Origin of the sequence: Clostridium sp. SY8519 (assembly GCF_000270305.1) — a bacterium.
In the GTDB taxonomy this organism is placed as follows: domain Bacteria; phylum Bacillota; class Clostridia; order Lachnospirales; family Lachnospiraceae; genus SY8519.
The window spans coordinates 2,202,221-2,259,891 of record NC_015737.1; the positions used below are offsets into that span (position 1 = coordinate 2,202,221).

General features: G+C 53.0%; 52 protein-coding genes and 1 tRNA gene (2 of these 53 running past the window's edge). 44 read left to right on the forward strand and 9 right to left on the reverse strand.

Annotated features, from left to right (window positions below; genetic code table 11):
- From CXIVA_RS10270 to CXIVA_RS10315, 10 genes are all read left to right on the forward strand, one after another.
- Window positions 1–270 carry the 3' end of a LysR family transcriptional regulator gene (locus CXIVA_RS10270; RefSeq protein WP_013977964.1) on the forward strand. Its footprint begins 606 nt before the window's first position, so the window shows 270 of its 876 coding nt (coding positions 607–876); its start codon lies off the left edge, out of view; the stop codon is at window positions 268–270.
- A gap of 94 nt (window positions 271–364) precedes the next feature.
- Complete coding sequence (locus tag CXIVA_RS10275) at window positions 365–1,768, forward strand: hypothetical protein (protein ID WP_013977965.1); 1,404 nt, start codon at window positions 365–367, stop codon at window positions 1,766–1,768.
- A gap of 288 nt (window positions 1,769–2,056) precedes the next feature.
- Window positions 2,057–3,331, forward strand: coding sequence for a diaminopimelate decarboxylase (locus CXIVA_RS10280; protein ID WP_013977966.1), 1,275 nt, complete (start codon window positions 2,057–2,059; stop codon window positions 3,329–3,331).
- A gap of 208 nt (window positions 3,332–3,539) precedes the next feature.
- Window positions 3,540–3,619 (forward strand) — tRNA-Leu (locus tag CXIVA_RS10285).
- A gap of 207 nt (window positions 3,620–3,826) precedes the next feature.
- On the forward strand, window positions 3,827–4,201 hold the full coding sequence (locus CXIVA_RS13530; protein ID WP_013977967.1) for a BlaI/MecI/CopY family transcriptional regulator: 375 nt from the start codon (window positions 3,827–3,829) through the stop codon (window positions 4,199–4,201).
- Between the two features lie 223 nt (window positions 4,202–4,424).
- Window positions 4,425–5,000 carry a 2-oxoacid:acceptor oxidoreductase family protein gene (locus tag CXIVA_RS10295; protein WP_013977968.1) on the forward strand — a complete coding sequence of 192 codons (576 nt, stop codon included), beginning with the start codon at window positions 4,425–4,427 and terminating at the stop codon, window positions 4,998–5,000.
- 54 nt (window positions 5,001–5,054) lie between these two features.
- A complete protein-coding gene (locus tag CXIVA_RS10300) occupies window positions 5,055–5,360 on the forward strand; it encodes a 4Fe-4S binding protein (RefSeq protein ID WP_013977969.1) in 306 nt (101 codons plus the stop codon).
- Entirely contained in the window at window positions 5,360–6,565 is a 1,206-nt protein-coding gene (gene porA, locus CXIVA_RS10305) for a 2-ketoisovalerate ferredoxin oxidoreductase subunit alpha (RefSeq protein ID WP_013977970.1), read from the forward strand. Before CXIVA_RS10300 ends, porA begins: the two co-directional genes overlap by 1 nt.
- Window positions 6,566–6,580: 15 nt before the next feature.
- Window positions 6,581–7,522 (forward strand): thiamine pyrophosphate-dependent enzyme, encoded by a 942-nt coding sequence (locus CXIVA_RS10310; RefSeq protein WP_013977971.1) that lies wholly within the window; start codon window positions 6,581–6,583, stop codon window positions 7,520–7,522.
- A 45-nt stretch (window positions 7,523–7,567) separates the two neighbouring features.
- Window positions 7,568–8,443, forward strand: coding sequence for a LysR family transcriptional regulator (locus CXIVA_RS10315; protein WP_013977972.1), 876 nt, complete (start codon window positions 7,568–7,570; stop codon window positions 8,441–8,443).
- A 135-nt stretch (window positions 8,444–8,578) separates the two neighbouring features.
- Here CXIVA_RS10315 and CXIVA_RS10320 read toward each other — a convergent pair whose 3' ends face one another.
- From CXIVA_RS10320 to nuoE, 3 genes are read right to left on the reverse strand one after another with little or no spacing between them, the layout of a single operon-like run.
- On the reverse strand, window positions 8,579–10,612 hold the full coding sequence (locus CXIVA_RS10320; protein WP_013977973.1) for an FAD-dependent oxidoreductase: 2,034 nt from the start codon (window positions 10,610–10,612) through the stop codon (window positions 8,579–8,581).
- Window positions 10,613–10,622: 10 nt separating this feature from the next.
- On the reverse strand, window positions 10,623–12,377 hold the full coding sequence (locus tag CXIVA_RS10325; RefSeq protein WP_013977974.1) for an NADH-quinone oxidoreductase subunit NuoF: 1,755 nt from the start codon (window positions 12,375–12,377) through the stop codon (window positions 10,623–10,625).
- The gene (gene nuoE / locus CXIVA_RS10330; RefSeq protein ID WP_013977975.1) at window positions 12,374–12,865 is read right to left on the reverse strand and encodes an NADH-quinone oxidoreductase subunit NuoE; all 492 of its coding nucleotides are present in this window, start codon (window positions 12,863–12,865) and stop codon (window positions 12,374–12,376) included. Before nuoE ends, CXIVA_RS10325 begins: the two co-directional genes overlap by 4 nt.
- Before the next feature lie 321 nt (window positions 12,866–13,186).
- Between nuoE and tig the strand changes: the two genes are divergently transcribed.
- The 9 genes from tig to CXIVA_RS10375 all read left to right on the forward strand — a co-directional run bounded on the left by tig (window position 13,187) and on the right by CXIVA_RS10375 (window position 23,807).
- A complete protein-coding gene (gene tig, locus CXIVA_RS10335) occupies window positions 13,187–14,164 on the forward strand; it encodes a trigger factor (RefSeq protein ID WP_050979242.1) in 978 nt (325 codons plus the stop codon).
- Window positions 14,165–14,188: 24 nt separating this feature from the next.
- Window positions 14,189–15,988 (forward strand): aminopeptidase P family protein, encoded by a 1,800-nt coding sequence (locus tag CXIVA_RS10340; protein WP_013977977.1) that lies wholly within the window; start codon window positions 14,189–14,191, stop codon window positions 15,986–15,988.
- Window positions 15,989–16,006: 18 nt separating this feature from the next.
- Window positions 16,007–18,721 (forward strand): DNA polymerase I, encoded by a 2,715-nt coding sequence (gene polA / locus CXIVA_RS10345; RefSeq protein WP_013977978.1) that lies wholly within the window; start codon window positions 16,007–16,009, stop codon window positions 18,719–18,721.
- A gap of 10 nt (window positions 18,722–18,731) precedes the next feature.
- Window positions 18,732–19,355: a dephospho-CoA kinase gene (gene coaE / locus CXIVA_RS10350; RefSeq protein WP_013977979.1), complete on the forward strand. Its 624-nt coding sequence runs from the start codon at window positions 18,732–18,734 to the stop codon at window positions 19,353–19,355.
- On the forward strand, window positions 19,342–20,139 hold the full coding sequence (locus CXIVA_RS10355) for an MBL fold metallo-hydrolase (protein WP_013977980.1): 798 nt from the start codon (window positions 19,342–19,344) through the stop codon (window positions 20,137–20,139). Before coaE ends, CXIVA_RS10355 begins: the two co-directional genes overlap by 14 nt.
- Window positions 20,140–20,151: 12 nt before the next feature.
- A complete protein-coding gene (locus CXIVA_RS10360; RefSeq protein ID WP_013977981.1) occupies window positions 20,152–20,436 on the forward strand; it encodes an ACT domain-containing protein in 285 nt (94 codons plus the stop codon).
- A gap of 27 nt (window positions 20,437–20,463) precedes the next feature.
- Window positions 20,464–21,828, forward strand: a complete 1,365-nt coding sequence (locus CXIVA_RS10365; RefSeq protein WP_013977982.1) for a PFL family protein — start codon at window positions 20,464–20,466, stop codon at window positions 21,826–21,828.
- Window positions 21,829–21,895: 67 nt separating this feature from the next.
- Window positions 21,896–22,609: an IMP cyclohydrolase gene (locus tag CXIVA_RS10370; protein ID WP_013977983.1), complete on the forward strand. Its 714-nt coding sequence runs from the start codon at window positions 21,896–21,898 to the stop codon at window positions 22,607–22,609.
- A complete protein-coding gene (locus CXIVA_RS10375; RefSeq protein WP_278244600.1) occupies window positions 22,578–23,807 on the forward strand; it encodes a phosphoribosylaminoimidazolecarboxamide formyltransferase in 1,230 nt (409 codons plus the stop codon). Before CXIVA_RS10370 ends, CXIVA_RS10375 begins: the two co-directional genes overlap by 32 nt.
- A 172-nt stretch (window positions 23,808–23,979) precedes the next feature.
- Here the strand turns inward: CXIVA_RS10375 and CXIVA_RS10380 are convergent, their stop codons facing one another.
- Both CXIVA_RS10380 and CXIVA_RS10385 read right to left on the reverse strand, forming a co-directional pair.
- Entirely contained in the window at window positions 23,980–27,486 is a 3,507-nt protein-coding gene (locus CXIVA_RS10380; RefSeq protein ID WP_013977985.1) for a pyruvate carboxylase, read from the reverse strand.
- Between the two features lie 218 nt (window positions 27,487–27,704).
- Window positions 27,705–28,982 (reverse strand): nucleotidyltransferase family protein, encoded by a 1,278-nt coding sequence (locus tag CXIVA_RS10385; RefSeq protein ID WP_013977986.1) that lies wholly within the window; start codon window positions 28,980–28,982, stop codon window positions 27,705–27,707.
- A gap of 192 nt (window positions 28,983–29,174) precedes the next feature.
- Here CXIVA_RS10385 and CXIVA_RS10390 point away from each other — a divergent pair, with 192 nt between their 5' ends.
- From CXIVA_RS10390 to rplS, 25 genes are all read left to right on the forward strand, one after another.
- The gene (locus CXIVA_RS10390) at window positions 29,175–30,365 is read left to right on the forward strand and encodes an acetate kinase (RefSeq protein WP_013977987.1); all 1,191 of its coding nucleotides are present in this window, start codon (window positions 29,175–29,177) and stop codon (window positions 30,363–30,365) included.
- A gap of 139 nt (window positions 30,366–30,504) precedes the next feature.
- A complete protein-coding gene (gene rpmF, locus CXIVA_RS10395) occupies window positions 30,505–30,684 on the forward strand; it encodes a 50S ribosomal protein L32 (protein ID WP_013977988.1) in 180 nt (59 codons plus the stop codon).
- Window positions 30,685–30,910: 226 nt separating this feature from the next.
- Window positions 30,911–31,456, forward strand: coding sequence for a Na+/H+ antiporter subunit E (locus CXIVA_RS13535; protein ID WP_013977989.1), 546 nt, complete (start codon window positions 30,911–30,913; stop codon window positions 31,454–31,456).
- Window positions 31,449–31,724, forward strand: a complete 276-nt coding sequence (locus CXIVA_RS10405) for a monovalent cation/H+ antiporter complex subunit F (protein WP_013977990.1) — start codon at window positions 31,449–31,451, stop codon at window positions 31,722–31,724. The genes CXIVA_RS13535 and CXIVA_RS10405 overlap by 8 nt, the downstream gene beginning before the upstream one ends.
- Window positions 31,721–32,083: a monovalent cation/H(+) antiporter subunit G gene (gene mnhG, locus CXIVA_RS10410; protein WP_013977991.1), complete on the forward strand. Its 363-nt coding sequence runs from the start codon at window positions 31,721–31,723 to the stop codon at window positions 32,081–32,083. The genes CXIVA_RS10405 and mnhG overlap by 4 nt, the downstream gene beginning before the upstream one ends.
- Window positions 32,083–33,138 (forward strand): hydrogen gas-evolving membrane-bound hydrogenase subunit E, encoded by a 1,056-nt coding sequence (gene mbhE, locus CXIVA_RS10415; protein WP_013977992.1) that lies wholly within the window; start codon window positions 32,083–32,085, stop codon window positions 33,136–33,138. Before mnhG ends, mbhE begins: the two co-directional genes overlap by 1 nt.
- Complete coding sequence (locus CXIVA_RS10420) at window positions 33,125–33,499, forward strand: cation:proton antiporter subunit C (RefSeq protein WP_013977993.1); 375 nt, start codon at window positions 33,125–33,127, stop codon at window positions 33,497–33,499. Before mbhE ends, CXIVA_RS10420 begins: the two co-directional genes overlap by 14 nt.
- The gene (locus CXIVA_RS10425) at window positions 33,496–34,980 is read left to right on the forward strand and encodes a monovalent cation/H+ antiporter subunit D family protein (protein ID WP_013977994.1); all 1,485 of its coding nucleotides are present in this window, start codon (window positions 33,496–33,498) and stop codon (window positions 34,978–34,980) included. Before CXIVA_RS10420 ends, CXIVA_RS10425 begins: the two co-directional genes overlap by 4 nt.
- The gene (locus CXIVA_RS10430; protein WP_013977995.1) at window positions 34,977–36,515 is read left to right on the forward strand and encodes a proton-conducting transporter membrane subunit; all 1,539 of its coding nucleotides are present in this window, start codon (window positions 34,977–34,979) and stop codon (window positions 36,513–36,515) included. Before CXIVA_RS10425 ends, CXIVA_RS10430 begins: the two co-directional genes overlap by 4 nt.
- A 36-nt stretch (window positions 36,516–36,551) precedes the next feature.
- Entirely contained in the window at window positions 36,552–36,695 is a 144-nt protein-coding gene (locus tag CXIVA_RS14135; protein WP_013977996.1) for a hypothetical protein, read from the forward strand.
- The gene (locus tag CXIVA_RS10435) at window positions 36,688–38,421 is read left to right on the forward strand and encodes a proton-conducting transporter membrane subunit (protein WP_013977997.1); all 1,734 of its coding nucleotides are present in this window, start codon (window positions 36,688–36,690) and stop codon (window positions 38,419–38,421) included. The genes CXIVA_RS14135 and CXIVA_RS10435 overlap by 8 nt, the downstream gene beginning before the upstream one ends.
- Before the next feature lie 90 nt (window positions 38,422–38,511).
- Window positions 38,512–39,822 (forward strand): hypothetical protein, encoded by a 1,311-nt coding sequence (locus CXIVA_RS10440; RefSeq protein WP_013977998.1) that lies wholly within the window; start codon window positions 38,512–38,514, stop codon window positions 39,820–39,822.
- Between the two features lie 179 nt (window positions 39,823–40,001).
- Window positions 40,002–41,033 carry a phosphate acyltransferase PlsX gene (gene plsX / locus CXIVA_RS10445; RefSeq protein ID WP_013977999.1) on the forward strand — a complete coding sequence of 344 codons (1,032 nt, stop codon included), beginning with the start codon at window positions 40,002–40,004 and terminating at the stop codon, window positions 41,031–41,033.
- Entirely contained in the window at window positions 41,023–41,250 is a 228-nt protein-coding gene (locus CXIVA_RS10450; protein WP_013978000.1) for an acyl carrier protein, read from the forward strand. The genes plsX and CXIVA_RS10450 overlap by 11 nt, the downstream gene beginning before the upstream one ends.
- 140 nt (window positions 41,251–41,390) lie before the next feature.
- Entirely contained in the window at window positions 41,391–42,083 is a 693-nt protein-coding gene (gene rnc, locus CXIVA_RS10455) for a ribonuclease III (protein WP_013978001.1), read from the forward strand.
- Window positions 42,084–45,644: a chromosome segregation protein SMC gene (smc, locus tag CXIVA_RS10460; protein WP_013978002.1), complete on the forward strand. Its 3,561-nt coding sequence runs from the start codon at window positions 42,084–42,086 to the stop codon at window positions 45,642–45,644.
- A gap of 613 nt (window positions 45,645–46,257) precedes the next feature.
- Window positions 46,258–47,157, forward strand: a complete 900-nt coding sequence (gene ftsY / locus CXIVA_RS13930; protein ID WP_041729016.1) for a signal recognition particle-docking protein FtsY — start codon at window positions 46,258–46,260, stop codon at window positions 47,155–47,157.
- Between the two features lie 4 nt (window positions 47,158–47,161).
- The gene (gene ilvA, locus CXIVA_RS10470) at window positions 47,162–48,373 is read left to right on the forward strand and encodes a threonine ammonia-lyase (protein WP_013978004.1); all 1,212 of its coding nucleotides are present in this window, start codon (window positions 47,162–47,164) and stop codon (window positions 48,371–48,373) included.
- A gap of 109 nt (window positions 48,374–48,482) precedes the next feature.
- On the forward strand, window positions 48,483–48,827 hold the full coding sequence (gene ylxM / locus CXIVA_RS10475; RefSeq protein ID WP_013978005.1) for a YlxM family DNA-binding protein: 345 nt from the start codon (window positions 48,483–48,485) through the stop codon (window positions 48,825–48,827).
- 44 nt (window positions 48,828–48,871) lie between these two features.
- Window positions 48,872–50,230, forward strand: a complete 1,359-nt coding sequence (ffh, locus tag CXIVA_RS10480) for a signal recognition particle protein (RefSeq protein WP_013978006.1) — start codon at window positions 48,872–48,874, stop codon at window positions 50,228–50,230.
- Between the two features lie 96 nt (window positions 50,231–50,326).
- The gene (rpsP, locus tag CXIVA_RS10485) at window positions 50,327–50,572 is read left to right on the forward strand and encodes a 30S ribosomal protein S16 (RefSeq protein ID WP_013978007.1); all 246 of its coding nucleotides are present in this window, start codon (window positions 50,327–50,329) and stop codon (window positions 50,570–50,572) included.
- 20 nt (window positions 50,573–50,592) lie between these two features.
- Window positions 50,593–50,820 (forward strand): KH domain-containing protein, encoded by a 228-nt coding sequence (locus tag CXIVA_RS10490; protein WP_013978008.1) that lies wholly within the window; start codon window positions 50,593–50,595, stop codon window positions 50,818–50,820.
- A 125-nt stretch (window positions 50,821–50,945) separates the two neighbouring features.
- Entirely contained in the window at window positions 50,946–51,455 is a 510-nt protein-coding gene (gene rimM, locus CXIVA_RS10495) for a ribosome maturation factor RimM (protein ID WP_013978009.1), read from the forward strand.
- Window positions 51,456–51,470: 15 nt separating this feature from the next.
- Entirely contained in the window at window positions 51,471–52,220 is a 750-nt protein-coding gene (gene trmD / locus CXIVA_RS10500; protein WP_013978010.1) for a tRNA (guanosine(37)-N1)-methyltransferase TrmD, read from the forward strand.
- Window positions 52,221–52,358: 138 nt separating this feature from the next.
- On the forward strand, window positions 52,359–52,718 hold the full coding sequence (rplS, locus tag CXIVA_RS10505) for a 50S ribosomal protein L19 (protein WP_013978011.1): 360 nt from the start codon (window positions 52,359–52,361) through the stop codon (window positions 52,716–52,718).
- Window positions 52,719–52,853: 135 nt separating this feature from the next.
- Here the strand turns inward: rplS and CXIVA_RS10510 are convergent, their stop codons facing one another.
- The 4 genes in view from CXIVA_RS10510 to CXIVA_RS10525 are tightly spaced (at most 31 nt apart) and all read right to left on the reverse strand, a layout consistent with a single transcriptional unit that may run on beyond the window.
- Window positions 52,854–53,819, reverse strand: coding sequence for an acyl-CoA dehydratase activase (locus tag CXIVA_RS10510; protein ID WP_013978012.1), 966 nt, complete (start codon window positions 53,817–53,819; stop codon window positions 52,854–52,856).
- Window positions 53,820–53,826: 7 nt separating this feature from the next.
- The gene (locus CXIVA_RS10515) at window positions 53,827–54,969 is read right to left on the reverse strand and encodes a hypothetical protein (protein WP_013978013.1); all 1,143 of its coding nucleotides are present in this window, start codon (window positions 54,967–54,969) and stop codon (window positions 53,827–53,829) included.
- Entirely contained in the window at window positions 54,970–55,887 is a 918-nt protein-coding gene (locus CXIVA_RS10520) for an acyl-CoA dehydratase activase-related protein (RefSeq protein WP_013978014.1), read from the reverse strand. It lies immediately after the preceding gene.
- Between the two features lie 31 nt (window positions 55,888–55,918).
- Window positions 55,919–57,671 carry the 3' portion of a thioester reductase domain-containing protein gene (locus CXIVA_RS10525; RefSeq protein WP_013978015.1) on the reverse strand. It continues 1,463 nt past the right edge of the window, so 1,753 of the gene's 3,216 nt are visible here — the last part of the coding sequence; its start codon lies beyond the right edge, outside the window; the stop codon is at window positions 55,919–55,921.

Below are 57,671 nucleotides of genomic sequence, written 5' to 3' on the forward strand. Positions count from 1 at the left end.
GACTATGTGGCGGACACCGTGCGCAGTATCTGCAAGCCCTATGGATTTACACCGACGCTGCATCCGGTGACCAGTGTGGACGCGATGATTGTCGGCGTGCAGTGCGGGATGGGCGTAGCCCTGGTGGACAGCTGGAACCGGGCACTGGGGGACGAGGCGTTTTCCAGCATTCAGCTCAATACTTCCCATGAGCTGCATCTGCTGTGCCGGGCGGATCCGTCGGATTCGGTGATGGAAGACTTTATCCGGGAAATCAGGGGGCTTGTATAACGATATGGTTATAATGAAGCAGGTTTTGTTATTTGACGCTTCCGGAAATCTGGCATAAAATAAAATCAAAATGTTATGACAAGGAGGAAACGGTATGGCTGATATGTTTTACGCAAAAGGCGCCGGAAACAATGGCTACATTAAGAACCTGGAAGTCCTGGATTTCAATAATCTGGACGGACAGTGCGGCATGTTTCAGATGCAGCTGTATAAGACAGCGGCAGGCAAGTATTATCTGTACGGTTCATGCTTTGGCGGATCCCACCAGAACGGGGTGATGATCTCAGAAATCACCGATCCGGAGCATACCCGATTTGTGAAATACTTCGAACTGCTGGATCCGGAAGAATATCCGACCACATCCTGCCCGAAACTGCAGGTGGCAGACGATCTTCTGATCTGCGCGCAGACAGCGGGATCCGGTCCGGGTGCCCTGGTGGAGCAGAGTGAACTGCAGAATATGAAGTGTCAGGTAGGCATCCGCATCTATTCCCTGAAGGAAGATCCGGAAAATCCCAGATTCCTGGGATACTGGGACTGCGGGGTTCCGCATTCCATCGGGGTCCATCGTTTTATGTACAATGGCGGACCTTATGTATACCTGTCCTGCGAACATGACCGTTTTGAAGGAATGATTATGCGGATCGTGGACATTTCCGATCCCGCGAACCCGAAGGAAGTGGGCAACTGGTGGTCACCAGAGCAGTTTGTTGACGGATATCCGGGCAGAACCGTGGACCATCACGCAGCGCATGTACCTGCGTTCATGGACAAGGGCTGGATGCACGGACCGCCATTCCGCAGAGATGACGGAATCATGATGTGCGGATACGGCGGAGACGGCCTGTATGTTCTGGATACCAAGGATGTTACCCGCCCGCGCTGCATCGGACATCTGCAGCTGCAGCCCACGTTCTCCAGTCATCTGGCCGGTGCCCGTACCCATACGGCCCTGCCGCTTCCGGGCAGAGATCTGGTAGTGGTAACCAATGAGGGAGAGCGGTTCCAGTTCTTCCCGCCGGGATCCATCAAGGAAGCCCAGGCGCTGAACAACATCCACATGGTGGATGTGCGGGATCCTTCCAATCCGACACTGATTGCGGAATTCCCGTATCCGGAAGTACCGGAAGATTTTCCGTACCCGAATTTCAATATCATGAATCTGGAATGCCAGGGACCCTTTGGCCCGCATAACCTGCACGAGCCCATGAGCAACAAGCCATGGCTGGAGCAGCGCGGCGACCGGGTATACTGCTGCTACTTCGCGGCCGGACTGCGGATTTATGATGTATCGGATCCTTACTATATTAAGGAGCTGGCATATTTCATTCCGCCGAATCCGAACAAAACACCGGAAGAATCCTATTTCCCCGGATTCCCGGGACCCCGCAACGCAGTTACGGAAGACTGCTGTGTGGATGACCGCGGATACATTTACGTCACCTGTCTGGATGACGGATTCTATGTGCTGAAACGCACGGGAAAAGCAGACAGCTGATCCTGTTTCCGATTTGATTGAAAAGAAAAAGACCGGCGCCGGCGGATCGTGAAAGATCCGGCCGGCGCCGGCCTTTTTGAAAAATTGGAACAAGCCAAGCAGAGAACAGATAAGCGCAGGGAAAGGCAGCGGATCCCTTGCACTGAGTGGTATACATTGGCAAGTATACTGGTATACTGCCTGCTCATGGATTGACGTTGCCGGGGAATTTTAGTATCATTTAGCGGATACAAGGCATAGATACTTATTATTGTGAGATTGTTTTCTGGAACAAACAAGGAGTATATTTTGAAAAAGAAACCATTTGTCAGCCTGGATCAGGTGAAAGAAATTGTAAAAACCTACCCGACGCCGTTTCATATTTATGATGAAAAGGGAATGCGTGAAAACGCAGAAGCAGTGAAGGAGGCCTTCGCATGGAACAAGGGCTTCCGGGAATACTTTGCCGTTAAGGCAGAGCCAAACCCGTTCATCATGGAGATCTTCAAGGAATACGGCTGCGGCGCGGACTGCTCCTCCATGGCGGAACTGGAGCTGTCCCATGCGGTGGGACTCACCGGCGATGCCATCATGTTTTCCTCAAACGATACACCGGCCGAAGAGTTTGTACGGGCGAAAGAACTGGGCGCCATCATCAACCTGGATGATTTTACCCATATTGAATATTTTGAAAAAGTGGCAGGCCCCTTCCCGAAAAAAATGTGTCTGCGCTATAATCCGGGCGGCGTGTATCAGTTAAGCAACGGAATCATGGACAATCCGGGAGATTCCAAATACGGACTGACGAAGGAACAGCTGATTGAAGGCTACCGTATCCTGAAGGAGAAGGGTGTGGAAGAGTTTGGCCTGCATTCCTTCCTGGTAAGCAACACAGTCACCAATGACTACTATCCGGAACTGGCGAAAACACTGTTTGATGTCTGTGTGGAAGTCAAGGAAAAAACCGGTGTGGAAATCAGCTTCGTCAATCTGTCCGGCGGTGTGGGTATCCCCTATGAACCGGACCAGACCCCGAATGACATCCGCGTCATCGGCGCAGGCGTAGAGCGTGTGTTCAATGAAGTCATGGTGCCTGCCGGACTGGGCAATGCAGCTATTTACACGGAAATGGGCCGGTTTATGACAGGCCCTTACGGTGGACTGGTGACCCGGGCGATCCATGAGAAGCATATCTATAAGGAATACATCGGTGTGGATGCCTGCGCGGCGAACCTGATGCGTCCGGCCATGTACGGTTCCTATCATCACATTACCGTGCTGGGCAAGGAAGATGCGGCATGTGACCACAAATACGACGTTACCGGTTCCCTGTGTGAGAATAATGACAAATTTGCGGTAGACCGGATGCTGCCGAAGATTGACATGGGGGATTATCTGTTTATTCATGACACCGGGGCCCACGGATTTGCCATGGGTTACAACTACAACGGACGCCTGCATTCGGCAGAACTGCTTCTGAAGACCGACGGCAGTGTGCAGCTGATCCGGCGGGCTCAAACCCTGGAAGATTATTTTGCCACCTTTGATGTATTTGATCAGTACAAACAGCTGGCCGGCAAATAATCGTATTGTAATGATTGACGCTGAAAAGTCTGCAGCCGATATGCTGCAGACTTTTTGACATCAGGATACAAAATATGAAATATTAGAATGGAAACACAAAAGATGACAACGTATTGACAAGTTTTCCATGTTTTGATACTATTATGTTCGGGTTAAGGCTCAACGAGTATTCAACTGAAGAAACTTCATCGCAAAAGCGTATTTGCATGCCGCTGTGGCGGAATTGGCAGACGCACTTGACTCAAAATCAAGCGGGTAACCGTGCCGGTTCGAGTCCGGCCAGCGGCATTCCGGTGCACATCGGAACTCAGAAGCTACAGAGACAGGCTTCTGAGTTCTTTTACGTAAGAGGGAAATTTAATTTCTTAGGTGATAGTTCGGGGTGCTTCTCGCATCAGCCGTATCATGTGTCGTATCGCATAATACATTGTGCCGCACAGGGATGTGATCGGTGGGTACAGTTGGATATTTCGCTGGTATACAAAGGAGGACGGTATGGTAGACAAACACGACAGGTATTATTTGACTCCGGCCGAGAAGCTGGTCATGCGTATTATCTGGCTGTCAGACAAGGAAATGGTGCTGAATGAAATACTGCGTGCATGCAATGAGCAGTATGGGAAAAACTGGAAATCTCAGACAGTCAGTACCTATCTGAGCCACCTGGTTCAGAAAGAGTATCTGTGCATGGAGCGAAATGGCAAGTACTGTCAGTATAAACCGATTGTCACAGTGGTCGAGTATCTGCGGTATGACGCAGGCAATTTTTCGGATTACTGGGGCGTGGACAGGGAGCGGTTCAAGGATTTTGTAAGAGAAGAATCGAAATCCCCGGACAGTGAAGGCAAGCATCTGGTGAATCGGATCTGAGCAGTTTCGGAAACCTTTCGGAAGTCGTCGTTTGATGAAAAACGACGGCTTTTTTCATGTGTCGGATTCTTTGAATGAAAATAATTCATCGACAAAATGAAAAGAATTCAGGAATATTATTTACTTTCAGGCTCTGCTTGCTATAATAGTTGCAGTGCGCAAAAACACAGAGGAAATATTGTTTGAAAGCATGTCGGGAAACGGCAGAATGGAGATAAGAATTATGAGCAAAGGGATTGAGATCCGCTGGCATGGCCGCGGCGGCCAGGGAGCCAAGACAGCAGCGCTCCTGCTGGCAGATGTAGCATTCAAGACCGGAAAACAGGTACAGGGATTTCCGGAATACGGGCCGGAGCGCATGGGCGCGCCAATTACCGCTTATAACAGGATCAGTGAGGAAGAGATCCGTGTGCATTCCAATATCTACGATCCGGATTATGTGGCCGTCGTGGATGAAACCCTGCTTCATTCCGTGGATGTAACTGCCGGTCTCAGCGAACAGGGCGCCATTATCGTCAATTCGCCCCGGTCCGCCCGGGAAGTGGCGGCGGAACTGCCGGATTATCACGGAAAAGTGGTAACCATTGATGCCAGAAAGATTTCCGAGGAGACACTGGGAAAAAATTTCCCGAATTCCCCCATGCTGGCTGCGGTAGTGGCAGTCACCCAGGTGATGAACCGGGAGGAGTTTCTCCGGGAAATGCGTGCATCCTATGGTCATAAATTTGCCAAGAAACCGGAAGTGATCGAGGGAAACATGCGGGCCCTGGAGAGAACCCTGGCGATTCTGCAGGCATAGGAAGCAGACAGAAGCAGGAAAAACAGCACAGACAGATATGAGTAGGGAGAACCGATGAGAACGGATATTTCAAAAATCAGCAAACAGACGCCCCATACCGGACTGACCGAGGGGCTGATGGTATTCAATGGCGGAACCGCAAAAGAATTCCGGACCGGAGAATGGAGAAATAATACACCGATATGGAAGGCAGAGCAGTGCAAACAGTGTCTGCTCTGTACGCCCTGCTGCCCGGACGGCAGCATTCCGGTGGTCAATGGAAAACGGAGAGACTTTGATTTCTATCACTGCAAAGGATGCGGCATCTGCGCCCAGGTATGTCCGTTTGACGCAATTGAAATGAAGGAGGGTGTGGAGTAATGGCAGAGAACAAGCAGGTATGCAGACCGATTTCGGAGCGGTTATCCGGAAATGAAGCAGTGGCGTATGCCATCCGTCAGGTAAATCCCGATGTGATGCCGGCGTTTCCCATCACGCCCTCCACGGAGATTCCCCAGATGGTGTCCACCTATATCGCCAACGGACAGATGGAGACAGAATTTATCCCGGTGGAAAGCGAGCATTCTGCCATGAGCGCTGCCATCGGCGCCTCCGCTGCCGGTGCCCGTACCATGACGGCCACATCCTCCGCCGGGCTGGCGCTGATGTGGGAGGAACTGCTGATGGCAGCTTCCAATCGGCTGCCGATCGTCCTAACCCTGGTGAACCGCACCCTGTCCGGGCCGATCAACATCAACTGCGACCATACGGACGGCATGGGAGCCCGGGATACCGGCTGGATCCAGATCTATGCGGAAAACAATCAGGAAGTCTATGATAATTATATCCAGGCCTTCCGGATTGCGGAGCATAAAGATGTGCACCTGCCCATTATGATCTGCCAGGACGGATTTATCACCAGTCACGCGGTGCAGAATATCAGCCTGATGCCGGACGAACCGGTGCGGGAGTTTGTGGGAACTTATGAACCGGAAGAATTTCTGCTGAATCCGCACCGGCCGGTATCCGCAGGACCGTACGCAGAGACGGATTTTGTGATGGAAGCGCGGAAAAACCAGCGGCAGGCCATGGAAAATGCCAAACAGGTGATTCTGGATGTGGGCCGGGAATACGGCGGGATTTCCGGCAGGGAATATGGCCTGTTTGAGGCCTACCGCACGGAGGACGCGGACTGTATCATGCTTTTGATGGGATCCGCGGCCGGGACTGCCAAAGAAGCAGTGGATGAACTGCGGGAACAGGAGAAAAAGGTCGGCGTGCTGAAGCTGAGGGTATTCCGGCCGTTTCCGGCAGAAGAAATTGCGGAAGTATTAAAAGGCGCAAAGGCGGCAGCGATTCTGGACCGTTCGGAAAGCTACAGCGGCGGAGCCGGCGTGCTTGGAAGCGAAGTCATGGCTGCCCTGTACCGGGCCCATGCGGATACCCTGGCGGTAAATTACGTATACGGCCTGGGCGGCCGGGACTTTACCACCGCTGACGCTGCCGGCGTGTTTGCGGAGCTGGAAGAGGCGCTGACCGGCGGCACAGAGATCCCGCAGTACCAGTATATCGGATTGAGACAGTAGAGGAGGAGTGAGACGATGGCATCGTATAATTTTAAAGAAGTAATGAGCAAACCGGAGCGCTTCTCCCCGGGACACAGAATGTGTCCGGGCTGCGGCGCCCCCCTTGCGGTCCGTGCGGTCCTGCGGGCCCTGCATGAAGAGGATCAGGCAGTGATTGCCAATGCCACCGGCTGTATGGAAGTGTCCACCTTCATGTATCCGTATACTGCGTGGGAAGACAGCTATATCCACAATGCCTTTGAGAATGCGGGCGCAACTTTAAGCGGTGTGGAGACTGCTTACCGTGCGCTGCGAAAACGGGGAAGACTGCCGCAGCAGGAGCGGTTTAAATTTATTGCCTTCGGCGGGGACGGCGGCACCTATGATATCGGGTTCCAGTCCCTGTCCGGAGCCATGGAGCGCAACCATGATCTGGTTTATGTGTGTTATGACAACGGCGCTTATATGAATACCGGTATCCAGCGTTCCTCGGCGACTCCGATGTTTGCGGATTCCACCACCACACCGGTGGGCACAGAATCCAACGGAAAACTGCAGCCCAGAAAGGATCTGACGGCGATTATTGCGGACCATCGGGTTCCTTATGTGGCGCAGACTACATTCCTGGGAAACTTCAGCGATATTCACAGAAAAGCGGAAAAAGCCATTTATACAGAAGGCGCGGCTTTTTTAAATGTTATGGCTCCCTGCCCGCGGGGATGGCGCTATGAGACCGGGGATCTGATGAAAATCTGCCGGCTTGCGGCAGATACCTGCTACTGGCCGCTGTTTGAAGTGGAGCAGGACCGGTGGCGCCTGACCTATGAACCGAAGAAAAAGCTTCCGGTGGAAGACTTCCTCCGGTCACAGGGAAGGTTCCGGCATTTGTTCCGGCCGGAAAATGAACATCTGATAGAACAGTTCCAGAAAGAAGTGGACAGGCGCTGGGAGGATCTGCTGTATCAATGCGCGCGGTAAGGGCTTGATGCGGGGCGGGTTCTCCGGAAATGGAGGAAACAGGCGATGACATTATTATCCTATCAGGTATTTCAGACGGTTGTGAAACAGGGGAGTTTTCAGAAGGCGGCAGAAATGCTGAATCTGACCCCTTCCGCAGTGAGCCATGCGGTGGCTTCCATGGAAAAAAGCCTGGGCTTTTCTCTGTTTGTGCGGAGCAAAAACGGGATTTCCCTGACCAATTACGGCGCCCAGCTGATGCCTTATATCAATGCGGTGCTGAACAGTGAGGAAAGTCTGCAGCAGGCGGTGAGCGCGCTGAACGGACTGCAGCACGGGACGGTAAAAGTCGGCTGCTTTTCCAGCGTGTGCACCAACTGGATGGCGGATATTATCCACAGGTTTCAGCGGGAACATCCGGCGATTGCCATAGAGGTATACCAGGGAACCTACGCGGATGTGTCCTACTGGATCAAAAACGGCGTGGTGGACTTTGGCTTCCTGTCAGTGTCTTCTGCGGGGGATCTGCCCATCGAACCGCTCTGTGAAGATCCGCTGCTCTGTATTACATCGGTGCATTATCAGAAGGAGCAGCCCTCCGAGCATATGAGCATTGAAGAGATGAAAAACCAGGTGTTTGTATCTCAGATGGAGACCACAGACGCGGATATTGTGAATTACATGAAAGTGAACGGACTGAATGTACAGTCCTCCTATCATGTGGTGGATGACCTGTCCACCATCGCGATGGTATCCGAAGGGTTCGGGATCTGTATCATGCCGGAGATGGTCATGAAGGATATATCCTATCCGGTGCGCATGTATCCGCTGGAACCGGAAGCCAGCCGGATCATCGGTGTATCCGCGCTGGATCCGGATTTTATGGCTCCGGCCGCCAGACTCCTGTATGAGCAGGTGATCCATACCTATCAGAATCTGTAAAAAACACGTCTTTTCCGCTGTATGGCAGAAAGGGCAGAAGAAGAAAAATAACGCGCTGTCCGGCAGGCTTTTGGAGTCCTGCCGGACAGCGCGTTTCTTTTGGTTCTTAGAAATGCATCAGAATTTGGCTGCTGTTTATTTCAGATATTCCAGTGCGCCGGTAGGACATGTGTCCGCGCACAGTCCGCCGCATCTGCTGCAAATGGAAGCCACATCCTTCTCGCGGAATTCCGGTTTGATGACGGTGTTAAAGCCGCGGTTGACAAGGCCTAAGAGACCTTCGCCGGCCACTTCGTCACACATGCGGACACAGAGGCCGCACAGGATGCATTTGCCCTGATCCCGGGCGATGACCTGGAGGCGGTTCTCTTTGAAGCAGGGGTGTTTCTCTCCTTCCAGCCGTTCCGGATGGATCGGAATTTCGTTGGCGTGACGGATCAGCTTGCAGTCCTTGTAATCAAAGCATCCGCATTCCATACAGCGGGACGCTTCGGCCCGGGCCATCTCTTCCGTAAGACCGAGGTTGACTTCGCGGAAGTCCTTGCGGGTAAGGGAACGGGAACGCCGGGGCATAACCACGCGTTTGGTTTTCTCCACATCAGCGAAATCCTCTTCGGTGGGATGGCGCTGGGACAGGTAGTCCGGACGGCAGTAAGCGTCAAATCCCAGCAGATAAGCATCGATGACCTTGGCGGACCGGTCAGCTTCGCCGATGGCATCCACAGCAATGGTAGCGCCCTTGTTGGTGGCTTCGCCGATGGCGAATACGCCTTCTTCTGAGGTGCGGAAGGAAATGGTGCTTGCGTCAATGGTACCCTTATCCAGCTTGGCAACCGCGTCAAATCCCTCTGCGTCAATGGTGTGCCCCAGGGCGGCAATCACGCTGTCAATGGCCAGGGTTTCGAATTTGCCTTCTACAGGAACCGGTCTGCGGCGGCCGCTTTCGTCCGGTTCGCCCAGTTCCATTACCTGCAGTTTTACACCGGTGACTTTGCCGTCGGTGCCGATGATTTCGGCAGGATTTGTCAGGAACTTGAACTGGATGCCTTCTTCCTGGGCTTCTTCGATTTCGATGTCTTCCGCAGGCATTTCGGCCCTGGTACGGCGGTAGATGACGTATACATTTTCCGCGCCGAGACGGATGGCGGTACGGCAGGCATCCATGGCGGTATTTCCGCCGCCGACGATGGCCACGTTTCTTCCGATGTCCGGAATCTCTCCGAGCGCTACTTCACGCAGGAAGTCTACGCCGCCGAGCACTCCCTTCAGATCTTTACCGGGGCAGCGCAGATCGATGCTTTTCCATGCGCCGATGGCGATGACAGAAGCGTCGTACTCGCTGCGGATCTGCTCCAGGGTAATGTCCCTGCCGATGCGGATATTGTTCTTCAGCTGAATGCCCATGGCGGAGAATACGCTGATTTCCTTGTCCAGGACCGCCTTTGGAAGACGGTATTCCGGAATGCCGTAGCGGAGCATGCCGCCCATCTGGGGCATGGCGTCCAGTACGGTGACTTCATGGCCGCGGATTCTCAGATAGTAAGCCGCGGAAAGGCCGGAGGGACCGCCGCCGATAATGCAGACCCGTTTGCCGGAAGAGGGGGCGGTTTCCGGGATGTAAGGATGGCCGGAAGCGTAATCCTGATCGCTGGCAAATGCCTTCAGCGCACAGATGGACAGGGGTTCGTCCACCAGGTTTCTGCGGCAGGCGGTCTCACAGGGATGCGGACAGATGCGTCCGATGCTGCTGGGGAAGGGAATCTTTTCCCGGATGATTTTCACCGCTTCGTGATATTTGCCCTGGGCGATTTCTTTCAGATAGCCCTGGCAGTCGGTGCCGGCGGGGCAGTTGATCGTACACGGACCGCGGCAGTCGCCTTCGTGGTCGCTCATTAAGAGTTCCAGCGCGATCTTTCTGGCCCGGAGGATACGGTCGGATACCGTATGGATCACCATGCCGTCAGTTGCTTTTGTGGCACAGGCGCGCAGGAGTTTTGGCATGCCTTCTGCTTCTACGGTGCAGAGACCGCAGGCGCCGTATATTTTTACACGTTCGTCATTGCACAGGGTGGGGATATTGATTCCGTTTTTTTGCGCAATCTGAAGAATTGTCTGACCTTTTGGGGCGGTCAGCTCTAAATCATCGATTGTAACTTTGATTAATTCCATTCTGATCTCCTTAATTTACGCTGATCGCTCCGAATTTACACTTGGTATAGCAGGTACCGCACTTGATGCAGTTTTCCTGCAGAATGGTATGGGGCTGCTTGACTTCGCCTTTGATGGTCTGAGTCGGACAGCTGCGTGCGCAGGCGGTACAGCCGATACACTTATCCGGATCGATGGTATAGGTCAGAAGCTCGGTGCATTCCTTTGCAGGACAGGTTTTGTCGCTGATATGGGCTTCGTATTCGTTGCGGAAGTAGCGGATGGTAGTCAGAACCGGGTTCGGTGCTGTCTGGCCAAGGCCGCACAGGGCGCCGTCTTTGACTGCGCTGCACAGTTCTTCCAGCAGTTCGATGTCTCCGGCTTTTCCCTTTCCTTCCGTGATGCGGGTCAGGATCTCTAACATCCGCCGGGTGCCGAGACGGCAGTGGACGCATTTGCCGCAGGATTCCTTGGCAGTGAAGTCCAGGAAGAATTTGGCCATATTTACCATACAGGTGGAGTCGTCCATGACAACCATACCGCCGGATCCCATGATGGCGCCGGTGGCTGACAGTGCCTTGTAGTCGATGATGGTGTCAAGCAGGGAAGCGGGAATACAGCCGCCGGAAGGTCCGCCCAGCTGAACGGCCTTGAATTCTCTGCCTTCGCGAATGCCGCCGCCGATATCGAAGATGACTTCCCGCAGGGTTTTTCCCATGGGGATCTCCACCAGGCCGCCCCGGCGGATCTTTCCGGTCAGGGCGAATACTTTGGTGCCCTTGCTGTTGGGGGTTCCCATGGCGGCAAATTTGTCGCCGCCGTTTAAGAGAATCCATGCGACGTTTGCGTAGGTCTCCACATTGTTGATATTGGAAGGGGATGCCATATATCCGCTCTGGGCAGGGAAAGGCGGTTTGAGGCGGGGCATGCCGCGCTCACCTTCCAGGGAAGCGATCAATGCAGTCTCTTCCCCGCAGACAAAGGCGCCTGCGCCTGCCTTGATCTGGATCTGACAGGAAAAATCAGTTCCCATGATATGACTGCCCAGATAACCGTTTTCTTCGGCTACTTTCAGGGCTTCGGTCAGACGCTGGATTGCCAGGGGGTATTCTGCCCGGACATAGACAAAGGCGTGATCGCAGCCGATGGCATAGGCGGCAATCAGCATACCTTCAATCAGGCTGTAGGGGTCGCTTTCGATGACCGCCCGGTCCATAAACGCGCCGGGATCGCCTTCATCGGCATTGCAGATCAGATATTTGTGTTCCCCTTCCGCGCTGCGGGCGGCATTCCATTTGAACCAGGTGGGGAAGCCGGCGCCGCCGCGGCCGCTGAGGCCGGATGTTTTCACTTCTTCAATGACTTCTTCCGGTGTCATGGAAGTAAGCACTTTTTTCAGAGCCTGGAACCCGTCGTCTGCGGTATAGTCTTCCAGATCAGTGGGATCAATGAGCCCGCAGTGGCGCAGGGCGATACGGGTCTGTTTTTCCAGAAATGAGCTGTCTTCCGGGGTGATTTTTAAATCTTCCACAGCGGAGAAATCGTTGGATACCGCCGCCTGGGCAATGTCAGCGCCTCGATCCGGCGGTACCTTCACCAGCCGCAGCGCAAGTGCGCCATCCTGATAGACATCTACGATGGGCTCCAGGAAGCACATGCCGATACATCCGGTAATTCCCAGGGATACCGGGCTGTCTGCCGGAAGTCCGGCCTGAATGGTGTCATATACTTTGGCTGCTCCGGCAGCAATGCCGCAGCTTCCCTCGCCGATTACGAGTTTTGTCATGGCTGGGCCTCCTTTCTGCGGTATTCGTTGAGAATTTCAATGGTTTTGGCAGGAGTCAGGGAACCGTAGGTTTCCCCGTTGATCATCATTACCGGGGAGAGGGAACAGCAGCCGAGACAGGCAACGTACTCTAAGGTGAAGAGTCCGTCCGGTGTGGTCTCGCCATCTTTGATTCCCAGCTGTTCTGTGATGGCTGTGCCGATTCGGTCGGAACCATTGACATGACAGGCAGTGCCCTTGCACAGATAAATCAGGTATTTGCCGATGGGCTCGAGACGAAACTGGGCGTAAAAGGTGGCACAGCCCATGATTTTCGCGGGGGAAATGCCGGTGCGCTCAGAAATATAGTAGATCGCATCCCCGGGAAGATAACCGTAGATTTCCTGGGTGTGCTGCAAAATGGTGATCAGGCTGCCCTGTACATCCGCGTATTGGTCGAGTACAGGATCCAGCAGCGACAGATCACATACAGTGCTGGTTGTGGCCATAGAGAACCTCCTTAATAAAATAAAATATATTAAATTATAACATTCTGCCTGGGAAAATGTGAAAGGTATTGAGCAAAATACACAAAACAATTTTTCATAGACACAACATTCAGTTGTATGTATGAAAAAAATGACGAAACCGAATGCCCGGAATCCGCATGCTGCGCACCGCCGGCGGAAGGAAGAGCGGAAGGCCGGTTTTTCTTGTGATTCTGCCGGTTCTGCGTTATAATTTGGATATCTGTGTTCTGGCCGGTTCAGAACAGAAAACTACTGATTGAATGGAAACAGAAAGGAAACACGCAGCGCGGGTCAGACCCTATGCGTGAAATGGAAAACATGAGCGAAATCAAAGTAACCAAATTAGGCGAATACAAGGGCGTGGAAGTTCCGAAAACAGAGATCACGGTTTCCGAGCAGGAGCTTCAGGATGAGCTGGAGCGCGCAAGAACCTATGCCGGAAAGCAGATTGACAAGGGGGACGCTCCGGCGGAAACCGGAGATACCGTTCAGATTGATTTTGTCGGTACCTTTGACGGGGAACCGTTTGAAGGAGGTTCCGGTGAAAACTATCCCCTGACCCTCGGCTCCGGTCAGTTTATCCCTGGCTTTGAAGAGCAGCTGGTGGGCGCGAAAAAAGACGATCAGGTCGATGTTACCGTGAATTTCCCGGAAAATTATCACGATGCGTCCTGCGCCGGCCGTCCGGCGGTATTCCATGTGACAGTACACAAGGTAACTGCCGTGGAACTTCCGGAACTGACGGATGAAGTCGTAAAGCAGATTTCCGGTATGGATACACTGGAGGAATTTAAGAAATACGTCCACAGCGAAATTACCAGAGCCAAGGAGCAGGAGGCATCCACGGAAAAGGAAAGCCGGATCCTTGAGAAAATTCTGGAAAATTCAGAAGTTGCCATTCCGGCGGAAGAAATTGACCAGCGGGCAGCTGTGTTGAAACAGAGCCTGGAAGGCAACCTGAAAAACAACGGATCCACCATGGAAGATTATCTGGGATATAATAATATTACCATGGAAGAGTTTGATAAGTTCAACCGGATCGACGCGGAAAGCATGCTGAAAGGCCAGGCAGTGCTGGGCGAGATTGCCAAAAGGGAAAACCTGACCTGCTCACCGGAAGAACTGGAAGAGGCCATGAGCTCCATGGCACAGCAGTACGGCATGCCGTTAGAACAGTTGAAAGGCATGATCGGTGAGGAGGGACCTCAGCTGATTCAGCAGGATGTGGTGTCCCAGAAGGCACTTCATTTTATTCACGCAAACGCAAAAGAAGTATAAGTATCAAAGGAAGCGAAGAGATTCATGGAGTCAAATGAGAAGCTGCAGCAATTGAGAGAACAGATGCGGCAGGCGGGAATTGATCTTTATATAGTACCTACTTCCGACTTTCACCAGTCGGAATACATCGGCGAGCATTTTATGGCTCGCCGGTTTCTTACCGGTTTTACAGGATCCGCGGGGACCGCGGTGATTACACAGACCCGGGCCGGACTCTGGACAGACGGCAGATATTTTGTCCAGGCGGCAGAACAGCTGAAAGGAAGCGGATTCACCCTGTTCCCCATGGGAGAAGAGGGCGTGGCCACCATCGGGGAATTTATCGAAGAAAACCTTCCCCAGGAAGGCGTGCTGGGCTTTGACGGACGGGTAATGGCCGCAGACCAGGCCCGCCGTTACGAAAAAATCGTCAGAGAACACAACGGCCGCATGGAAACCGGAAAAGACCTGGTGGGAAGGATCTGGGAAGACCGGCCGCCGATGCCCGCCACCAAAGCATGGATCCTTCCGGATGCTTACAGCGGGGAGACTGTGGCCTCCAAACTGTACCGGATCCGGGCGGAATTAAAGAAACAGAACGCAGATATTCACGTCATAAGCTCACTGACAGACATTGCATGGATCCTGAATATCCGGGGCAGTGACATTGCCCATGTGCCGGTGATCCTGGCATTCCTGATCATCAGTCAGAACCATGCGGATCTCTTTGTCCAGGACGATGTGCTGCCGCGGGAAGTGTTCAACTATCTGGCAGCCAGCGGGGTCAGGATTTTTCATTATGATACCTTCTACGAGACCCTTGCTTCCATTACCGCTTCCACAAAGGTATGGCTGGATGAAAAAGAAGTGAATTACCGCGCAGTGACCTCCCTGGATCCGCGGATTCAGATCATTGATCTTCCCAATGCGTCAGAGGGGATGAAAGCGGTGAAAAATGAAACCGAACTGGCGAATACGCGGATTGCCCACCGGAAGGACGGGGCAGCCATGGTGAAATTCCTCTACTGGCTGAAGACCCATGTGGGACGGGAGGAGATCACCGAGTATACGGCCGCCCGGAAACTGGACGAACTGCGCAGCCGGCAGGAGGGATTTCTGGACATTTCCTTTGACACTATCTGCGCATACGCAGAAAACGGCGCCATTGTGCATTATACCGCGGAGGAGGAGACAGCCAGGAACATCGAAGCCAGGGGTATGCTGCTGGTGGATTCCGGCGGTCATTATATGGAAGGAACCACAGACGTGACCCGTACCATTGTACTGGGTCCCCTGACAGAGGAAGAACGGAGACATTTTACCCTGGTCTGCATCAGCAATCTGCGTCTGGCCCACGCGAAATTCCTGTACGGATGCACCGGAATCAATCTGGATATTCTGGCCAGAGAGCCGCTGTGGCAGGACGAGCTGGACTTTAAGCACGGCACCGGACATGGGGTGGGCAATCTGCTGAATGTTCATGAAGGCCCGAACGCGTTCCGCTGGAAAACCACGCCGGAACGGCTGAAACGGGAGGTACTGGAAGCCGGGATGATTACATCGGATGAACCGGGCCTGTATTTTGAGGGAAAATACGGCATCCGGACAGAGAATGAGCTTGCCTGCATCCGCCTGGGCAAAAATGAGTACGGTCAGTTTATGGGCTTTGAAGTACTGACCTATGTGCCGATTGACCTGAACGGACTGGATCTTTCCCTGATGAGCGCACAGGATAAGACTCTGTTAAACGCGTACCATAAAGAAGTCTATGACCGGATCGCGCCGCTTCTGGATGAGGAAGAACGTCAGTGGCTGTACATCGTAACCCGCCCGGCGGAAGGATAGGCACAGCAAGGAGAGTCTATGAGCGACAAAATAGTATTAATTGACGGACACAGCATATTGAACCGGGCCTTTTTCGCCATCCCGGACCTGACCAATTCCGAAGGCCTGCACACCAATGCGGTCTATGGATTCCTGAATATTCTTTTCAAGATTCTGGAAGAGGAACAGCCCCAGTATCTGACAGTGGCTTTTGACCGGAGTGAACCGACTTTCCGCCACAAGATGTATCAGGAGTACAAGGGTACCCGGAAGCCCATGGCGGAGGAACTGCATCAGCAGGTGCCGGTGATCAAGGATCTGCTGCGGGCGATGGATGTGGAAGTCGTGGAACTGCCGGGTTATGAGGCAGATGATATCCTGGGAACCATCGCGCGGATCGCGGAAGAAAAGGATGTGGATGTGCGGATTATCTCCGGAGACAGGGACCTGCTGCAGCTGGCCACAGAACGGACGATGATCCGGATCCCCAAAACCAAGCGGACCGGTACGGAAATCGAGGATTACCTGGCACAGGATGTGATGGACCGCTATCAGGTCACCCCGGAGGAATTCATTGATGTAAAAGCCCTGATGGGAGACAGTTCGGACAATATTCCGGGAGTTCCGGGAATCGGGGAAAAGACGGCCACCAAACTGATCGTCCGGTATCACAGCATCGAAAATGCCTACGCCCACCTGGATGAGATTTCCCAGAAACGGGCGCAGAACTGCCTGAAAGAACATTATGATATGGCGGAACTGTCCAAAACACTGGCCACGATTGACCGGAACGCCCCGGTGGAGTTCAGCCTGGAAGAAGCCAGAATGGGCAGCCTGTATACGGAAGAAGCCTATCCGATTATGAAACGTCTGGAATTCAAGCAGTTTCTTCCGCGGTTTGAAGGGACTCCGGCATACGGGAACGCAGAGGAAAAGTTCCGCAGGATTACCGGCCGGCAGGAGCTGCAGGAGTTTCTGGACGGACTGGATCCGGAGACTGCGGCGGTTCAGATTTACCAGAAGCCGGAGCCGGCAGGGGGCAGCCGCAGGGGACACCGGGAAACTGCCGGCCAGCAGACCCTGGATTTTTCTGGGACAGAGATGTCCGGGGGCTGTCTGTACGGCGCTGCGTTCGGGGACGGAACCGGACAGGCGGCGTTTGTGCCGGCGGGCAGCCTGACGGACGCGGAGATCCGTGAGGAAGTCCGGCGTCTGGCGGATCGGGCCCTCCGGGTGATTTCGCCGGACCTGAAACAGCTGATCAAATTTGGCTGCCGGATCCCCCGGGAGAAGGCGGCGGACACGTCCATTGCCGCCTATCTGCTGAATCCGCTGAAAAATGCCTATACCTATGATGATATTGCCAGTGATTATCTGGGGGAAATGATTCCCTCTGAGGCGGATCTGTTCGGCAAAATGAAGCGGGAAAAGGCACAGAAGGAGAAACCGGAGGCCTTTGAAAAGATGGCCTGTTATGAAGTGTATACGGCGGCAAAGGCAAATGGGCCGCTGATGGACGCCCTGAAAGAACAGGACATGATGCGGCTGTACCGTGAGATTGAGCTGCCGCTGGTATACACACTGGCAGACATGGAACTGGAAGGCGTACGCGTGGACGGAGAGGCTCTGCATGCCTACGGAGAGCATCTGACCGGCCGGATTCAGGAGCTGGAGCAGGAGATTTATAAGCTGGCGGATGAGACCTTTAATATTCAGTCCCCCAAGCAGCTGGGAACGATCCTGTTTGAAAAGCTTCAGATGCCCTATGCGAAAAAGACAAAAACCGGGTATTCCACAGCTGCCGATGTGTTGGAAAAACTGGCGCCGGAATATCCCATCGCAGCCCGGGTGCTGGAATACCGGACCCTGACGAAACTGAAATCCACATATGCCGACGGTCTGGCAGGCTTTATCCGGGCAGACGGCAGGATTCACTCCAGTTTCAATCAGACCATTACCGCGACCGGAAGAATCAGCAGTACAGATCCGAATCTCCAGAACATCCCGATCCGGATGGAACTGGGCCGCATGATACGCAAGGTGTTTATCCCCAGGGAAGGCAGCGTGCTGATTGACGCGGACTATTCCCAGATCGAACTGCGGATTCTGGCCCACATGTCCAAAGACGAAAATCTGATCAGCGCTTACCGGCAGTCCAAGGATATCCACCGCATTACCGCCTCCCTGGTGTTCCATACACCGTTTGAAGAGGTGACGCCGCTGCAGCGGCGCAATGCCAAGGCGGTCAATTTCGGCATTGTTTACGGCATCAGTTCCTTCGGACTGAGCCAGGACCTGAGTATTTCCAGAAAAGAGGCCCAGGAGTATATTGCCAGCTATTTCGCCACCTATCCGGGGATTAAGATTTTCCTGGACCAGGCGGTGGAAGACGCGAAGGAAAAGGGATATTCCGTGACCATGTTCGGACGCAGGAGACCGGTGCCGGAGTTAAAGTCCGGCAATTTCGCCCAGCGGCAGTTCGGTGAGCGGATTGCCATGAATTCTCCGATTCAGGGCACTGCGGCAGATATTATCAAGATTGCCATGATACGTGTGCATGACCGCCTGGAGCGGGAAGGCCTTCAGTCGAAACTGATCCTTCAGGTCCATGACGAACTGCTGATTGAAGCGGAACAGACAGAAGTGGACGCAGTGAAAAAAATCCTGGAAGAAGAGATGTGCCATGCGGCAGACCTGTCTGTGGCGCTGGAGATCGATATGAAAACAGGAAAGAACTGGTACGAGGCACATTAGGAACAGGGATATGATTCGATTTATTGGAATAACCGGCGGAGTCGGCGCGGGCAAATCAGAGATTCTGCGCCATCTGGAAAAACACTACAACTGCATGGTGATGCTGACGGATGAGATCGCGCACCGCCTGATGGAACCGGGCACCGCCTGCTACAATCAGCTGGAAGAAGTCTTTGCCGATGACCGGGTCTATGAACCGGACGGCCGGTTCGACCGGCTGGCTCTGGCCAAGGTACTGTTTGAGCACAGGGAGAAACGCCGGCAGCTGAACGGGATCGTCCACCCGGCGGTCAAGCAGTATGTGATGGACGCCGCGGCGGAAGCCAGGGAAAACAAGAAACTGGATTTTGTTATTGTGGAATCCGCGCTGCTGATTGAAGAACATTATGATGAAATCTGTGATGAACTGTGGTATATTTTTACCTCTGAGGAGATTCGCCGGGAACGGCTGAAAATTTCCCGCGGATATTCCGATGAAAAAGTAGACGGAATTTTCGCGGCGCAGCTGACAGAGGAAGAATTCCGCAGAGAATGCAAAGTAATCATCGACAATAACGGCACAGTGGAAGAGAGCATCTGCCAGATTGACCGTGTGCTGTCAGAGTACGGGTACAGAAAATATGGAATTATGTAGTATTGCCAGCGGCAGCAGCGGAAACTGCATTTACGCGGGCACGGAAACGCATCACATTCTGATTGATGCGGGCATCAGCAAAAAACGGATCGAACAGGGACTGCACGGAATCGGCCTGAAGGCGGAGGAACTGGAGGGAATTCTCATTACCCATGAGCATTCGGACCACATCCAGGGCCTGGGCGTAATGGCCCGGAAATACGGGATCCCGATGTATGCCACACAGGGGACCATAGACGCCATCCGCAGAGCGGATAAAATCGGAAAAGTCGACTGGGAACTGTTCTGCCCCATTGAAAAAGACAGCGAATTTCAGATCGGCGACATTACCGTGCGTCCGATCCGGATTTCCCATGACGCGGCGGATCCGGTGGCGTATATTCTGAAGAATCAGAAGCAGTCCATGGGAGTGATCACAGATCTGGGAAAATATGATGATTATATTATAGACAATCTTCAGAATCTGGATGTATTATTATTAGAGGCCAATCACGATGTCAATATGCTGCAGGTGGGCGTGTATCCCTACCCCCTGAAGCGGCGGATCCTGGGCGAACGGGGACATCTGTCCAACGAGCTGTCCGGGCAGCTTCTGGGCGCTGTGCTGCATGACAATATGAAATGCGTGCTTCTGGGACATCTCAGTAAAGAGAATAATTATCCCAGACTGGCCTATGAGACGGTGCGGTCGGAGATTACCATGGGCGACAATCCGTATAAAGGAAGCGATTTCCCGATCGCGGTAGCCTCCCGGGAGAAACCGTCAGAACTGATTACCATATAAAAAGGAGAGAGCATGGAAAGAAAGACAGACAAGACAATTATCACTGTTGTAGGAAAAGATACCGTAGGTATTATCGCAAAAGTATGCACGTATCTGGCAGACAATCACATCAACGTGCTGGATATTTCTCAGACCATCGTACAGGGCTATTTTAACATGATGATGATCGTCGATATGGCGACTTCTGACAAACCCTTTGCCGACGCGTCTTCCGAGCTGACCAGTCTGGGAGAGGAGATCGGCGTAGCCATCAAATGTCAGAAAGAAGAAATCTTTGACATGATGCACCGTCTCTAAGAGAATATTCCGGAGGTATAATACACTATGATTAATATGTACGAAGTGAACGAAACCAATGAGATGATCGAACATGAGAATCTCGACGTTCGTACAATTACACTGGGCATCAGCCTGATGGACTGCATTGACGCAGATCTGGACACCCTGAATGAAAACATTTACAACAAAATGACACGTCTTGCCAGGGATCTGGTAAAAACCGGTCAGGAGATCGAAAAGAAATACCAGATTCCGATTGTCAACAAACGAATTTCCGTGACTCCCATTGCTCTGGTAGGCGCTGCGGCCTGCAAGACACCGGAAGATTATGTAACCATCGCAAAAACCCTGGACCGGGTGGCAGATACGGTGGGCGTCAACTTTATCGGCGGATATTCCGCTCTGGTATCCAAGGGAATGACCCATGCGGACGAACTTCTGATCCGCTCCATTCCAAAAGCGCTGGCCAGCACCAATCTGGTCTGCAGCTCTGTGAACCTGGGTTCCACAAAGACCGGAATCAACATGGACGCGGTACGTCTGATGGGCCAGGTCGTAAAGGAAACCGCGGAACTGACCAAGGAAAAGGATTCCTACGGCTGCACCAAACTGGTGGTATTCTGCAACGCGCCGGATGACAATCCGTTTATGGCAGGCGCCTTCCACGGCGTGACAGAAGCGGATGCCATCATCAATGTAGGTGTCAGCGGCCCTGGCGTAGTGATGAACGCGCTGAAAAAAGTCCGGGGCGAATCCTTCGAAGTACTGTGTGAAACCATAAAGAAAACAGCCTTCAAGATCACCCGTGTGGGCCAGCTGGTGGCGCGGGAAGCGTCCCGCATGCTGGATGTGCCCTTCGGGATTATCGACCTGTCTCTGGCACCCACACCGGCAGTGGGCGACAGCGTAGCAGGCATTCTGGAAGAGATCGGCCTGGAGTTTGCAGGCGCGCCCGGCACGACGGCAGCGCTGGCGCTTCTGAACGATCAGGTGAAAAAAGGCGGCATCATGGCTTCGTCGTATGTAGGCGGCCTCAGCGGCGCCTTTATCCCAGTCAGCGAAGACCAGGGCATGATCGATGCGGTCCGGGCAGATGCCCTTACCATTGAAAAGCTGGAAGCCATGACCTGTGTATGCTCTGTAGGTCTGGATATGATCGCGATTCCGGGCAGCACTTCCGCGGCTACCATTTCCGGCATAATTGCGGATGAGATGGCCATCGGCATGGTAAACCAGAAGACCACGGCAGTACGTGTGATCCCTGTGATCGGCAAAGATGTAGGAGACGAGGCGGAGTTCGGCGGCCTGCTGGGCTATGCGCCGATTATGCCGGTAAACCAGCATTCCTGCGAAGCCTTCGTGAACCGTGCCGGACGCATTCCCGCTCCGGTTCACAGTTTCAAAAACTAACGGCACCGTATCATTGCACAGGAATCCCGCTTCGGCGGGATTCTTTCTAAGGAGGAGAAAGAAAACTATGATTCAGGAATCCATCGCGAAGCTGTTAAGCAGCAATACCTATCCGGGCCGGGGGATTGTCATCGGCCGCACACCGGACGGCACCAAGGCAGTTGCGGCATACTTTATTATGGGACGCAGCGCCAACAGCCGGAACCGTATCTTTGTGGAAGACGGAGAAGGGATCCGCACGCAGGCGTTTGACCCTTCCAAACTGGAGGACCCGAGTCTGATTATTTACGCGCCGGTGCGGGTGCTGGGCAATAAAACCATCGTAACCAACGGGGATCAGACGGACACGATTTACGAAGGAATGGATAAGCAGCTGACCTTTGAACAGACGCTGCGCAGCCGGGAATTTGAGCCGGACGCGCCGAATTACACGCCCAGAATCAGCGGAATCATGCATCTGGAAGACGGCAGATACAGCTTTGCCATGTCCATCTTAAAGAGTAATCAGGGAGATCCGGACTGCTGCTGCCGCTACACTTTTGCTTATGAAAAGCCAAAAGCAGGCGAAGCCCGGTTTATCCACACCTATCAGTGCGACGGCAATCCGCTGCCGAGTTTTGAAGGAGAACCGGAGCTGACCGAGACTCTGGATGATCTGGACGCATATACGGAACTGCTCTGGAACAACCTGAATGAAGAGAATAAAGTATCTCTGTTTGTCCGTTACATTGATATCGCGACCGGAAACTATGAGACACGGATTGTCAATAAAAACAAATAAAGCGCAGAAGCAGGAGGATATTGTGAAAGAACTTGAACTGAAATACGGATGCAATCCCAATCAGAAACCTTCCAGAATTTACATGGAACAGGGGGAGCTGCCGATCCAGGTACTGAACGGCAGACCGGGCTACATCAACTTTCTGGATGCCTTAAACGGCTGGCAGCTGGTAAAGGAACTGAAAGAAGCCACCGGATATCCGGCAGCCACTTCCTTTAAACATGTGTCACCTGCAGGGGCTGCAGTGGGGACACCGCTGACGGAAGTGGAACGAAAGATTTACTGGGTGGATGATATGGGCGAACTGTCCCCTCTGGCTTCTGCCTACGCAAAGGCAAGAGGCGCAGACCGGATGTCTTCCTTCGGTGATTTCATCTCCCTGTCTGATGTCTGCGACGCAGATACCGCAAGACTCATCAAACGGGAAGTTTCCGATGGTGTAATCGCTCCGGGATATGAGCCGGAAGCCTTGGAAATCCTGAAACAGAAGAAGAAGGGCAATTATAACATTATCCAGATCGATCCTTCCTATCGTCCGGATCCGGTAGAGCATAAGCAGGTCTTCGGAATTACTTTTGAACAGGGACGCAATGAGCTGCCGATCAACCGGGAACTGCTGGACAATGTGGTAACTGAGAACAAAGAGATCCCGGACAGCGCGAAAACAGACCTTCTCATTGCCTTGATCACATTAAAATACACCCAGTCCAATTCCGTCTGCTATGTGAAAAACGGACAGGCAATCGGAATTGGTGCCGGACAGCAGTCCAGAATCCACTGTACCCGTCTGGCAGGACAGAAGGCGGACAACTGGTTCCTGCGCCAGTCCCCGAAGGTGCTTGGCCTGCAGTTCGTGGATGGCCTGGGCCGGGCAAACCGCGACAATGCGATCGACGTGTACATCGGCGAGGAATACGAAGATGTGTTGGCAGAAGGCCAGTGGCAGAAGATCTTTAAGGTAAAACCGGAGGTTTTCACCAGAGAAGAGAAAAAAGCCTGGCTGGCAAAGAATACCGGCGTGGCCCTTGGATCGGACGCATTCTTCCCCTTTGGGGACAATATTGAGCGTGCCCACAAAAGCGGCGTGAAATATATTGCGGAACCGGGCGGATCCATTCGTGACGACAACGTCATCGAAACCTGCAACAAATACCAGATGGCTATGTGCTTTACAGGCATTCGGCTGTTCCATCATTAAGAGAAACGCAGATACGGAAAATAAAAATGCTCAGATCACCAAAACGGCGGTCTGAGCATTTTTTATTTTCCGGCTTACGCCGGCAGGGCAGCGGCAGCATCTGCTGTTTCGCCCGGATCCGCGGCTGTCGGACAGCCGGACGGATCCGGGGAAATATATGAGCAGCCAGCTGTTATTTCTCCTGTGCTTCCTCTGCCTCTTCTTCTTTGATGGCAGTGGATCCTGCAAGATGGAAGGAGATCAGCAGGTCATCCTGGTGAACGGAATCACCCGGCTTGACGTAAAGCTTGTCGACGGTACCGTCTACCTTGGATACCACTGTGGTCTCCATCTTCATGGCTTCTACCGTAAGCAGAGCCATGTTCTTGGTGACTTTCTGGCCTTCTTTTACAAGAACTTTTCCGACGGTACCCGGGATCGAAGAACCAAGGTGCTGCGGGTTGTTCTTGTCGGCTTTCAGCTTGTTGTCGGTCTTGACTTCCAGTTTCTTATCCAGAATACGAACGGTACGCATGGAGCCGTTTACCAGGAACATCAGGTTGCGGTATCCGTCTTTGTCCGCATCGCTGGCTTCCAGATATTTGATCAGGAGTTCCTTGCCTTCGCCGATCTTCAGATAGGTTTCCTCGCCTTTTCTGAGACCGAAGAAGTATACGTGGCTTTCCAGACGGGTGACGTCGTTGAACATTTCCACATGCTCCAGATAGTCTTCGTATACTTTCGGATAGAGGGCGTAGGAGATGGCTTTCATCTCCATTACATCATCCGGCTTGTCTTCGAAGTGGTATTTCTCGATGAGCATCTTTTTGATTGCCTCGAAATCTACCGGTTTCAGATGTTTGCCCGGACGGTCGGTCAGGGGCTCGATATCTTTCAGGACGATTTTCTGCAGTTCTTTCGGGAAACCGCCATAGGGCTGACCCATCATACCCTGGAAGTAGGATACAACGGAATCCGGATAGGAAAGTCCGGCGCCTTCGGTCAGGATATTGTCTTTGGTCAGGTTGTTTTTGTACATGAAGATAGCCAGATCGCCCACTGCCTTGGAGGTAGGGGTAACTTTGACAATGTTGCCCAGAAGATCGTTGGCATCTTTGTACAGAGATTTGATCTGCTCAAATTCATCCGCGGATCCCATGGACGCAACCTGTGCCTGCAGGTTGGAGTACTGTCCGCCGGGGATCTCGTATTTGTAGATTTCGGCATTGGGGGACTTCATGTCGCTTTCGAAGCCCGCATATACCTTGCGGACATGGCCGTAGTAACGGCTCAGTTCGTCCAGTTCCTCGAAATCCAGGCCGGTATCCCGCTTTGTGCCCCGCAGGGATTCCACCACGGCGTTCATGGAAGGCTGGCTGGTCAGGGAAGACATGGACTCGATGGCCAGGTCCACAATATCGCAGCCGGCTTCCGCAGCCATCAGTACCGTGCTGACACCGTTGCCGGTGGAGTCGTGGGTATGCAGATGGATCGGGATGTGCAGTTCGCTCTTTAAGGTGGTAATCAGTTCTTTTGCGGCGGTCGGACGCAGAAGGCCTGCCATGTCCTTGATGGCCAGGGAGTGGATACCGAGAGCTTCCAGCTGTTTTGCGTGTTCTACATAGTAGTCCAGGGTGTATTTGGTTTCGTTCGGGCTGATGACATCGCCGGTGTAGCAGATGGTGCCTTCGACGATCTTGCCGGTTTTTAATGCTTCCTCAATGGGCATTTTCATATTTTCCACCCAGTTCAGGGAGTCGAAAATACGGAATACATCAATACCCTGTTCCGCGGAGATACGGATGAATTCACTGACCACATTGTCGGGATAGTTGGAATATCCCACTGCGTTGGATGCACGCAGAAGCATCTGGATCAGAGTGTTTGGCATACGTTCCCGCAGCAGCTGCAGTCGTGTCCAGGGGGATTCCTTCAGGAAACGGTAAGCCGTGTCGAAAGTCGCGCCGCCCCAGGCTTCTACGGAGAAAGCATTGCGCATGAACGCGTTTGTAGCATAAGCGGCACCGCACAGATCCTTGCTTCGCATACGGGTGGCCATCAGAGACTGCTGGGCGTCGCGCATGGTAGTGTCGGTAACGTAGAGCTTATCGTCTTTCAAAATCTTCTGCATCAGGCCTTTCGGTCCCAGTTTTAAGAATTCGTCGCGCATGCCATATACCGGTTTGCTGCGGTCCAGTTTCGGAAGGACACGGTTTTCAAAAGTACCTTTATTGCCGGCGCTTTCGTTGAGGATCTTGTCGCCGATGAATTCGATGATTTTGGTGGCCCGGTCCTGACTCTTGGTGAGTTTGAACAGTTCCGGCGTTTCCTCAATGAAAGTGGTATAGCATTTGCCTTCCTGGAAAACCGGATGGTTCAGAACGTTTACCAGGAACGGGATGTTGGTTTTTACTCCGCGGATACGCATCTCGGTCAGGGCGCGGAGCGATTTGCGGATGGCAACATCAAAGGTTCTGGCATGGGATACGACTTTTACCAGCAGACTGTCATAGAAAGGTGATACGACAGAGCTGGTGTATGCGTTGCCGCCGTCCAGACGGATACCCTGTCCGGAACCGGAACGGTATACCGTGATTGTACCGGTATCCGGCAGGAAGTTGTTGGCCGGATCTTCGGTGGTGACACGGGTCTGGATCGAGTAGCCGTTGGCTTTGATAGATTCCTGGTTCGGAATGTTGACTTCCGGGGAATCCAACGGATATCCCATGGCGATGAGAATCTGGGATGCCACCAGATCGATGCCGGTGATTTCCTCGGATACGGTATGTTCCACCTGGATCCGGGGGTTCATCTCGATAAAGTAAGGATTGTTGTCTTCGTCCACAAGGAACTCGCAGGTACCCGCGTTGCGGTAGTTTACAGCCTTGCAGAGACGGATCGCGGAATCAAAGATGATCTGGCGGGTCTCATCCGGCAGAGAGAAGGCAGGCGCGTATTCCACGACTTTCTGGTGGCGCCGCTGAACCGAACAGTCACGGTCAAACAGATGCACCACATTGCCGTAGTTGTCGCCCAGTACCTGAACTTCCACATGCTTCGGGCCGCGCAGATATTTTTCGATGAAGATTTTGTCATCACCGAAGGCTTTTTTTGATTCGTTCTTTGCTTCTTCAAATTCCTGAGCAAGGGAATCCAGATCATTGACGATACGCATGCCGCGTCCGCCGCCGCCGTTGGAAGCTTTCAGCATAATGGGAAAACCGACCTGCTGCGCAATTTCCCGGGCTTCCTCATAGGTCTTGATGGAATGGTCGACACCGGGAATAATCGGTACTTTTGCGTCGATGGCCATCTGCTTGGAAGAGATCTTGTCTCCCATAGCGTTCATGATTTTGCTGGACGGACCGATGAATACAATGCCATTCTGCTCGCAGGCATCGACAAAGTCAGGATTCTCTGACAGGAAGCCGTAGCCGGGATGAATAGCGTCAACGTTGTTAGCCAACGCAATCTTAATGATCGTGTCGATATCAAGATATGCGTCGATAGGACCTTTCTCAGGGCTCAGCGGGAAAGATTCGTCAGCTTTGGAACGGAACATCGCGTAGCGATCCTCCTTGGAATAGATGCTGACCGTGGTGATTCCGAGCTCGGACAGGGCACGGAAGACACGAATCGCGATTTCGCCGCGGTTTGCTACCATAACCTTTTTGAAAGGCTTGATTTTAACCTCACTCATGACATACTCCTTAAAGTTAATTTTGTTGACAATTATTTTCCGTGAATGGAAAATATTCCCCAATAGTAAATCAGCAATTCCGATAGCATTGCCAATAACCATAATTATATGAAATTGTAAAGAGAATTGCAAGCGAAACAGAAAGAAGATGTACGGATTTTTGTACAAAAAAGATACACGATTCTTAGTTGTGATAAAACGTTAAAGTGAAAAAGCGCTCAGCGGTAAATCAGCGGATGGCGGAAATCATTCAGACAGGGCCTGCCGGTTTTCCGGGTCAGAGCCGAGTGGTAGACAGCGGAAGCGGTCAGGTCGTTCTGCAGCAGGCGGGAGGCAGCGGGAGACAACTGCTTAAATCCGGCGCGAACAGAAGTGATGACAGGGACGGAGGACTGTCGGTTCAGGGAAGCGAGAAGCGGGGAGGCGGCGCGGCGGAATCCGAGAATTCTTGCGTAGGGAGCATAGTTCTGTTCCTGAAACAGTTCAAAGAGCTCTGTGTCGATGCCCAGCAGGATCTGCGTCAGATAACGGTTGACAGCGGTAAGGGTCCGGTTCCTGGTTTTTAGGGCTTGGGCGAACGACGGCCAGTCCGTATAGGTTTCCAGGAGCGCACACAGGCGCTCTGCCAGGCGGGGCTCCCGGGAGAAACGGCGGGGCAGATCTGCCTGTCGGGTAAGCAGCGCGTACTGCAGCAGATGGGAAAAGTCTCCGGCAGTTACGGTTTGATGGGTGGATACGGCCCGGCGCAGCAACTTTTCGGCTGGGGGCGGCATGAGGGAGGACCATACGGAAGAATCTGCGGAATCCGACAGGAGCTGGCGGATCGCGGCGGCGGAGGCGGTGTTTCCGCTGACGGAGGTGCTGTGATAGCCGGGGCCTTTGCGCGGGATCATACAGGGCTTCATAGAGTCGGCAGAATGTCCGCCGCTGCTGCGCATCAGGGCTTTGAGGTATTCCAGCGCCAGGATGTTGTTCGGGGCTTTCAGCAGGTCAGACAGCTCCTGCTTTGTGCATGAAATCCCGGCGGAGACGGCAAAGTCCGCCCGCAGGGCTTCCGCCCGTGCCCGGGGAAAGGTCATGCCCTGTCTGAGCCCCTCTGCCAGTGCCAGGCGGAAGGTATGGCTTTCCTTATATAAATGCTCTGCGCACAGAAGCAGCAGTTCCTGCTCCCGGGGCGTGCCCGCTTCACAGCCGAAACTGACAAAATCTGCAATTCCCAGGGCCTCCAGCAGCCGGATGCCGCTTTCGGCAAAGGTTTCCGCGCTGGAGACGGCGCCTGCTGCTGGCAACTCCAGCACAAGGTCCGCGCCGCACTGCAGTGCCATGTCCGCCCGGGTGTATTTGTCTAAAAGGGCGGGCGCGCCCCGCTGCACGAAATCCCCGCTGATCACGGCGATGATATAATCCGCGCCGGTTTTTCTGCGGGTTTCGGCGATGTGGTAGGCATGTCCGTTATGAAAGGGATTGTATTCGGCTATGATTCCTGTGACGGTCATTTCTGGCTCCGCTTCTGCAAGTGATGGGGTATCACTGTTGATTATAAAGGGGAAAGAAGGAAAAAAACAGATTTTTTTCCAGAACCATCCGGAGAATCGGGGGAATACTCCTTGCGAATATCCGAAATACGTATATAATATTTATGTATGTGTTTTCACATTTTCACAAAGAGAGAAGGGAGTAATACACGAATGAAAGTATTAGTAATCAACTGCGGAAGCTCATCACTGAAATATCAGCTGATCGATTCCGAAACAGAAGCTGTTCTGGCAAAGGGGCTCTGCGAGCGTATCGGAATTGACGGCGCGCTTACTTATCAGAAAGCAGGAGAAGAAAAGGAAAAATCCACCCCTGCCATGCCGACACATAAGGAAGCGATTCAGCTGGTGCTGGATGCCCTGGTGAACCCGAAAACAGGCGCCATCAAGGATCTGAGCGAAGTAGAGGCAGTTGGACATCGTATCGTGCATGGCGGCGAGAAATTCGCGTCCTCCGCAGTCATTAACGAAGAGATGATCAAAGCAGTTGAAGAGTGCAACGACCTGGCTCCGCTGCACAATCCGGCAAACCTGATCGGTATCCGCGCATGCCAGGAACTGATGCCGGGCGTACCGATGGTAGGCGTATTTGATACCGCTTTCCATCAGACCATGCCGGAAAAAGCATATCTTTACGGACTTCCATACGAGTATTACGAAAAATATAAAGTAAGAAGATATGGCTTCCACGGAACCAGCCACAGCTTCGTTTCCAAACATTTCGCAGAGTTTGCAGGACTGGATCTGAATCATTCCAAGATCATCGTGGCTCATCTGGGCAACGGCGCTTCTGTCAGCGCAGTCGTAGACGGCAAGTGCGTAGATACTTCCATGGGTCTTACTCCGCTGGAAGGTCTGGTTATGGGTACCCGTTCCGGTGATATCGATCCGGCAATCATGGAATTCATCGCAAACAAAGAAAATCTGGACATCGCCGGCGTTATGAACGTACTGAACAAAAAATCCGGCGTACAGGGAATTTCCAAAGTGTCTTCTGATTTCCGTGATCTGGAAGAAGGCATGGAAGCCGGCAACAAGCTCTGCGCAGCAGCCATTGAAGTGTTCAGCTACCGCGTGGCAAAATACATCGGCGCCTATGTGGCAGCCATGAACGGCGTGGACGGAATCGCCTTCACCGCAGGCATCGGCGAGAATGCTCCGCTGGTACGCGAAAAAGTAGTTTCCTATCTGGGTTATCTGGGCATCACGCTGGATCAGGAGGCAAACGGACACAGAGGAGAAGATCTGATGATCTCCACAGCGGATTCCAAAGTGAAAGTCGCTATTATTCCTACCAACGAAGAACTTGCAATCTGCCGTGAGACGGCTGCCCTGGTAAAATAATCTGCCGGATTTCCGCAATTACCGGAAAGATCCGAAAAGATTCCTGCATACAGGCTATTGACATTTGGTCTGCAGTTCTGTATAATTGTCAGCGTGTCTTATGAAATTTACGCAAGTTTATATATAGGAGGTGTTTCACATGTCTATTTGTCCAAAGAATAAATCTTCCAAAGGAAGACGTGACAGAAGAAGAGCGAACTGGAAGATGAGCGCTCCGACACTGGTTAAATGCAGCAAATGCGGCGAACTGATGGTTCCCCACCGTGTCTGCAAAAACTGCGGTTCTTATAACAAACGTGAGATCATCTCCGTTGATTAATTGAATGAAGTAAACTGGAGGAGGCTGTCAAATCTGACAGCCTCCTTTTGTGCGTCTGGAAGTATCAGACATTTTTGCGTTTTTTAACAAAATGAACGACAGTTTTGTGTTAAAATGATAAAAACGGCTGAAAGACAGGGGATGCGTCACGAAAAACCTGTCAGCCTAAGAAATTTTACTATCAGTAACAGACAAATCATCAACATAAGACCGGGGGAGGATTTTATTGTTTGCAAAATGGTTTCGCCTATCGTTACTCTTATTTGTCATCTGGTTTTTGCTGTCCGGACGGACGGAAGCCAGGTTTCTGATCACGGGGGCTGTCTGCGCGGCGGTTATCGCATTCTGCTGCGTGCCTATGCTCCATACGGTCTATCGGGGAAAACGGTATTATCTGCTGGATATCGACCTGCTTCGTTTTCTTCCGTATTTTTTCTGGTTATACAAAGAAATATTTTTTTCATCCCTGGATGTCATGGGGACGGTCCTTGCGCCGAAGAAACGGATCCATTCCCAGCTGATCCGGTTTCACTGTGATCTGGAAGCGCCGGGAGCCGTGGTTTTGTTTATCAATTCCATTATTCTGACACCCGGTACCGTGACGATCGATGTTACGGATGAAAATGATTTTATTGTCAACGCGCTGACCGATCATGCGGCGGAGGGACTTCTGAGCGGTGTCATGCAGCAGAAAATTGCCCGGGTCTTTCATGAGGATCTGAAGCAAAACCGCATGAAATACAGGGAAACAGGGGGACAGGCTGATGTTTGAACGAGTGATATTTCTTATTTTTTCCATTGGATTTCTGATTCTGATTGCCATGATGCTGGTCCGTGTGTTCCGCGGGCCGGGGATTTATGACCGGCTCAACGGAATCTTCGTAATCGGGACAGATATTATTATTCTTCTGCTTCTGGTGGGATTCGCGGACGGCCGTCTGGATATGTATGTGGATATCGCGCTGTCTTACGCGATTCTCGGATTTGTCAGCACGATTGTAGTTGCCCGGTTTATCGGCAGAAAGGATAAGGAAAAATGATCAGGGATATTATCACGGTACTTCTGTTTTCTTCCGGATTTCTGTGCACGCTGCTTTCTGCTGTGGGCGTGCTGCGGTTTCCTACATTTCTGCAGAGACTCCATGCTTCCGGCGTGGGGGAAACCATGGGTATTACCCTGTTTGCCGCAGGATTCATCGTACATGCGGGAGCAACGCAGGTGTCTGTCAAGATCGTGCTGATTGTGCTGGCCATGCTGCTGGTGAATCCGGTGGGCACGCATCTGATCGGCAAGGCGGAACTCCACAGCGGGCTGCTGGATCATGTAAAGATCCGGGATGAGGAACTGCAGATCCCGGATGCGCAGGAGCAGCCGCCGGAGAAGAAAGGGGGACACTGATGCAGATTTTATCAGCGGAAGCGCTGCTGCTTCTGTTTCTTATCGCGATTACACTGGTGATTATTTTTGTGAAAGATATGCTGGCAGTTATGGTGATTTACTGTGCCTTCAGTTTCTGCGCCATGGTGCTGTATATTTTTTCCGGGGCGCCGGATGTGGCCTTTACAGAGGCGGTGATCGGTGTGATTTCGACGCTGTATTTTGTCATATCCCTTAAGACCACAGACCGTATGGCCCATCCCTTCCGGCGTTCGGAGAAGGGCGTGATACTCCTGGGAACCATTGTCCTGATTACGGTGACCGTCCTGTTCGCCCTTCTGGTGCATCAGCTGCCGGTGATCGGAGATCCGGACTCGCCGCCGAATACACATATTTCCGATTTTTATATCGGCAATGCCTATGCCTACACGCACGCGCCGAATCTGGTGACCGCAGTGCTGGCGGATTTCCGCGGATTTGACACCATGTGGGAGACCACCGTGATGTTTTTGGCCGGGATGTCTGTATTTGCCATCCTGTCCAACCGGGAGGAAGGGCAGTGGAGCGCGGCCATCTATACAAAAGACGAACGTTTTGACGGGATAGAGATCCGGATGATTATGGCGATGATTATTCCGGTGATCATGGTATTTGCCGTCTATGTACTGATGCACGGGGAGATAAGCCTTGGCGGCGGATTTCAGGCCGGGGCGCTGCTGGCCATGGCGTATATTCTGTTCTGCACCTTTGGAAACCCGGCCCGCTACCATCTGAAATTTACCCCCCATGTCACCATTGCCTTGGCAGCTGCAGGCGTGCTGATCTACGGGACAGCGGGGATTCTTCCCATGTTTTTCGGCGGGAAATTCCTGGAATACGCCCGGCTGCCGTTTGGCGGAAAGACAGCGGCACAGCTTCACGCCACAGGGATTCTCATTATTGAGATCGGGGTGACACTGGCGGTGATGGCCACGATTATTACAATCCTTAACGCAATTCTGATCCGGAACGAGCTGACCCAGCGTATGCTGCGCCGGAAGAAAAAGACAGGGAGGAAAGAGCATGGAAGCGTTTAATACATTTCTGGCCGCACAGGGAATCTATATTCTGACATTGGTTCTGTTTTTCCTGGGAATCTTCGGGATGGCTGCCTGCGGCAACTATCTGAAAAAACTGGTGTGCATGAACATTATGCAGGTGGCTGTGATTTTTTTCTTCCTCTGTATGGGACAGAAGAAAGGGGGGACCATCCCGGTCTTGAGCAGCCGTTATGCGGGAATCCATCACTATATCAATCCGATTCCCCATACCCTGATGCTGACTGCGATTGTGGTCAGCCTTGGAACCACAGGCGTGGGCCTGGCGCTTTTGATGCGCATCAAGGAAAAGTATTATTCCATTGAAGAAGAGGAAATCCGAAAGAGGAAAGAATCATGAGCGAACATTTACCGATACTGATTATTCTCTGCCCTTTCCTGGCGGCTCTGACGGCTCCGCTAACGGCGTTTGCCGGCCGTCAGGCTCCGAAGATCCTGACAGCAGCCATAAACGGGGCCGGACTTCTGCTAGCCTGTATTTCACTGGCCTTCGTGGCGCGGAAGGGACCGGTTTCTTACGAAATGGGCAACTGGGCGGCGCCCTACGGGATCGAATTTTATCTGGATTCCATTAATTCGGTGCTCCTGGTGATGATTTTTCTCATGGGGCTGTTCAGTATTCTTTTCAGCATCCCGTTTCTGCAGCAGAAAAACCGAAGAAAAAGTTTTGTATATTGTTCCGTGCTGTCGCTGCTGATCTGCGGCCTGGCGGGGATGACAGCGACGGGAGATGTGTTTAATTTTTATGTCTTTCTGGAAATCACTTCGCTGGCAGGCTATACGCTGATTGCCATGGGCGGAGACCAGGGAACCCTGTCGGCGTTCCGCTATCTGATGATCGGCACCATCGGCGCCTCTTTTTATCTGCTGGGAGTGGCTTTCCTGTACGGGGAGACCGGCAGCCTGAATATGGCGGATATCGCCTACCGGCTGCTGCCGTCAGAGACTTCCGGAACGACTCTGATCGCCATGAGTTTCTTTGTGATCGGTTTTGGAATCAAGATGGCTCTGTTTCCGCTGCACGGGTGGCAGCCGGCGGCCTATACCAATGCCCATCCGGGCGCGGCGCCGCTGATTGCCGGTGTGATGGGAAAGATCCCGGCGTATGGGATGATCCGATTCTTTTTCTTCCTGTTCGCGGGCAATTCCGCATATGTCAGACGCTTTCTGCTGCTGGTGGGACTGATGTCCTGTGCGGGCATGCTGTACGGTTCCCTGAAAGCCATGCGGCAGACGGATTTCAGACGGCTGCTGGCATACTCAAGCATTGCCCAGATCGGCTATGTGGGGATGGGCATTGCCATTGCCGGGCATTACGGACTGATCGGGGCGGTGCTCCATATTCTGGGACATTCCGCCATGAAATCCTGCCTGTTTTTCTGCGCCGGAGGAATCCGCTACCGCTATGGTGAGGTGCAGATGCTCAGGTTCGGCCAGCTGTACCGGACCATGCCGCTGACATCGGCAGCGATTGTGGTCGCGGGGCTCTCTATGGTGGGCGTGCCGCCCCTGACCGGTTTTTTCAGTAAATGGTATCTGGCGTATGGAGCGGCAAAAGAGGGAATTTACCTCTATGTCGTGGTACTGGTCATCAGCAGCCTTCTGAACGCGGTCTATTTCTTCCGCCTGTTCGAACGGCTGTTTATGGATCGGGAAGCGGAGGACCGGAGCCTGCAGGCGCCGCGGCAGGGCAAAGCAGAACTTCCGGTTCTGATGCTGCTGCCGATTCTGGCCTGCGCGCTGCTGATTATCCTGCTTGGAATCTGCAACACAGCAGTGGTGGACCTGCTGAATTCCGCAATATGGGGGGTGAGTTCATGACAGAAATAATCTGCAGTATCCGGCCGCTGGCAGCTGTGCTGGTTTCCGCCGCCGCGGCGCTTCTGATACTTCTGACCGGCAGCCGGGTCCGGCCGAATGTGCGGGAAGGGATTACATTTGCCGCGGCAGGCATCAAGTTTCTGCTGGTGTATTCCATGGTGCCTGCGGTGCTGGAAGGAAAAATCATTGTGCTGCGCGTGATGCGTCTCACGGACCGGGTGGACTTGATGTTCCGGGTGGATCCCGCCGGCATGATTTTTGCCTGCATCGCCTCCTTTCTATGGATTCTGACTTCTGTCTATTCCATCGGATATATGCGGGGACACGGGGAAAAGCACCAGACCGGATATTACGCGGCCTTTGCCATGTGCCTGTGCGGAACAATGGGCATATGCTTTGCGGGAAATCTTCTGACCTTTTTCCTGTTTTTTGAAGTGCTTACCATTGCCACCTATCCTCTGGTGGTGCATCACAGGGATGGAAAGAGCCGGGCTTCCGGCCGGAAATATCTGTTTTACACACTGACCAGCGGGCAGCTGCTGTTTGCCGGGATTGTCTATGTATATTTTCGCTGCGGCACCATGGATTTTCAAGCCGGCGGCTTCCTGACGCCCCATGTCAGCGGGAGCACGGCGGCCATCCTGTTTTTCCTGATGATCGGGGCAGGAGCGGTCAAGGCCGGAGTCATGCCGCTGCACAGCTGGCTTCCGGCAGCCATGGTGGCCCCTACCCCTGTCAGCGCGCTGCTGCATGCGGTGGCGGTGGTCAATGCCGGCGCCTTTGCCCTGCTGCGTGTGGTCTGCTATACCTTCGGACCGGAACTGAGCAGACAGTGCGGGGGATCCACGGTGATGGTCTGGCTGGCAGCCGGGACGATTATTCTCTCTTCCCTGATTGCGCTGCAGAAGACGAATCTGAAGGCCAGGCTGGCATATTCTACCGTGGGGCAGCTGTCCTATCTGGTGCTGGGGATCTGCCTGCTTTCTCCCTACAGTGTTCAGGGCGCCCTGTATCACATGGTGGCCCATTCCTTCCTGAAAATCACGCTGTTTATGTGTGCCGGCGCCATTATGGTTACGACCCACAAGACAGATATCCGTGAGATGTGGGGGATTGGCCGGCGGATGCCATATACGATGGCGGCGTTTCTTACAGCTTCTCTGGGCATTGCCGGACTGCCGTTCCTGCCGGCGTTTCTGAGCAAAGCCAATCTGATTTTAGGAGCTGCGAAAGAGGGAAAACCGGTGCTCATTGCAGTGCTGGCAGCCAGCGCGCTGCTGTCTCTGACGTATCTGGTTCCGGTGGGATATCTGGCTTTTTCTTTCCGCAGGACAGAACCGGAGTTTGCGTCCGGTCCGGTGCGGATCCCCATGGGAAAACGCGGCAGGGGAGTGTTCTTTGCGGATGCTTCCCCCTGCCTTTTGGCACCGCTTCTGATTACGGTGGGGATTTCCTTCGCGCTGGGAATAGCTCCGGACTTCGGGCCGCGTATGATGCAGATGGCCCGGATGGCTGCCGGAAGCATTTTTAGCTGAAGGGACCGCTTCACTGCACGAAGAATGGAGGAGTGTATGGTTTTTATTCAATCGATCGGAATCGGATTTCTAAGCAGCGCCGCCCTGATTTTCCTTTCTAAGGGGCTCATGAACCGTCTGCTTCACCGGGAACAGAACATTTACGAACAGCGGACAGAGGGGGATCAGACTGATGTATAAGATTCATCCGGGATTTCTTTTGATCATCTGCGGCCTGCTGACGCTGATTCTTCCGAAAAAAGCAGGGAAATACGCGGGGCTGGCGGGATCTCTGCTGTCCCTTGCGGCCTGCGTCGGCCTGGAGACAGGGGACAGCTGGACTGTGGCAGTTACGGAACGGATCACCTGTGTTTTCCTGCGGGTGGATGCGCTGAGCCGTGTATTTGCGCTGGTTTTCGCGGTTGTCTCGGTGCTGGCGGCCCTGTATGCCATGAATGAGAAAACCAGGGGAGAACGGGCAGCCCTTCTGATCTATGCCGGAGGCGGTCTGTCAGCCGTGCTGGCCGGAGACCTGATTGGGTTTGTGTGTTTCTGGGAACTGATGGCGGCGGCTTCGGCGGCGGTGGTATGGCTGGGCGACGGAGCGGATAAAGTGCGGTCTTCCTTCCGGTATCTGGTGATGCATCTGTTCGGCGGAAATCTGGTATTAATCGGCGCGATGCTGCTGTGGGCCCGGGGCATTACACAGGTAGAAGGCATTCGGCCTGACGCGGGAGCCGCGTTCTGGGTACTCCTGGCGGGGGTCGCGGTAAATGCGGCGATGCCGCCCTTTCATACCTGGCTGCCGGATTCCTATCCGGAATGTACGCCGGAAGGCATGCTTTATCTGGGATCGTTTACCACAAAAGTCGCGATTTACGCGATGATCCGCTTTTTCGGCGGAACGCACTGGCTGGCGCTGTTCGGAGCGCTGACCGCTGTTTTTGCCGCCTGCATGGCACTGATGGAAAATGATCTGCGCAGGCTGCTGTCCTACCATATTATCAGTCAGCTGGGCATGATGGTGGCAGGACTTGCCACCGGCCTGGAAGCCGGGCTGGACGGAGCGGCGCTGCATGCCGCTTTCAATATTCTGTACAAAGGTGTGCTGATCATGGGAATCGGCAATCTGTACTATGCTACCGGGGGTCTGCGGAAAATTACTGATCTGGCCGGGATGGGAAAAAAGCTTCCCTTTACCTTCGGCTGCTTTCTGACTGCGTCCTTAGCGATTGCCGGTTTCCCGTTTCTGAATGGATTTGCCAGCAAGGCGCTGATTATGGAAGCCCTGAAGGCCAGCCATATGGAGGCGGCCGGGCTGCTGGTGACCGCAGCAGGCGTCGGGACCTGGCTGTCTGTGACCATGAAGATCAACTGGTTTGTATTTCTCCGGAAGCCGAAGCCGGGGATGGCAATTGCCGGGCGTACCCTCCGGCCTGTGCCGGCCCATCGAACCGCTGCCATGGGAGCGGGCACGGCGCTGTGCGTGATTACCGGAATCTTTCCGCAGCTCTGCTACGGGCTGTTTGGCCTTCCGGTGGGACACCTGTTTTCCGCGGCGCATATTCTGGAATACCTGGGACTGTTCCTGGGCGCTTCCATACCTTTTGTGCTGCTGATCCGCAGAATGGAACCCCATGAAGGAATGACGGTGGATCTGGATGTGATCTGGAGAAAGGGGCTGACACCGGCCCTCTGGAATCTTTCCAGGGGAGTGACCTGGCTGTTTGCCCGGGCGGCGGACCTGTACGACGGCGCAGTGGCACTGTTTGAAAAATTCACCGGTACGGGGGTGCGCAGCCGGGTGATCGGCGGTGTTGAGCTGGACGAGGAAGAAGACCGGCAGCCCCTGGGGCATCAGATTCAGGTGATTGCTGTCCTGTGTATCCTCGCAGTGGTGTTCCTGATTTTCCTGGAGGCGGTGTGAGCCGCTGCAAAGGGAGGAAATTGTTTTTTCATGGGATAGCTGATAAAATGAATGTAAAATGTATCATCAAACATTCCAGGGAAGGGTACCATGAAGAGAAGAAGAAAAAAGATAACCGCCGGAATTGCGGCAGCAGCAGCTGTCGCTTTGGTGTCCATCGTTTCGGGCGGGGAAACTGCCCATGCGAAAACACATCGTCCTGCCAGGGTCCGGGTCACTTATGCAAAATCACAGAAAGCCGGAAGAGTGACGGTAAAGTGGAAAAAGGTAAAGGGCGCTTCGAAATACAACATTCGGTATGCCTATAACAAAAAATTCAAACAGGCAGGGAGCAGGACGGTACCGGCCGGAAAAACAAAAATTACGCTGAAGGCGAAAAGCGGAAAAACCATCTACCTGCGTGTCCGGGCAATGAAAAAGAATACTGCGGGAAAATACAGTCAGACAGTCAGGGTAAAAGTGAAAAAGAGCGCCTCGGCTCCGACGCTGAAAAAGGACGGTCTGTATCATACGCCGGCTTTGAAATACGGATACCGTGTGTATACGGGAATTACGCCGAAATTGTATTCCGGTTATGATACTGCCATCTACATAAAAACAAACAGTCCGGATGATACATTTCAGATTGATTTTTATGATAAAAACGGAAAAAAACTGACGGTCAGCAGTTCCGTGGGTTCCTATTCAGATGTAAATCGAGGCTCTTTGGAGGAGCCATACTGGACGGGATCCTATCACAAGGTCTCCGGAGGGTACCTTGCAGTTCAGACATTGTACGACACAGGGAAAAACGGAAAAAAAGTTTATCCCACAGGTCCGGTCACGGTGAAAATCAAAGAAATGATTAAAAACAAAGACGGCAGCCGGAATTATTACAATTACACAAAAGAGATGAAAGTGGGAACGATCCGGCTGGAAGATACGGCTGCACTGAAAAAGGCGTGGCTTAAGAACATTCTTAAGAAGAGCGGAGCCGACCAGAAAACAAACGGTGCGGATAAAATGGAAGTGATCTGTGATTATCTGAAATCACATGTAAAATATTCCAGGTGTTTTAAAAATAAGGATCGAAACGGCGCAATCAATTACATTTATACAATTGGGGATCGGACGACACCATCATTCGTTCAGATGTCGTACAATTCTTATACTTCTCCCTATGAACTGGAGTATATCGGCAGTCAGATCGGATATCCGGTGAGAAGCATGTATGGAGATTACCAAAATGGAACGCCTGACTGGTATAGGTACCATTATTATGCAGTCCACGAGTCAGACGGGAAGATGTTTGAGTTTTGCCCGTATTCGGACAGCGGTTTGATTTCCGATAAGGAACTGACGGAAAAAGAAGCACTGCATCTGATACCGCAGATCAATGTCAAAAAACTGAAACCGGTATAAGGCGTATCGTTGTGACAGCCTTTCACTGCCTGCTGTCTTATCAGCAGTGCCCGGGCATCGCTTACCTAATTCGTTTCGAATGTATACTTACGCCGTCCCCGTCGCAGGCTGTCTCTTGCGATTGCATCTCAGATGGTGTATGATCTAAAATGATATGCTTTGAAAGGAGAAGCGTGCTTATGTCAGAAAAGATTCGCATAGCGGTGGACGCCATGGGAGGTGACAATGCTCCGGGAGAGATTGTCAGGGGAGCCATTCAGGCACTGAAACAGAACCGGGATATTACGGTGATTCTGGTGGGACGCCGGCAGGCACTGGACGGAGAACTGGCGAAATATACCTGCGACAGATCCCGTCTGGAGACGGTTTATGCCGAGGAAGTAATAGAAACTGCGGAACCTCCGGTAAAGGCGATTCGCCGGAAGAAGGATTCCTCCCTGGTTGTCTGCATGCGGCTGGTGCATGACGGACAGGCAGACGCCATGGTATCCGCGGGAAGCAGCGGAGCGATTCTGGCAGGCGGCCAGTTTATCGTCGGAAGAATCAAAGGAATTGAGCGGGCGCCCTTTGCGCCTATGCTTCCCACGGAAAAGGGAGGAACCTTGCTGGTGGACTGCGGCGCCAACGTGGACGCGCGGCCCGGACACCTGGTGCAGTGGGCGCAGATGGGGACGATTTATATGCGTGACATCGCCGGCATCCCGAAACCGACTGTGGGAATCCTGAATATCGGCGCGGAAGATGACAAGGGAAACAAGCTGGTGAAGGAGACCTTTCCGCTGCTGCAGGCCTGCGAGGATATTCATTTCATCGGAAGCGTGGAGGCCCGTGACGTACCGTACGGAGCGGTGGATATCGTCGTGTGTGACGCGTTTGCGGGAAATATCCTGCTTAAGATGTATGAAGGTGTGGCATCCCTGCTGATGAAAAAACTGAAAGAAAGCATTATGTCTTCTGTTCGGTCTAAAATCGGAGGCGCATTGATTAAGCCGGCGCTGAAAAATACGCTGAAGACATTTGACGTTTCCGCTTACGGCGGCGCACCGATGCTCGGACTGCGGGGGCTGGTAGTGAAAAGTCACGGAAATGCCTCCGCCAAGGAGATTTCCGTGGCCATCGGACAGTGTGTGGAATTCCAGGCACAGCGCATCGGCGAAAAGATAGAAGAAACCATTGCCAGAAAAAACCGGGAGGATTCGGATGGAGTATGAGATCGTGCGGCGGGTGGTCGCGGAAGTGCTCCAGATCGGCGAAGAGGAGATCCGGCCGGAATCCCTGCTGACGGATGATCTGGGGGCGGATTCCATGGATCTGCTTCGGATTATGCTTCGTCTGGAGGAAGAGTTCAAGACGGAGATTACTTACCGGGAAACCCTTTCCATGGAGACGGTCCGTGATGTGGCGGACCAGCTGGGAAGACATAAATAAGAGTATTTTAAGAACCGGAGAAAGACTGTTCCTGATACAGGGGCGACAGTCTTTTTCTGACGTATATCGGAAGACTGCTTTGGCGCGGGATCGGACCGGAAGCCTGCCGTCAGGCGAAAACAGGAAGAACAGGCAACAGAATGAAACAGTTAGAGGAATTACAGGAAAAAATCAACTACAGATTCCAGCAGGAGGGGCTGCTGCGTCAGGCGCTGACCCACAGTTCCTATGCCAACGAAAAACACATGAAAAAGCGTTCGGATAATGAACGGCTGGAATTTCTGGGAGACGCGGTGCTGGAACTGGTCAGCAGCGACTGGCTTTACAGCAGATACACAGATGTGCCGGAAGGAGAACTGACCAAAAAACGGGCAAGTATTGTATGCGAACCGTCTCTTGCCTTCCTGAGCAGAAAGATCGATCTGGGCAGATATCTGTTCCTGGGAAAAGGAGAAGATCTGACCGGCGGACGCAGACGGCCCTCTGTTCTGTCAGATGCCTTCGAGGCGGTGATCGGGGCGATCTATCTGGACGGGGGATTTTCGGCGGCCCGGCAGTTTGTGGAGAATTATGTCATGGCGCATATGGAGCATATGCAGCTGTTTACAGACAGCAAAACCATCCTGCAGGAGATCGTCCAGGCAGGGACCATGGAGCAGCTGACTTATGAACTGCTCAGCTCCAGCGGGCCGGACCACAACAAGACCTACGACGTGGAAGTGCGGATTGACGGCAGGGCATACGGCCGGGGAGAAGCTCACAGTAAAAAAGCAGCAGAGCAGGAAGCGGCCTACCAGGCTATTCTGAAACTGCGCAACCGGGAGACACAGTAGATGTTTTTAAAATCCATAGAAATTCACGGATTTAAATCCTTTGCCCAGAAGACCAGATTTGAATTCCACAATGGAATCACGGCCATTGTCGGCCCGAATGGCAGCGGCAAGAGCAACGTGGCGGACGCGGTGCGCTGGGTGCTGGGAGAACAGAAGGTCCGTCAGCTGCGCAGTTCCAGCATGCAGGATGTGATTTTTTCCGGGACGGAAAACAGAAAACCCCAAAGCTATGCCTATGTGGCGCTGACACTGGACAATTCCGACCGCAGGCTGGCAGTGGATTATGAAGAAGTGACCGTAGCCAGAAGGGTTTACCGTTCCGGGGAAAGCGAATATCTTTTAAATGGCTCCGCCTGCCGTCTGCGGGATGTGCAGGAGCTGTTCTATGACACCGGAATCGGCAAGGAGGGCTACTCCATTATCGGGCAGGGACAGATCGATCAGATCCTGTCCGGCCGCCCGGAGGAACGGCGCGCCCTGTTTGATGAGGCCGCAGGTATTGTGAAATACAAGCGCCGCAGAAGTATGACATGGAAAAAGCTGGAGCAGGAAGCTTCCAATCTGACCCGTGTCAATGATATTCTGGCGGAGCTGGAACATCAGGTAGAGCCCATGCGGAAACAGTCGGAAAACGCAAGAGTCTACCTGAAGAAAAAAGAACAGTTAAAGACCTGCGAGGTGAACCTGTTCCTCCTGGAGGCAGAACGGCTGAAACAGGCGGAAAAGGACCTTGGCGGCAAGGCGGCGGATGCCGTCAGCCAGAAGGAGGAAGCCCAGGCAGAGCATCAGCGTACCATCGAACATTACAACCATTCCTCCCGGGAAATCAGCGGTCTGGAGGAACAGCTGGAAGCGCTGCGGCGCCGGCAGTCAGAAGCAGAACTGCAGGGCCAGAAGGCAGAAAGCGAAATCCGCATTCGGAAGGAACAGATTCACACCATCGAGACAAATGCGGCGCATTTTGACAACAGAAAGCAGGAGCTGGAAGAGCAGATCGCGGAGCGCAGCCGGGTTCGGATCAGTTATGAACAGGAAAAAACGGAACTGCAGAAAAAACAGCAGGAAATTTTTTCCGGAAAACAGGAGACCGTCAGCCGGCAGAATCAGCTAAAACAGGAAATTGCTGCCTGTGAAGAAGCAATAACAGAGGGAAACCGCCGGATCCTGGGCCTGATCAATGCCCGGACCGATATGAAAACAAAGCGGCAGCGGTTTCTTACGATGAAGGAACAGGCAGAAATCCGCAAAGCCGCGCTGCACGCAGAGCTGCTGCATGAACAGACGGATACCACTGATGTCAGGGACAGACGGCAGGCAGCAGAACAGCAGGAACAGGAGACGGCCCGGCAGATCAGAAAACAGCAGGAAAAACAGGAAGAAATCGGCCGGAGACGCAGAGAAACGCAGAAAGAACTGGAACAGACCCGCCAGCGTATGGACGCTCTGCAGCAGGAGTTCCACAAGGTTTCTTCCAGACGGGATTCCCTGAAAAATATCGCGGAGCGCTACGACGGGTATGGAAACAGCATCCGCCGTGTCATGGAACAGAAGAACCGGGACAACCGGATCCGCGGCGTCATCGCGGATCTGATTTCCGTGGACCGGAACTACGAGACAGCCATTGAGACCGCCCTGGGCGGAAGCATTCAGAATATCGTCACAGAGGATGAAGCCACGGCCAAACGAATGATTGCCTATCTGAAGAAAAATCATTACGGCCGGGCTACGTTTCTTCCCATGACCAGCGTAAAGGCCCCGGCCCGGGTGCCGGCCAGAGAAGCGCTGCAGGAGGAAGGAGCCATCGGGCTGGCGGATACCCTGGTACGGACTGAGGACTGCTACCGGGGAATTCTGGGGCATCTTCTGGGCAGGACACTGGTGGCGGATACGATTGATCACGCCCTGGCAATTGCTAGAAAATATCATTATTCCCTGCGGATCGTAACACTGGGAGGAGAGTCCCTGTCTCCGGGCGGCGCGATGACCGGAGGCGCCTTCCGAAACAACAGCAATCTTCTGGGCAGAAACCGTGAAATTGAAGAACTGAACCGAAGGATTGAGGAAATCCGGCAGGAAGGCAGCAAACTGCGCAGACAGATGGAGGAAATGAAGGCATCTGACGGCTTGCGGAAAAAGGAAGAAAGCGAGCTGGCAGTCAGACTGCAGGAAGCCTACTTAAAGCAGAATACTCTGCGTCTTCAGATCAGCCAGATGCAGGAAGAGCAGAAAAAGAAGGAGGATGTGTTCGAACAGATCGGACGCCAGATCCGTGAGCTGAACCGGCAGATTGAAGAATTCCAGGGAGAAGACACGGAGGCGGCCGGGCGTCTGCAGGAATCGGAAAAACAGGAGGCAGAAATCCGGGAACAGGTCCGGGCCGGACAAAAAGAACTGGAGAAAAAACAAGAACAGCAGGCAACCCTGGAGGAAGCGCTGGCATCCGCCGCGCTGGAGGAAGCGGCCTGCGCGCAGAAAATAGAATTTACCGGCGAAAATATTCAGCGTCTGTATACAGAATTAAAGCAGCTGGCAGATGATATGGAACAGCTGCAGCAGACTGCCGGCAATTCCGACGGGCGGATTGCAGAACACCAGGCAAGGATTCGGGCTTACGAGGAGGAGATTCAGAGCTGTCAGGAGACCATCCGGCAGTGTAAAGAAGAGCTGGAAGCTGCGTCTGCCCGAAAAGAAGAACTGTCCAGGGACTACCAGGACGCCGTACAGAAACGGGAAGACCTGACCAATGAAATCAATCGGATGGATAAAGAGATCCTGCGCCTTCAGGTCCGGCGGGAGAAATGCGAAGAACTGCTGAAATCCCAGACAGATTACATGTGGGAAGCCTACGAACTGACCTATCACGCGGCCCTGGAACTGAAAGAGACACAAGCGCGTGACGGACACACACTGAAGCAGGAGATCCGGCGGATCCGGGAGGAAATCCGTGCCCTCGGGCCGGTAAATGTCAACGCGATTGATGAATACCGGGAACTGGCAAAACGCTATGAATTCCTGAACACTCAGCGCAATGACATCCGTGACGCGAAGGAGGCCCTGGAACAGATCATTGAAGAACTCAACGATGGCATGCGCCGTCAGTTCCGGGAAAAATTCGCGGAAATACAGAAACAGTTCAACGAAGTCTTCCGGGAACTGTTCGGCGGAGGAAAAGGCACGCTGGAACTGGAAGAGGAAGAGGACGTGCTGGAGAGCGGAATCCGCATTATCGCACAGCCGCCGGGCAAAAAACTGGTAAACATGATGCAGATGTCCGGCGGGGAGAAGGCGCTGACTGCCATTTCCCTGCTGTTTGCCATTCAGAACCTGAAGCCGTCGCCGTTCTGTCTGCTGGACGAGATCGAGGCGGCGCTGGACGACGCCAATGTGGACCGCTACGCGCGCTATCTGCATAAACTGACGGCACACACCCAGTTTATCGTCATTACCCATCGGCGCGGAACCATGAACGCCGCCGACCGGCTGTATGGAATCACCATGCAGGAAAAAGGCGTTTCCGTTCTGGTATCCGTTGATCTGATCGAAAACAAGTTAGATACCTGACTGACAAGGAGGCATCATGGGATTTTTTAAAGAGCGAAGAGAACGAAGAGAGAAAGAAAAAAAAGAAAAAGAGCTGCTGAAGCACATGGCAGAGGAGACGGCAGTGGAAGAACTGGAGGATTCCTCTGACGCGGAAGGATGTGAACCGGAAGAAGACAGCGAGGAAGCGGTCTTTGAGGAAGAGGAAACTGCAGAAGAAGATACGGAGGACATTGACGAAACCGCAAAAGAGGACGTGGGAATCGAAAAAACTGCAGAAAATACGGAAATCGAAGAAACTGCGGAGGACACGGACGCAACTGCGGGAAAAAACGAGGAGGCCGAGGATACTGCAGTGGCCGGAGAAACCGCGGAAGAAACTGCGGAAACCAACGAAACCGCGGCAGAAAACGCAGAAACCAACGAATCTGCGGAAGAGACCGCAGAAGCCGAAGAAACCGCGGAAAAACCCGCTGCATCAAACGGAATTTCCGAAGATTCGGAAGAAAAAACCGAAGAACCGGATCCGACGGCGGAAGACGCCGGGGAATCGGGAGACGTTTCCGGAGAGGAAAGTTCAGAACCGGCAGCGGAGGCTTCGGAAGAACAGGAGAAAAAGGGATTTTTCCGCCGCCTGTTCCAGGGCTTAAGCAAAACCAGGAATAATTTCGGATTCGGCAGTCTGTTCCGCGGATTTTCCAAGATTGACGACGAATTTTACGAAGAGCTGGAAGAAGTGTTGGTAATGGGGGATATCGGGGTAAGAGCCACCGAATCCATTATCGAAAACCTGCAGGAAAAAGTGAAGGAAAATCACATCAAAGAACCGGCAGAATGCCGGAAATATCTGATTGAAAGCATCAAGGAGCAGATGGCGGTGGGAGAGACGGCCTACCGGTTTGAACAGGAAACCTCCGTCCTTCTGGTCATCGGCGTAAACGGGGTGGGCAAAACCACCACCATCGGCAAACTTGCCGGAAAAATGAAGGCACAGCACAAAAAAGTGGTGCTGGCAGCAGCGGACACCTTCCGGGCGGCAGCAGGCGAACAGCTGGGCGAATGGGCCAGACGGGCCGGCGTGGATATGATCGGCGGCCAGGAAGGGGCAGACCCAGGATCTGTGCTGTTTGATGCCATCGCAGCGGCCAAATCCAGACATGCGGATATCCTGATCTGTGATACCGCCGGACGGCTGCAGAACAAAAAGAATCTGATGGAAGAATTAAAGAAACTGAACCGTATCATTGACCGGGAATATCCGGAAGCTTACCGGGAGACCCTGGTGGTCCTGGATGCTACCACTGGGCAGAACGCCCTGTCACAGGCCCGGCAGTTTAATGAAGTGGCAGATATTACAGGAATTGTCCTGACCAAAATGGACGGAACGGCGAAAGGCGGAATTGCAGTGGCCATTCAGTCCGAACTGGGCATCCCTGTAAAATACATCGGAGTGGGGGAGACCATCGATGATCTGCAGAAATTTGACTCGGATCGGTTTGTAGAGGCACTGTTTGATCAGGAAGAAGAGGAGTAACTATATGCTGACACTGGACAAGTTTGAAGAAGCGGCAAATATCGTAAATCAGGTAACCGGGGATACCCACCTGATTTACAGCAAATTTCTGTCAGAGCAGACCGGAAATCAGGTCTATCTGAAACCGGAAAACATGCAGGTCACCGGCGCGTATAAAATCCGCGGCGCTTACTATAAGATCAGCACCCTTTCCGCGGAAGAGCGAAACAAAGGACTGATTACCGCGTCCGCGGGCAATCATGCCCAAGGCGTTGCCTATGCCGCGCAGAAATACGGGGTAAAGGCAGTCATCGTTATGCCAAAGACCACACCCTTAATCAAAGTCAACCGCACCAAAAGCTACGGCGCAGAAGTGATTCTGTACGGAGATGTCTATGACGAAGCCTGCGACCATGCCCTGAAACTGGCAGAGGAAAAAGGCTATACCTTTATCCATCCCTTTGACGATCTGGCCGTGGCGACCGGCCAGGGAACCGTGGCCATGGAGATCTTCAAGGATCAGCCGCTGATTGAATACATTCTGGTTCCCATCGGCGGCGGCGGACTGGCCACCGGCGTATCCACACTGGCCAAACTGCTGAATCCGAAAATCAAAATCATCGGTGTGGAGCCTGCCGGCGCCAACTGTGCCCAGGTGTCCATCCGCAACGGAAAGGTCACGACCCTTCCTTCGATTAATACCATTGCGGACGGAACCGCGGTAAAGACACCTGGCGAGCATGTCTTCCCCTATCTGAAGAAGAATCTGGATGACATTATTACCGTGGAAGACAGCGACCTGGTGGGCGCATTCCTGGATATGGTGGAAAACCACAAAATGATCGTGGAAAATTCGGGACTGTTATCGGTGGCAGCCCTGAAACAGCTGAACGTAAAAGACAAACGGATCGCCTGTGTGCTCAGCGGCGGAAATATGGATGTGATCACCATGTCCTCCGTGGTCCAGCAGGGGCTGATCCTCCGGGACAGAATTTTTACAGTTTCGGTTCTGCTTCCGGACAAACCGGGCGAACTTTCCCGAGTATCCGGCGTGATCGCGGATCTTCAGGGCAATGTGATCCGTCTGGAACACAACCAGTTCGTATCCACCAACCGGAACAATGCCGTGGAACTGCGGATTACACTGGAGGCCTTCGGGACCGAGCACAAAAAGCAGATCATTGCAGGCATGGAAAAAGAGGGGTACCGCCCGAAAGAAGTACAGGCGGTCCTGTAACCGGCGTGACAGCAGCATATACGGGTATTCGAAAAAATACAGGAAGGTGTCAAGAGAAAATACTTGACACCTTTTTTGAATTGTGATACTCTGGGCAAGGTGATTTGAAATGGAGAAAATCGGACGACAGGCGCTCTATTATGATTTTTACGGAGAGCTGCTTACCGACCACCAGAAACAGGTATATGAAGATGCCGTATTTAACGATCTTTCTCTGAGTGAGATCTCGGAGGAACTGGGCATCAGCCGGCAGGGCGTCCATGATCTGCTCAGACGCTGTGACCGTCTGTTAAGCGGCTATGAAGAAAAGCTGCACCTGGTGGAGCGTTTTATCAAAACCAGAGAGGATGTACAGAAGATCCGCCGGATTGCGGAACAGTGCAGCGCGTCGACTCTGGAGGAATCCATGCGTCAGATCACGGAGATATCAGACAGAATCATCGACGAACTGTAACCGGATACTGCATCAGGACAACACAGCTGACAGGAGACAGGCAGATGGCATTTGACAGCTTATCGGAAAAACTTCAGAACGTGTTCAGAAACCTGCGCAGCAAGGGACGTCTGACAGAAGCGGATGTAAAGTCCGCGTTAAAAGAAGTTAAGATGGCTCTGCTGGAGGCAGACGTTAATTTCCGTGTGGTGAAAAACTTCATCAAAACCGTACAGGAACGGGCGATCGGCGAAGATGTCATGAACGGGCTGAATCCCGGACAGATGGTCATCAAGATCGTAAATGAAGAAATGGTCACACTTATGGGATCCGAGACGACAGAGATTGCGCTGCGTCCGGGAAAATCCGTTACTGTGATCATGATGGCCGGCCTGCAGGGCGCAGGTAAGACCACCACAGCCGCCAAACTGGCGGGCAAGTTCAAGCTCAAAGGCAAGAATCCGCTGCTTGTGGCCTGCGATGTCTACCGTCCCGCGGCGATCCGCCAGCTCCAGATCAATGGGGAGAAACAGGGCGTGGAAGTATTTTCCATGGGAGAAAAGCAGAACCCTGTGGATATTGCCCGGGCAGCCATCGAACATGCGGAAAAGAATGACAACCGGGTGGTGATCCTGGATACAGCCGGACGTCTTCATATTGATGAAGACATGATGGACGAGCTAATTGCCATCAAGAACAGTGTGGACGTGGCACAGACCATTCTGGTTGTAGACGCCATGACCGGTCAGGATGCGGTAAATGTAGCCGGAACCTTTGACGAAAAGATCGGTATCGACGGAGTCATCCTCACTAAGCTGGATGGCGATACCCGCGGCGGCGCCGCGCTGTCCATCCGTGCCGTTACCGGCAAGCCGATTCTGTATGTAGGTATGGGCGAGAAGCTCTCCGATCTGGAACAGTTTTATCCGGACCGGATGGCATCCAGAATCCTTGGTATGGGAGATGTGCTGACCCTGATCGAAAAGGCGGAACAGGAAGTAGATCAGGAAAAGGCGCAGGATATGGCCCGCCGGATCCAGAAAGCGGAATTTACCTACGACGACTATCTGGAATCCATGGGACAGATGAAGCGGCTCGGCGGTCTGACCAGTGTGCTGAGCATGATGCCCGGCATGAACAGCAGTCAGATCCGGCAGATCGAAGATGCCATGGATGATAAGAAAATGGCCCGCATCGAAGGAATTATCCACTCCATGACCGCGGAAGAACGCGCGAATCCGGCGCTGATGAATCCCGGCAGAAAACGGAGAATTGCCGCAGGCGCCGGCGTGGATATCGCAGAGGTGAACCGTCTGGTCAAGCAGTTTGACCAGGCCAGAAAAATGATGAAGACCATGCCCGGCATGCTGAAAGGCAAGGGGCGCAAGGGAGGAAGATTCGGAGGTCTCAAGCTTCCGTTTTAACCATAGAGGGTGCGTAAGCATCCGGCGGCACCAGGCCGCAGTATTCAATTCGTAAGATCAGATACCTTATCAGTACAAAGCAAGGAGGTGAAACACATGGCAGTAAAGATGAGATTAAAAAGAATGGGTAAGAAGAAAGCTCCTTTCTACAGAATCGTTGTTGCAGATTCAAGAAGCCCGAGAGATGGCAGATTCATCGAAGAGATCGGTTACTTTGATCCGACCAAGGATCCTTCCGTAATCAGTCTGGATGAAGAAGCAGCCAGAAAATGGATCTCTAACGGCGCACAGCCTACCGCAACTGTTGAGAAAATTTTAAAATCAGCAGGCATCGAGAGATAGGAGTTGAGGGGTGAAACGTAATGAAAGAACTCATTGAAGTAATTGCAAAATCACTTGTCGACAATCCTGATGAAGTTACTGTTAGCACGAAGGAAAAGGAACGGGTCACCGTTTACGAACTTCATGTGGCGTCATCTGATATGGGAAAGGTGATCGGTAAACAGGGACGCATCGCAAAAGCGATTCGGGCTGTTGTCAAAGCCGCTGCTTCCGGAGATGACAAGAAAGTCATTGTGGAAATCGTCTAATAGCGGCTGTTTGAATTTGTAGAAGAAGCTGGACATGGGGAACCGTGCCCAGCCTTTTTACTTAAAACAGAGTTTCGGACAGCTGAAACGCATGTCCGTTACGGATACACACGAAAGGAGATCGTATGACAGATCTGTTTCAGGTAGGAATCATTACCAATACCCATGGGATTGCCGGGGAAGTGAAAGTGTTTCCTACCACAGATGATCCCAAACGATTTAAAAAACTGAAAGAAGTAATCCTGGAACCGGAGAAGGAAAACAAAATTCTGCATATTACCGGCGTGAAGTTCGTGAAAAATCTTGTGGTCCTGAAGTTTCGGGAGTTTGCCTCCATCAATGATGTGCAGAGGCTGCGGGAGAAGAAACTTTACGTGACCAGGGAAAACGCGGTCAAACTGAAGAAAAATGAATACTTCATCGCGGATCTTATCGGACTGAAGGTTCAGTCGACAGACGGCAGGGATCTTGGGACTTTGACAGATGTCATTACCACAGGCGCCAATGATGTCTATGTGCTGCAGGGGGACGGCAGGGAACTCCTTGTGCCGGCCATCCGGGAATGTATCCGGGCAGTGGATCTGGAGGCAGGGACCATGACCGTCTATCTTCTGCCGGGACTGGAAGATCTGTAGCAGAAGGAGGATTCCATGATATTTCATGTACTGACGCTGTTTCCGGAAATGATTGAAAACGGCCTGAACACCAGTATTATCGGCCGGGCGGCCGGACGGGGACTGCTGTCTGTGGACGCGGTGGATATCCGGACTTTCAGCACAGACAGGCACAAAAAAGTCGATGACTATCCCTACGGCGGCGGCGCCGGCATGGTGATGCAGGCGCAGCCCATCTATGACGCGTGGAAACATGTCACTGCAGGCGGCAGCAGGCAGATGCGCTGTATCTATCTGACTCCCCAGGGCAGGATCTTTGATCAGAATCTGGCGAAAGAGTGGGCCGGGGAAGAAGAACTGATCTTCCTTTGCGGGCATTATGAGGGCGTGGATGAACGCGTGCTGGAAACCATCGTAACGGATTATGTGTCCGCCGGAGACTATGTGCTGACCGGCGGAGAACTGCCGGCCATGATGATGATTGACGCCACTGCCCGGATGATTCCCGGTGTGTTAAGCAATGCCGCATCCGGTGTCAGTGAGTCTCTGGAGGACGGACTGCTGGAATATCCCCAGTACAGCCGGCCGGAAGTCTGGGAGGGCAGACAGGTGCCGGAAGTGCTTTTGTCCGGCGATCACCGGAAAGTAGAAGCCTGGCGCCGGCAGCAGGCGGTTCTGCGTACCTGGAAGTGGCGGCCGGACATTATCCGGGACGCGGATCTGACACCGGCGGATGTCCGTCAGATATTAGCCTATGAAGCACAGCAGACAGAACATAGAAAATAGTTGCAATCCATAGTAATATATGGTAGAATTTTTAACTGCGAGTAGCGAGAAGAAAAGAAGAGATGGTCCGCTGTTACAGACAGAAGCGCATCCGCTGGTCTGGTAATAAGAACATCCGAATAAACAGGAGGTCTCATTATGAACGCACAGGAAATTATTAAAGGCATCGAAGATGCACAGATCAGAGATGATATCGCGGAATTTCACGTAGGTGATACCGTCAGAGTACACGCAAAGATCAAAGAGGGCAACCGTGAGAGAATCCAGGTCTTTGAAGGCACTGTTCTGAAACGTCAGGGCGGCGGCAGCCGGGAGACATTTACCGTACGTAAGTTCTCCAATGGTGTCGGCGTGGAGAAAACCTGGCCGGTAAACTCTCCTTCTGTAGCACAGATCGAAGTAGTTCGTTACGGTAAAGTAAGAAGAGCGAAACTGAACTATCTGCGTGATCGTGTCGGCAAAGCAACCAAGGTAAAAGAAAAGGTAGTAAACCGTTAATTTCATATCTGGTGCAGAAAAACTGCCGCCGGCAAATGGCTGAAGAGCTGTTTGCCGGCGGCAGTTTTTATTTTTCCGGTGATTCAGGACGGTGTGAGGGATTGCCGATAAAGGCAAGGCGGAAGATGGAAGAACTCAGGCTGCCCCGTCCGGAACAGCAACCGCGCCGCGTTCGCAGCGGTTGCCCCAGGAATCAATGAGTTCCCCGTCGCGGTAGACGCAGATGATTTCGCAGTGGTTCGGGCAGTTCTGGCAGATGACTTCCCGGGTGGAAAATTCCATATCTGCCACATCAAAGGAAAACGGACGCTCAATGCCGCAGCCCAGAGCCAGAATGGCGGCGCCGTAGCATCCCATCAGGTGGCCGTTTTCATCTACGATGATTTCTTCGCCCAGCGAATCCGCGAAAGCCTTGACCACGCCTTCGTTTTTGCTGACACCGCCCTGAAAGACGATGGGCGGGAGAATCTTTTTCCCTTTGCCGATGTTGTTCAGGTAATTGTTGGCTACTGCGTTGCAAAGGCCTGCAATAATGTCCTGTTTTTTGTGTCCCATCTGAATTTTGTGGACAAGATCTGATTCCGCGAATACCGTACAGCGGGCGGCGATGGGCGTGGGATTGGTGCTTCCCAGGGCGATTTTGCCGAAGTCTTCCACTTCGACACCCAGACGGCGGGCCTGGCTGCTTAAAAAGGAGCCGGTACCGGCAGCGCACAGGGTGTTCATGGCATAATCGACAGCAACACCGTTTTCTACGCAGATAATTTTGGAGTCCTGTCCTCCGATCTCTAAAATAGTGCGGACATCCGGGTGCAGCGTAGTGGTGCCGACCGCATGGGCGGTGATTTCGTTTTTGACGATGGCGGCATTGCACATGGCTCCTACCAGCTTGCGGGCACTGCCTGTGGTACCCGCGGCCACCACCTGATACGTATCTTTATCAAACTGTTCTTCCAGCGCGTGAATGACCCGTTTGGCGGCGCCCAGCGGATTGCCTTCGGTCCAGAGATAGATGCTGGCCAGAATGTCTTTGTTTTCGTCTATAATGACTCCCTTGGTAGAAATGGAGCCGATATCAATTCCAAGATATGCTTTTTTCAATTGTGATTTACCTCTTTTCCTTTCGCATTGCGATCATGTCGTAGAAGGCCTCCAGCCGGGTTTCGATTCCGGTATCGCTGGTCTGGGTATCGTAGCTCATATACAGAATCGGAATTTTATAATCGGCGCTGATGTTGTGCAGGATCGGGATTACGTCCATTTCCGGCATACAGCCGAAACTTTTGACGTGCACCAGGCCGTCGAATCCCTGGCGGGCGTAATGGTCAGCCAGCGCAATGGTGGAAATTCCGGAAGCGCCGGTGTCATAGCGCACATATTTGCTGACGGTTTTTTTCTGGGATTCTACCCAGAGAGAAGATGGGAAGTGGTGCAGATCGTAGCGCATCCAGTCCAGTATCTTGCGGGAGGTTTTTTCATCCGGACAGACGGCGACACTGTTGGACAGGTTCATCCAGCGATGGACTTCCGCTCCCATTTTTGCCAGTTTTTTCTCGATTTCATGATTGGAATAAGGGTCCATGATCGTGAAATATTCGCCGATGACGCCGATGCGTACCGGGTCCTTCGGCTTGTGCCGCGGCAGGCGCCGCATGGTATTCATGGTGCGGCGGAAGACTTCGTGGACTTCTGACAGGGAGTCTGCCTGAGCCATCCGGTGCAGAAAAATTTTGTGGGCTTTTTCAAAGGAACCGTCCCGGTCCTCGAATCCCATGTTGCGCCGCATGTAGTCCTCCACCCGGTCAATGGCCCGGATCATCTGAAAGGTGGCCGGGATGGCCTGCAGCATCCGGGGATAAGAGGCATCCGGAGAAAAGGCTTTGACTGCTTTCAGCAGGCCGGGGATATTCCGGTGACGCTGAAGGGTCAGATTCATGATCCGGAAATCATAGCCCAGATCTTTCAGGATTTTTTCATGCAGCTCGCCATAATAGCCCAGCCGGCAGGTGCCGCCGGTCTGGATCAGTACATTGGCGCCTTTTTCCAGCGCTTCGATATAGCAGCCCATCATGCATTTGAAGGGCGCGCAAACATAGTCCGGACTGTATTTGGCGCCCAGTTCAATGGTTCGTTTGGTCATGGCAGGCGGTGCCAGATAGCGGCTGCCCAGTCCGTGACGGACAAAATATCCGATGGCCAGGTCATAGTTGCCCAGCTGGGGATAACAGAGTACGGGTGTGGTGTTTTTCATCTAAAACTGTACCTTCTTTCGGAATCGTATAATATCGATAAAACTTTCCAGCCGGGTTTCGATGCCCGCATTTCCGCTCTGGGCATCCAGCAGGAGATTCAGGATCGGTTTGTCCTTGATCTGACGGATGATCATTTCGTTGACCATTGAGTCGGGACCGCAGGGAAATGCTGTCATCAGGACGATGCCGTCCACCTGATCGTGGAAGTGCGCGATGGCGCCCAGCTGCTCGCGGTTGGTCACCCAGGGCACATGACGGGCAATGGAAGCTGCCTTGCTGCGGGCGAGTTTCGGATCCATGGCATCCGTGCAGATCGGGATCGCATCCAGACGCTTTACGCCTCGGATCACCGGCAGGCCGATATATTCATCGTATAAATTGTACGCATGTCCGGAAATCAGCACCTTGATGCCGTCTTTTTCCAGCAGTTCGGCAGTTTCTGCGGATTTCTTCCGGATTACAGAAGCCTGGGCGTGAATGGCTTTGCGGTAGGCGCGCTCGGCCTCCGCGCGGGTGGCGCCCAGTTCTTCGCCCAGAGAGATATACGCATCGGCAGGGGAGTGCTTCTGCTGGACGTCCACATTCAGCGTGAGAAAGTCCAGGTCGTGTCCGCGGAAAATGCTGGCGGACATATCATACAGGGCTTCAAATCTGGAACACATGACGGAGCCGCTGCCCAGACTGGCGATACGGGGGACAAAGACTGCGTCGCAATGCCCTTCCAGCGCAGCGATGTGACCGAAGAATAATTTGCTGGAGATGCAGTTCTCATCAATGGTGTAGTGAGAGCCTGCATCCATGATCTCCTTGTTGGTCTGCGGGCTGATCACAGTCTCAAAGCCCATGCTTTCAAAGAATACCTTCCACAGCGTGCCGTAGCGATAGTAGAGCAGCGCTCTCGGAATTCCGATTTTCATATTGTACCATACCTTTCTTGTTTCGTTCGTACTACTGATTTTTGTGAATGTACCCCAGTTTTTCAAAATATCTGAGGTAAGCGGCAATCATTTTCCGGTCGATTGCCGGACAGCGAATCCCGGAACCGTTCAGCAGAAGGGAGGTCTGGGAGGTGTCGTAGGTGGTGTCGATTCCGGTGAAGTGCCGCAGAATCCCCGGATTGGTCTCTGTGCCGGATTCAAAGAGACACTCCAGCACAGCCAGGGAATTGTCTTTGGAATCCGCCTGTTTTAAGCGGTGCCTCCAGAGAAGAAACGGCACATACTGAACCGGATAGCCACATTTGCGGATCTGTGCAACCAGCTCGCGGATCGGTACGGATTTCGGGTTAATGATATTGAAGGCCTCGTTGACGGATTCCGGTTTGCGGCTGATGCAGGCGATGACGTCTGCCACATAATTCACAGGGGTCATATGCATGCAGTAAGATGTGCGGGGGATGCACTTCATCTGTATGATGCCCACGATGATCCGGCTGACCATGTCCTCCACGGCCCAGATGCCGTTGGAGGCACCGGTGATGTCTCCCGGCCGGTACACAGTGGCTTTCAGGCCGCGTCTGCGGGCAATGCCCACCAGTTTTTCCGATACCCACTTGGTTTCGGAATATGCCAGGGAAAATCCTTTGGAATGCAGCAGGGGATCGTTCTCATAGACCCGTTTGCCCACGTTGTTCGGCGTATCGTAGACGCTGTAGGAGGATATAAACTGGTAATACTTGGGCTGCCCGTCGCAGGCGAAGCGCAGGGTTTCCACCGTGCCGCCCACATTGGTGGGTTTCAAGTATTCATAAGGGAATACGAAGTTCAGCAGGGCGCCGTTGTGGATGACAGTCTGAATCCGGTTGGACAGATAGATGTACTGCGGATCGGGAATACCCAGATGTCTGCTGGACAGATCGCCGATCACCGGATACAGATATCTGTCGTAGGAGTCCTTCCACAGATGGTAGTGCTTCATATTGCGGATCAGCCGCTGACGGCCGTCCTCCGCGGAATCGGCACGCACCAGACAGTGGATTTCCAGCCCGTTTCCGGGATAGCGGCGGATCAGGGCGTCGATCAGATGGGCGCCCAGGAAACCGGTGGCGCCGGTAAGCAGGATCTTATTGCAGGCACCGATTTCCGTGCTGTAGTCGGATGTTACGCAGATCTGCGGATCCAGCCGGCATTCGTCCGCCAGGTTGGAAGACTTCTGGAGTACAATCTGGCCGGCCATGACAGCTTTCAGGTAATTGCTGATGCCCACGACGGAAGAATCCCGCAGCAGGGCGCGGAAGTCCAGCTTGACATGGAATTTCTGTTCGATGCTGTTTAACAGTTCAAATCCCATGAGTGAATCACCGCCCAGCTCCAGGAACGAATCGGTCAGGCTGAAATGGTCGATTTTTAAAACGTGGGAAAAGACCGATTTTACCTGCTGCAGCACTTCGTCCGCCAGGTCGATGGATTTGTCGATGAGCCCTCCTTCCGGTGTGCCGCCGGACAATCCGCTGCGGCTGGAATGGAGGACCTGCAGCTTGTTTTCTTCGTACATGGTTTTGGCCCGGGCAGTCTGCAGCTTGTTGTTGTCTGTGCGGGGCAGGGCGTGGAAGGGAACAAAGACCATATCGTAAAAAGAGAATCCGAAATGCTCGGAGACCGCGGCGTTTACCTGGGAAATCCTGGCTTCAAAATCCTCTTCCGGATTGCATTCGATGACACAGATCATCCGCTCTTTGCCGTCTTTTTCCACAGAGAAAAAT

Excerpts from the sequence above, each read along its gene's own strand:
- CXIVA_RS10275 (WP_013977965.1), top strand. The coding sequence starts at position 365 with ATGGCTGATATGTTTTACGCAAAAGGCGCCGGAAACAATGGCTACATT.
- CXIVA_RS13530 (WP_013977967.1), top strand. The coding sequence starts at position 3,827 with ATGGTAGACAAACACGACAGGTATTATTTGACTCCGGCCGAGAAGCTG.
- CXIVA_RS10295 (WP_013977968.1), top strand. The coding sequence starts at position 4,425 with ATGAGCAAAGGGATTGAGATCCGCTGGCATGGCCGCGGCGGCCAGGGA.
- CXIVA_RS10300 (WP_013977969.1), top strand. The coding sequence starts at position 5,055 with ATGAGAACGGATATTTCAAAAATCAGCAAACAGACGCCCCATACCGGA.
- porA (WP_013977970.1), top strand. The coding sequence starts at position 5,360 with ATGGCAGAGAACAAGCAGGTATGCAGACCGATTTCGGAGCGGTTATCC.
- CXIVA_RS10310 (WP_013977971.1), top strand. The coding sequence starts at position 6,581 with ATGGCATCGTATAATTTTAAAGAAGTAATGAGCAAACCGGAGCGCTTC.
- CXIVA_RS10315 (WP_013977972.1), top strand. The coding sequence starts at position 7,568 with ATGACATTATTATCCTATCAGGTATTTCAGACGGTTGTGAAACAGGGG.
- CXIVA_RS10320 (WP_013977973.1), bottom strand. The coding sequence starts at position 10,612 with ATGGAATTAATCAAAGTTACAATCGATGATTTAGAGCTGACCGCCCCA.
- CXIVA_RS10325 (WP_013977974.1), bottom strand. The coding sequence starts at position 12,377 with ATGACAAAACTCGTAATCGGCGAGGGAAGCTGCGGCATTGCTGCCGGA.
- nuoE (WP_013977975.1), bottom strand. The coding sequence starts at position 12,865 with ATGGCCACAACCAGCACTGTATGTGATCTGTCGCTGCTGGATCCTGTA.
- tig (WP_050979242.1), top strand. The coding sequence starts at position 13,187 with ATGCGTGAAATGGAAAACATGAGCGAAATCAAAGTAACCAAATTAGGC.
- CXIVA_RS10340 (WP_013977977.1), top strand. The coding sequence starts at position 14,189 with ATGGAGTCAAATGAGAAGCTGCAGCAATTGAGAGAACAGATGCGGCAG.
- polA (WP_013977978.1), top strand. The coding sequence starts at position 16,007 with ATGAGCGACAAAATAGTATTAATTGACGGACACAGCATATTGAACCGG.
- coaE (WP_013977979.1), top strand. The coding sequence starts at position 18,732 with ATGATTCGATTTATTGGAATAACCGGCGGAGTCGGCGCGGGCAAATCA.
- CXIVA_RS10355 (WP_013977980.1), top strand. The coding sequence starts at position 19,342 with ATGGAATTATGTAGTATTGCCAGCGGCAGCAGCGGAAACTGCATTTAC.
- CXIVA_RS10360 (WP_013977981.1), top strand. The coding sequence starts at position 20,152 with ATGGAAAGAAAGACAGACAAGACAATTATCACTGTTGTAGGAAAAGAT.
- CXIVA_RS10365 (WP_013977982.1), top strand. The coding sequence starts at position 20,464 with ATGATTAATATGTACGAAGTGAACGAAACCAATGAGATGATCGAACAT.
- CXIVA_RS10370 (WP_013977983.1), top strand. The coding sequence starts at position 21,896 with ATGATTCAGGAATCCATCGCGAAGCTGTTAAGCAGCAATACCTATCCG.
- CXIVA_RS10375 (WP_278244600.1), top strand. The coding sequence starts at position 22,578 with ATGAGACACGGATTGTCAATAAAAACAAATAAAGCGCAGAAGCAGGAG.
- CXIVA_RS10380 (WP_013977985.1), bottom strand. The coding sequence starts at position 27,486 with ATGAGTGAGGTTAAAATCAAGCCTTTCAAAAAGGTTATGGTAGCAAAC.
- CXIVA_RS10385 (WP_013977986.1), bottom strand. The coding sequence starts at position 28,982 with ATGACCGTCACAGGAATCATAGCCGAATACAATCCCTTTCATAACGGA.
- CXIVA_RS10390 (WP_013977987.1), top strand. The coding sequence starts at position 29,175 with ATGAAAGTATTAGTAATCAACTGCGGAAGCTCATCACTGAAATATCAG.
- rpmF (WP_013977988.1), top strand. The coding sequence starts at position 30,505 with ATGTCTATTTGTCCAAAGAATAAATCTTCCAAAGGAAGACGTGACAGA.
- CXIVA_RS10405 (WP_013977990.1), top strand. The coding sequence starts at position 31,449 with ATGTTTGAACGAGTGATATTTCTTATTTTTTCCATTGGATTTCTGATT.
- mnhG (WP_013977991.1), top strand. The coding sequence starts at position 31,721 with ATGATCAGGGATATTATCACGGTACTTCTGTTTTCTTCCGGATTTCTG.
- mbhE (WP_013977992.1), top strand. The coding sequence starts at position 32,083 with ATGCAGATTTTATCAGCGGAAGCGCTGCTGCTTCTGTTTCTTATCGCG.
- CXIVA_RS10420 (WP_013977993.1), top strand. The coding sequence starts at position 33,125 with ATGGAAGCGTTTAATACATTTCTGGCCGCACAGGGAATCTATATTCTG.
- CXIVA_RS10425 (WP_013977994.1), top strand. The coding sequence starts at position 33,496 with ATGAGCGAACATTTACCGATACTGATTATTCTCTGCCCTTTCCTGGCG.
- CXIVA_RS10430 (WP_013977995.1), top strand. The coding sequence starts at position 34,977 with ATGACAGAAATAATCTGCAGTATCCGGCCGCTGGCAGCTGTGCTGGTT.
- CXIVA_RS14135 (WP_013977996.1), top strand. The coding sequence starts at position 36,552 with ATGGTTTTTATTCAATCGATCGGAATCGGATTTCTAAGCAGCGCCGCC.
- CXIVA_RS10435 (WP_013977997.1), top strand. The coding sequence starts at position 36,688 with ATGTATAAGATTCATCCGGGATTTCTTTTGATCATCTGCGGCCTGCTG.
- CXIVA_RS10440 (WP_013977998.1), top strand. The coding sequence starts at position 38,512 with ATGAAGAGAAGAAGAAAAAAGATAACCGCCGGAATTGCGGCAGCAGCA.
- plsX (WP_013977999.1), top strand. The coding sequence starts at position 40,002 with ATGTCAGAAAAGATTCGCATAGCGGTGGACGCCATGGGAGGTGACAAT.
- CXIVA_RS10450 (WP_013978000.1), top strand. The coding sequence starts at position 41,023 with ATGGAGTATGAGATCGTGCGGCGGGTGGTCGCGGAAGTGCTCCAGATC.
- rnc (WP_013978001.1), top strand. The coding sequence starts at position 41,391 with ATGAAACAGTTAGAGGAATTACAGGAAAAAATCAACTACAGATTCCAG.
- smc (WP_013978002.1), top strand. The coding sequence starts at position 42,084 with ATGTTTTTAAAATCCATAGAAATTCACGGATTTAAATCCTTTGCCCAG.
- ilvA (WP_013978004.1), top strand. The coding sequence starts at position 47,162 with ATGCTGACACTGGACAAGTTTGAAGAAGCGGCAAATATCGTAAATCAG.
- ylxM (WP_013978005.1), top strand. The coding sequence starts at position 48,483 with ATGGAGAAAATCGGACGACAGGCGCTCTATTATGATTTTTACGGAGAG.
- ffh (WP_013978006.1), top strand. The coding sequence starts at position 48,872 with ATGGCATTTGACAGCTTATCGGAAAAACTTCAGAACGTGTTCAGAAAC.
- rpsP (WP_013978007.1), top strand. The coding sequence starts at position 50,327 with ATGGCAGTAAAGATGAGATTAAAAAGAATGGGTAAGAAGAAAGCTCCT.
- CXIVA_RS10490 (WP_013978008.1), top strand. The coding sequence starts at position 50,593 with ATGAAAGAACTCATTGAAGTAATTGCAAAATCACTTGTCGACAATCCT.
- rimM (WP_013978009.1), top strand. The coding sequence starts at position 50,946 with ATGACAGATCTGTTTCAGGTAGGAATCATTACCAATACCCATGGGATT.
- trmD (WP_013978010.1), top strand. The coding sequence starts at position 51,471 with ATGATATTTCATGTACTGACGCTGTTTCCGGAAATGATTGAAAACGGC.
- rplS (WP_013978011.1), top strand. The coding sequence starts at position 52,359 with ATGAACGCACAGGAAATTATTAAAGGCATCGAAGATGCACAGATCAGA.
- CXIVA_RS10515 (WP_013978013.1), bottom strand. The coding sequence starts at position 54,969 with ATGAAAAACACCACACCCGTACTCTGTTATCCCCAGCTGGGCAACTAT.
- CXIVA_RS10520 (WP_013978014.1), bottom strand. The coding sequence starts at position 55,887 with ATGAAAATCGGAATTCCGAGAGCGCTGCTCTACTATCGCTACGGCACG.